The sequence below is a fragment of the Sphingobium lactosutens genome (assembly GCF_013393185.1).
GTDB classification, from domain to species: Bacteria; Pseudomonadota; Alphaproteobacteria; order Sphingomonadales; family Sphingomonadaceae; genus Sphingobium; species Sphingobium lactosutens_A.
The window spans coordinates 1-57,671 of sequence record NZ_QJQX01000039.1 but is presented as its reverse complement, the minus strand read 5'-3'; the positions used below and the strand labels follow the sequence as shown (position 1 = coordinate 57,671).

The window sequence follows — 57,671 nt, the reverse complement described above, 5'->3', positions numbered from 1 at the left end:
TCCGTCGTCAGCCAGAGATGGAAGATGCGCGACGGCACTCTGTCATGATCGGCCAGATGCGCGACAAGCTTCGCATAATGGTCTGCGTTACCCGGATCGATGGTCAGCCCGTCCTTCGCGGAAACCCGGAACCGCCGGCCGGCGCGCACCATGGTTACGGCACAGCCGTCCCGTTCAAGGCGCTCCGCCAGCGCCTCGCCCAACCAGCCGCCGTCCATGAAGATCAGCGCGTCACCGCTTTCCCGCTCAACATCGGGCAGGGGTACCCGCCGCCAGGCCGGCTGATAGAACCATCGCGCTTTATCGGGATGGGCGAGTAATTCCACATGCGGAGTGCCTTCGCCGGTCGCCGCCGTGCCCGGCTCGATCCAGTGCCGTTGCCGGTCGAAGCGATAACTGGGAAGTGGGACGCGTCGACGCTGTTCCGTCCCCCGCAGTTTTTCCCAGGCGACAGGGAAGCCCGAAGCCCATAATCCGCCCAGCGTCTTCAACATATAGGCCTGGTCGTCGAATGCCTCATCGGCATGGCGCAGCGAGTTGAAGACGGCCTGCTCCGTCCCGCGTGCGCGGTGCTGCCGGGCCAGGCTTGCGAGCGTGCGTCCCGGTCCGACTTCCAGCAGCAGATGGCCTGATGGCAGTAATGTCTCCAGCGCCGTATCGAAACGCACCGTCTCGCGCAGGTGTCGGACCCAATAATCGGCCTGCGCCACGTCGCGCGGCTGGACCCAATCCCCCGTCAGGCAGGAGACGAAGGCGCGCTTGGGCGCTTCCAGTTTAATGCTCTCCACCAACGCCCGGAAAGCGCCCAATATCGGATCGAGCATCGCGCTATGCGCTGCGACCGATATGGCGACCGGCTGGCTGTTCACGCCCTCTGCCTCCAGCGTGGCACGCAGTTTTTCTACAGCCTCGACCGGGCCTGACGCGACCGTCAGGGCCGCGCCATTGACAGCCGCGATGGACAGGTCCGCACCGATGAAGGGGCGCAGCCTGTCCTCCGACAGCGGCACGCTCAACATGCGGCCGGCGGGCAGGCTTTCGAACAGTTGTGCCCGTCCATGGGCCAGCTTCAGTGCGGACCGCAGATCGAACACGCCCGCAAGATGGGCGCCGACATATTCGCCCATGCTGTGGCCGATCATCGCATCCGGCTCGACGCCCCAGCTCATCCACAAGTGTGCCGTCGCATATTGGATGGTGAAGAGCAGCGGCAGCCCGATGGTGGGCCGCTGCATGGCCGCCGCCGCTGCATCGCGCTCTCCGGCCCTGGGGAAGAGCGCGAATCGGAAATCCGCCGGGCTTATTGCGCCCAGCAGGGTAAGGCATTGATCGACCGCTTCCCGGAATATGGGTTCGGAATCGTACAGCCCTTGCGCCATCCCGGCATATTGTGCGCCGCCGCCTGCGAACAGGAAGGCGACCTTGCGATCTGGCGCGGAACAATGGCGACTGACGGCATAGACCGATTCCGGATCGCGCAATGCGGCGGCACCGCCATGATGGCTTTCCGCCACCACGATCCGGCGATGGGCCAGCGTCTTCCGGCCACTTTGCAGGGTGAAGGCGATATCGGCCAGCGCCTCGTCCTGCTGTTGCTCCAGATGGTCAGCCAATGCCAGTCCATTGGCAGACAGAGCGGTGGGCGTGGCGGCGGACTGGACCAGCAACTGCCAGCGTCGCGACGGGCCGGACGGGGAAGGCGGTGGTGCCTGCTCCATGATGACATGGCAGTTGGTGCCACCCACGCCCAGTGAACTCACGCCGGCGCGCAGCGGCGATCCGGGCGCGCCGTCCCAGCGGCGCAGCCGATCATTCACCACGAAGGGCGACTGTTCCAGCGCACAGGCGGGATTGGAGCGGCCATGGTTCAGGGAAGCGGGCAATTGGCGATGCTGCATCGCCATCGCCACCTTGATGAAGCTCGCGACGCCGGCGGCCGTGTCGGTATGGCCGATATTGGGCTTTACCGACCCGATACCGCAATAGCCGACGGCATCCGTGTCCCGCCTGAACGCCTGCGTCAGCGCCGCAACCTCGATCGGATCGCCCACCGGCGTGCCGGTGCCATGCGCCTCGACATAGCTGATCGATCGGGCATCGACATTGGCGATGCTGAGCGCTTCGGCTATGGCGCGCGCCTGTCCATCGACGCTGGGGGCGAGGTAGCTGACCTTGCCTATCCCGTCATTGTTGACAGCCGAGCTGCGGACGATGGCATGGATATGGTCGCCATCCTCCATCGCATCGCGCAGGCGGCGCAATACGACCACGCCCGCACCGCTGCCGAACACCGTGCCGGTCGCATCTGCATCGAAGGCGCGGCAATGGCCATCGGGCGACAATATCTCGCCCGGCTCGTAGCGATAGCCTTGTCCATGCGGTAACTCGATGGTGACGCCGCCGGCCAGCGCCATGTCGCTTTCGCCGTTCAGCAGGCTCTGCATCGCCATGTGGATGGCGACGAGCGAGGTGGAACAGGCCGTCTGAACATTGACGCTCGGCCCTTTCAGGTCGAGCAGATAGGATGCGCGGGTGGCAAGAAAATCCTTGTCGTTGCCGGTATGCCGCATCAGGAAGAAGCCGACCTTGCGGACGAGGTCGGGATTGGTCAGCAGATTATAAGGCAAATAGGCGTTATGGCCCGATCCGGCGAACACGCCGATCGCACCGACAAACCCGTCGGGCGTATGACCCGCATTTTCGAGCGCGGCCCAGGCACATTGCAGGAAATGCCGGTGCTGCGGGTCCATGATGGCGGCATCGCGGCTACTCAGGCCGAACAGCGTGGCGTCGAACATCTCCATGTCGGGCAGGGGCGCGCCTGCCCGCACATAATGGGGATCGGCCAGCACCCGTGGATCGACCCCCGCTGCCAGCAGATCCTCGTCGTTGAACCGGCTGATACATTCCCGTCCGTCGCGCAGATTGCGCCAATAGCTTTCCAGATCCGGGGCCTCCGGGAAGCGGCATGCCATGCCGATCACCGCGACATGATTGTCGATGTCCGCATCACGGGGGGCATCGCCGCCCCAGTTCACAGGCTGGTCCATCAGGCCTGACTCCGTTCCATCGACGTCCGCGCCATCGCCCGGCGCGCGAGGGCTGCCTTGCGCCCGTCCGCCCGTGCAAAGCCGTCCCGTGCGGCCTGATCATTTGCCACCCCGCCCGACAGATGCGCGGCCAATGTGCGAATGGTGGGGAAACGGAAAATGTCGGTCAGCGCCATGCTGCACCCGAGTTCTCCCGTCAGGCGTCTGTGCAATTGTACCGCCAGCAGCGAATGACCGCCGGCATCGAAGAAATTGTCGAGCGACCCGATCGTCTCCAGCTTCAATATGTCGCGCCAGATCACCGCGATCCGGCTTTCCATGCCGTCATCCGGGGCGACGAAATTTTCCTGGGACACCGGTGCGACACGTTCGGGCCGGGGCAGGGCGTTGCGGTCGATCTTTCCGTTTGGCGTCTGCGGCAAACGCGCCATGCCGACATAGTGGGTCGGCACCATGAATTCGGGCAGCTTTGCCCGCAGCGCCTCCCTTACGCCCGCAAAATCATGGTCTGTATCCAGTGGCGCGGCATAGGCGACCAGTATCTGTTCGCCATCCTCCGTGAGGATCGCATTGACGACAGCCTCCCGCACGCCATGCATGTCATGGAGCAGCGCCTCGATCTCGCCCAGTTCGATGCGATAGCCTCGAATCTTGACCTGATGGTCGAGCCGCCCGAGAAATTCGAGTGTCCCGTCCCTCCGTCGCCGGCCAAGATCCCCGGTTCGATACAGCCGCGCCGCCGGGTCGCCGGGATCGGTGACGAAGCGCTCGCCGGTCAGTTCCGGCCGGTACAGATAGCCCCGCACCACACCCGCGCCGCCGATCACGATTTCGCCCGGAACGCCCGGCGGCATCGCCTGCTGCCGGCTGTCCATGATATGAATGTCCTGATTGACGAGCGGCCTGCCCAGCGGCACCGCGCCGCCGGTCGCGACCGGATGGATGGCGGACCAGATGGTCGTTTCGGTCGGTCCATACATGTTCGTCACCTTACCCCGTACCAGATGGGCAAGATCGTCAGCCAGATCGGGCGGGAAGGCCTCCCCCCCTATCATCAGATGACGAAGCCCGGCGACATGCGGCGTGATGCCCGGCTCGGCGAGCAGCATCCGCATCATGGATGGCGTGCATTGCAGATGGGTGATGCCGTGGCGCTCCATCAGCATGGCAATCGATTCCGCCGGTTTCTCCTCGACCTCCACCGTCAGTCGGCGCAGTTCGTCCAGATAGGGAAGATGGGCCAGAACCGTCTCGCTATCCACGCCGAAGTCGATCAGGTTGGCGATCTCGTCGACGCCGATGGTCCGCAGCCGGTCCACCATTGCCAGGCATTGTTTCGGCGTCCCGAACAGCCCGCTGCTTTCGAAGTAGCGCTCGAACGCATGTTCCAGCAGCATCTCGGTTTCTTCCGGTGATAGGCTATCGAAATCGACGTTCGACACCGTGTCCGCCATGCCCGGCCGCCGCTTGAAGGCCGGGAAGGACCAGGCATATTGCTTGACCAGGCTGGTCGCGGTCCGCAAATAGGCGATCAGCGGTTCCCGCACGATGGCGCGGATGGCTTCGGCGTCCGGCCCGACGAAGCTGTGCAGCATCAAAGTGACCTGGCCCTCGCCCGTGTGGCCCGCCTCCCGCCGTGCCTCCCGATAAGCGCGGATCTTCTCCGTCAGTTCCTCCACCGATTGCCCAAGTAGATGGGTCAGGATGGACGCTCCCGCCCGGCCGGCTGCCGCAAAGGTTTCGGCATTGCCCGCGGATGTGATCCAGAAGGGGAGTTCCGCCTGCACCGGCCGAGGCAGTGTCTGCACCTCGACCGGACCGACCGGTCCCTCAAACGACCTTGATTCACCGCGCCACAAGGCCCGGATGGTTTCGATATCGTGCACCAGTCCGGTGTTGCGGTCCGCATAGGCCGCAGGCCGGAGCGCGAAATCGTTCGGCTGCCACCCGGACGCGAAGGCGATCCCTACGCGCCCGCCTGACAGATTATCGACGACCGCCCATTCCTCTGCCACTCGTGCAGGATGATGAAGGGGCAACACGACACTGCCGCCCCTGATCTGGACCCGATCGGTAATGGCCGCGATCGCGGCGCCTGCGACAGCTGGGTTGGGATATATGCCGCCAAAGGCATGAAAATGCCGTTCCGGCGTCCAGACGGCGGCAAAGCCGTTGCGGTCGGCGAAGCGTGCGCCCTCCAATAGCAACCGGTATTTGTCCTGGCCCTGGGTGGCCTCATCGCTGGAAAAATAGAAGAGGCTGAAATCCACTGGTCGTTTTGGCGCTGCTACCGGCTTCAGTTCCTGGCCCGTCGCCAGCACGACCTGCATCCCGCGGGTCAGCGTCCAGGCCAGTTCCAGCACGGAAATGTCGAAACTGAGGCTGGTGACGGCGAGCCATTTGCCTTCGGCCGTAACGTGCCGATCCATGCCCGCGAAGAAATTCACAACATTGCGATGTTCCACCATCACGCCCTTGGGCCTGCCAGTGGAACCGGAGGTGAAAATCACATAGGCCAGATTTTCCGGACCGCTGGCGAGGGGGAGGGGCGTTGCCTCCTCCGCTGCAATCGCCGCCCAGTCTCCGTCCATGCTGAGGATAGGAGCATCTTTTGCCAGCGTGGGAACAAGGTGCGACAGGGTAACGATCGCCCGCAGTTTGGCGTCCTCGACCATCTGGTCGATGCGCGCCGCCGGATAGGCCGGGTCGAGCGGCACATAGGCTCCGCCAGCCTTCCATATGGCGAGAAGGGCGACGACCATGTCGACGGATCGATCGCAATATAGTCCGATGATATCGTCCGGTCTCACGCCCATATGCTGCAACCGACGCGCTACCCGATTGGATCGCTCGTCGAGTGCGCCATAGGTCAGGCTTTCGCCGCGACATGTCACGGCCAGCGCCATCGGGGTACGCGCTGCCTGTTCCTGGAACAGCTGATAGATGGTTGCATCCTTGCGCCAGTCGATCCGCTCGCCCGATAGCGAAGCGTCCATGCTGGCCAGAGGCAGTTCGCCGATCGGACGAAGACCATCGGCACGACAAATATCGGCCACCGCCCGCTGCATTTCAAGAACTAGCTGGTTATCGATATAGGTTCGATCGAACAGCCAGCGGCTCGTTCCATCCGCGCCGATCGCTATCAGCAGTCGGCAACCATCGGGCAGCGTACAGCTTGTCGGATGCTCGACCATTGCAATGCTCAAGGGCAAGGAAAGATCGCGCTCGGCCGCCAGTTCCTCTCCCAGTCGGGCGGGCAGGTCGGCGCGATAGCCCTTGCGTTGATGCCTCTCCGCTATCGACGCCGCGAGTGTCGCTTGAAGCGCCTGCAATCCTGCACCGAAATCCACTTCCACGCGTAACGGCAGCGTCTGCGCAAACCACGGCGCCACCATTTTGGTTTTGGCGTGGAGCGCCGTATCGCCAAAGCCGATGTCAAAGCTCGTGCGGTCATGGATACGCGCGACATAGGCGACGATGGATGCAAGCAGGAACTCCGTCGCAATCCCTTCTTCAGATCGGTGATCGAGATGGTCGACGCCGACATCAGGCGCAGAGGGGCGCTCGAAGCAATCCATAGGCAAGGGATCGAGTGCCAGCAGCCGTTTGCGCCACCATGGCTCATGGACCGCAAAACTGGCCGCTACCTTGGACAGCGCAGCTCGCCGATCAGTATTCGGCCAGTCGAACCGTGCGCCGACGGTTAGGCCGAACATCGCCGCCAGGTGATGCGGCGCAAGAGGCACTCCCCGCGGCGTTGCGAAGCCCTCCAGTCGTACTGCGCCGTCTCCGGTCGCCACGATCAAGGCATCGTCATCAACGCGCAGGATGGTACCTGGCGTGGTCTGGCGGGGCTCCTCGACTGCCCGAGCTGTTTTCGCCGTCAGTATCCGACCGTCCACCAGCAACGTCGGCACGGCAACCGGATTGGCGTGAGCACCGAAGTCCAGCGCCCGGACGAAGTTCTCGACCTGCCGCGCGTTGGCGTCCCATGGGATCATGCCGGCGCAGGCTGTCCGGTCGCTCGCATTTTTCGGCGGAGCGTCGGCCTGATCGATCTCGACCAGCGTTCCTTCTGCCAGTCCATCGATCATCTCGACAAAGCCATCGATGGCCGCAGCAAAACATTTGGTGTTGAGTGAAAAGGTGGTTTCCCCCGTGTCCACTGCAAAGGCGCGGCTCGCCAATATCGCGCCGCGATCGACCTCGGCCGTCATCCTGTGCCAGTTGATTCCGTGCTGCGCCTCTCCGTTGATGAGCGCCCGTACCGGTGCATTCAGCCCCGGATAATGCGGAAGCGGCCCATCATGGAAGTTGATCGCCCCACGCAGCGGCAGAGCGAGGATCGGTTCGGGCAATATCTTCAGGTTCGCGATACTGAACAGATAGTCGAATGTGCCGACTTGGCTCCCGTCCAAATTCTGGATATCAGCAAAAGCCGGGATATTCTGGGTTCCGCACCATTGCAGGATTGACTGCCGTTCGCTGACGACTGCAACGATATGATGTCCGCGTTGAAGCAGGATTTTCCCACATTCCGTCAGCAGCGTCTCTTCACCTATCAGCACGCATTCCCACGGGCGGGCGTCGTTGCGATCATCTTGCATGATGCCGGTCTTCCTGTTCAGGACAGAGTGATATGGGTTTGGCCGCGCTTGCGGATCTGGCGGGCAACGACGATGGCGCAGGTCAGCAGGCAGAAATAGGTGGCGAGGCCGGGGCCTTCGCTTCCGTCACTTTCGCCCTCGGCCTGCTGCGTGGTGTCGGTGGCGACCAGGGTTGCTGTGGCGGCAGAGGGCTTTGACGCCTCGACATCGACGGGTTCGTCGAGTTGATAGGTGAACAGCAGGACAACCGCCATCAATATGGCTGCCCTTTGCGCTCCCTGCATCGACCAGAACGACATGATGGTCCCCTTTTGAAAGGCGTGTGTCTTTGCGGTGCGACCCGAGGCGACTCTTTGACAGGTTTCCGATATTATGTTCGATCCATGGCCGGGCTTTCAGCCTGTCCTTTGCCTCATGGAAATTGGGAGGGTGGATCGCGGTCCGTCCGTACCCATTCCCGTTGCCGCCGAACCAGAAAGCGCGTCAAAAGCGGGGCCTTCCAGAAAAGATAGAGCAACAACTGGTACAGTGTGGAGGCGGAAATCAGATCGCGACCCCAGCGCCGCCAGACCAGCACCAGACTCAACAGAAAGAAAGTGAGGTTGACGACCAGGAAGGTGAAAGGTGCGAGATCACCCAGGGCCAAGCCGCCAGCCAGCAACGGAAGCAGGGCCAGCGCGGAGAGCATTGCCAACATCCCCAATGGCGGCACCGCCAGATCCATCGCCAGCATCCAGCCACTGGTTCGGCCTGTCAACGCAGCCTTGAGCAGTCGTCCGACATGACCGGGCGCCGATGCCATGCTGCCATGTTCCCATCGGGTCCGTTGCGACATGGTGCCCTGCATGCCACTGATCGGGCTGCTGAAACGTGCCGCCTCGACAAAGCCGACCCGATTGCCGCGCAGATAGAGGTCGATCCCCAGTTGCAGATCTTCGACCAGACAGGCGGTGGCAAGGGGGGCCGTGCTGAACATGCGCCAGGGAAAGGCCATGCCGCTCCCCTGCAGCAGCGCATGGCCGGACAGGGCCTGCAATCCCTTCTGCCGCACCAGATTCTTCAGTCGAAAGGCCAGGGTGGAGATGGCGATCCTTGGTTCCCCGGTCGGCCCTTCGATCAGATAGCAGCCCTGAAGCGCGGCATTGTCCCGCACCGCCGCAGCGGCAATATGGCCGATGGCCCCTGCCGCCGGGATCGTGTCCGCATCGATTACGAGCACGACTCCCGGCGGTTCGTTCGCCAGATGATCGCGTCCGAAGGCCAGCGCATAGCCCTTGCCGCGCCGGATCGGATCGCGCCTTTCCAGAACCTGCGCACCATGGGCGCGCGCGATCCGGGCGGTCGCATCGCTGCAATTGTCGGCGATGACGATCATCCGGTCTTCCGGTCGCAACTGCGTGGCCACTGCCCTCAGCGTCCCAGCGATGCAAAGCGCTTCGTCATGCGCCGGGATCAGCACCGCTATGGGAGGCGGCAACGGCAGCGGTTCGGCGCGCGCTTCATGCAGCAGCGCGGCGCAACATTCCGCGCTCACTACCAGCAACGGGAGCACGACAAGCCCAGCGATCACCCAGAGGAAAAGGGCCGCCATGGCTATACCAGCGGTCTGAACAAGGCGGCAAGCGCAGCCGCATTGCGGTCGACATCATGATAGCGTCGCACCCGCGCCCGTCCGGCCTCTCCCATGACGGCGAGCGTCTCCCGGTCGGCTTCCAGGACTATATGCAGCGTTTCCGTGATCGCCTCGGTCGATCCCGCCGGCACCAGATAGCCGCAATGATCGTCGACCAGTTCCGGTATGCCCGATATGCAGGACGCGACGACCGGCTTGCCGAGCGCCATCGCCTCCATCAGAACGATGGGAAGTCCTTCGGCCAGGCTGGGCAGCACCAGCGCGCGCGCCTGCATCATTTCCTCGCGCACCGTCTCCGCACTGCACCAGCCCAGCAGCGTGACATGATGCCGCAAGCCCAGCCGCTCGATCTGCTCTTCCAGCATCGGCCGCAACTCGCCGTCGCCGATGATGCGCAGTTCAAACCGTCGGAGGGGCGCGACTTCCGCGGCCGCCTCCAGCAGCAGCGCCAGCCCCTTCTGCGCGCTCAACCGGGCGACGCAAACGAGCCGGTTGGACAAAGGCGAGATATCAGGGGCGATGTCGACATCATCGTCGATCCTTTCCAGCTCTATGCCGCAACGGACCACTTTGATCTTTGCCCAATCCTGTGCATGGGTCCATCGGATCAACTGCCCCCGGCAGAAGCTGGAAATGGCGACGACGAAGGCCGCGCCCGACACTTTCTCTGACAGTTGCAGCGATTTGGGTTCGTCGAACTCATCCGGGCCATGCAAGGTCACGCTATAGGTGACGTTGCTCAGGTCGCACGCGATCCGGGCGACGGCGGCGGGATTGGTACCGAAATGCACATGGACATGCCGAATCCCCGCCCGCTCCAGATATTCGACCAGCAGGCATGCTTCCAGCAGATAGGCGCAGATCCGCACAGGCCCCACCATGCCGGCCGCCAGCATCCTGTGCGCCGTGCCGATGCCCCGCCACAGCCGCCGCGGTTCCCGCCACACGCGCGACAGAAAGGCCGCCAGCAGTTCCAGATAATTTCCGTTGAGCAATATCCGGGTGCGGTCCTGCTCGCTCCTGTCGGCCGGGTCGGGCAGCGCGTCTGCCCCCTCCCTTACGGAAAGGCGCGCAACCTCGAACCCCTGACGTTCCAGCGCAAATATTTCCCTGCGGATGAAGCTGTGGCTCGGCTTGGGGTAGACGTTCGTCAAATAGGCGACGCGGGGCGCCTTCATGGAGGAGGGCAGGGCGGAATGCCTGCGCTTCCGAAACCATGGCTCATCTGCAACCAGCATCGTCATCTCTCCTTGGCGCGGCGTCGGTACTAAAGCGGTGCGCCGAGCGGAATTTGCCCGGCGCACCCTGCGTCTGCATACATCCGGCGAGTAGTCGGCATTTCAGCCCCACATGATTGGGTCAGGATAATTGGGACCGGAAAAATCCCCATCTTGTCAGGGTGTCACAGCGGCAGCGGCTCATATTGCAGCTGGATGCCGACCACGGTGGAGGACAGGGCGCGGCCATCCGGCGGCTCGCGGCGGCGATATTCCGCGACAGCCGACGCCGTCAGCCGCCGGTTCACGCGTCGGTCCAGGCGCAGCCGTGCCTGCGCCGAATCCAGATTGGGCAGCCGGCTGCGTTGCTGCGAGGCGCGTTGATACCGTCCCTCGAACCCCAGATTGAGGCGCGGTGTCAGGCGCCATCGTACCGATCCGGCCATGTCGAAGCGACGCTGCAAACCGCCCAGCCCGCTCACTTCGGATGCAAGCGCCCCGCTGGCGCACGCGGTCAACCGCTGTGCTTCGTGGCAAAGCTCGATCCGACCGGCGGCCTGCGTCCGGCTGGCGGACGGCGTGAGTTGAAAAGTCGACGTGCGAATATGCTCAAGCCCCATTTCCGTGCGTACCAGCCATGTCGTGCTCAACCGCTGGTCCAGCGTGACATAGGTCGACAACACATGGCTGTTCGGCGCTGCATCCACCTTGTTCCAGGACTGACCTATGCGCGCGCCCAGCGTCGTGTAGGGGCTGGTCCGTCTTGTCGCATGAAGCGTCAGCAGCGTCGAATCCGTGTCGCGCAGGTTAGTGACGGTGGGGTATCGTCCATTTTCCACGGTCAGTTCAGGTTGAATCCGGGTTCTCGCGTCAGGGTGCCAGATTACCGAGAGGCTGCCGATCCGGCCTTCCCGCACACCGGCGCTTCCGATCGAGGCATCAATATCAGTCGCCAAGCGATCGACCATCGGTTCGCGATCGATCCTTGTCCGTGCCAACACGGAAATCCATTCGTTCTTGCGCCAATCTGCCGTCAACTGGACATTGCCATGGGTCAGGTCTTCAAATCGGTGGCTATATTGTCGCATTGCCAGTATGCTGCTCAGTTCCACTTCCAAGCCGGTGGCGTCGGTAAAGGTCATGGAAGGTTTGATCGCGGCATCCACAATGGCGGAACCCCGATCCGATCCGCGCACCAGCAGCGGATTGGAGGCCGCCGAAAGCCCGCCCTCTACGGTAAGGCCAGGCTTTACATCAGCGATCACACCGGGTGCGCAGATGTTGATCCCGGCGATCAGCAGCGCGCCGCCGGCCCCCTTGCGCGCTGCCCCCCAATATGTTTCGCTTGGCCTCATGGGATTACGAGAACATCGCCGCTCCTCAGCACGGGGATCGGGTTGGGCAGGGTTCCCGTATTCAGGCTGCGGCTACCCTTGAGAATGCGCGCGATATGCACACGCTCGACCAGTTGGCCTTCCGGCGTCTGACGCAGGATCACGGCACCCTTCACATCGGCAAATTCCGCAAGTCCACCCGCCAGGCTCAATGCCTGAATGATATCCACGCCCTGGCCGGCCGCGTAGCTGCCCGCATTGCGCACCTTGCCCAGGACATAGAAGCGCATTCCCGAAGAGTCGCGTACCGATACTGTCACGTCCGGCGCCCCGTTCCGATATTTATCGGCCAATCCCGCGCGGATTGCCAGAGTGACCGCGCCTGTAGTGCTGCCGGCCGCCATGATCCTGCCGGCGAGAGGAAAGGAAAAGGATCCGTCCGGTTGTACGCGGACCAGCCGCTGCATCCGTTCTTCGCCCCACACCATGATGTCCAGTTCGTCGCCTGCATTGATGCGATATTGGGCATCGTCGCGGGCCATCGCCATGTCGATGCCGTCCGCGCCTGCCGTGGCCGGGACATGGCCGCATGCGATTGCGACAATCAGCCCGCACAGGGCGGCGCGATTAGCACCGCGCAGAAGGCACGACTGAAACGCCTTTAAAGCCATGGACTGTCCCTTCAGCTAAGCTTGTCTGGACAATAGGCCGCCCGCCCATCCGCCGATATTCGGCAACGTCCCCACTGGAAAATCGGGAGGGTGTTGGCCGGAAAGTTTTGCCTGCTCACCCCTGCGCATAATCGTGCTGCCGTCTTCGCTGGAGGAGTCGGGGCAATGAAAACCACGAGCGGGAGGGGCGGCAATGGCGGCTTTGGCACCTATGGCGGACCTTTCGGCCGCATCGGGGAAAACGGCGCGGCGTTGGTCGCCGCCACGGTACATGGTCAGCTTCTTGGACATCGATTTTTGCGACCTGTCGTTGGAGGATGCCCTTGCCGCCATCCTGAAGCGCCCCGCCGGAGCACCCTTTGCCTATGTGGTGACGCCCAATGTCGATCATGTCGTGCGCATCCAGCGACGTCGCTCCGATCTCTGGCCGGCCTATCGATCGGCATGGCTGTGTCTGTGCGACAGCCGGATATTGTCCCGCCTTGCGGCTCGTGCGGGCGTGAACCTGCCCGCTACGCCCGGAAGCGACCTGACGGCTGCGTTGTTGCGTGCCGGCCATGAACCCGGCGACCGGATCGCCATTGTCGGTGGATCGGAAACATTGGTCGACTGTCTGCAATCCATGTTGCCGATGGTCGATTTCGTCCGCTTCAATCCCCCCATGGGTTTCGTCGCCAATCCGCATGCCTTCGCCGCGGCGCGCGACTTCCTGATCGATGCGCAGGCTCGCTTCGCCATCCTTGCCGTCGGTTCTCCGCAACAGGAATTGCTCGCCTGGCACGTCGCTCGGTCGGGCAGGGCAACCGGCACGGCGCTCTGTGTCGGCGCCAGTCTGGATTTCCTGACCGGCGAGCAGAGGCGGGCGCCCGAATGGATGCAGATGCTGAGCATGGAATGGCTGTTCCGGCTGTTGACGAATCCCCGGCGCCTGTGGCGGCGTTACATGATCGAGGGGCCGGTCATATTGCCGATCTACCGCAACTGGCTGGCCCGGCGGCGGCGCAGCCGCGTACGCATTCCTCCCGGTGCAGGTCTTGGACAACATCATTGAGGCCATGAATGCGCGCCGCTTTCTCTTACCGGGCATCATCATGCTGGCGGCGTGTTCGCCCGATGGCGAGCACCGGACTGCGGCTCATAGGATGAGCTGGAAACATCCCGAAAGGGCGATTATTTCCGGCCATAGCCTCACCGATGGCGCCTATCCCGATCAACTGGCGCTGATCATGGCCGGTCCCTCCGATCGTTTGCAGGTCGATGCTCATAATATCGCAGGCTCGACCATCGCCACGCGCATGGAACGCGGCTTGAAAGCGCAACTATCCCGGCCCGGTGGTCGCTATGACATAATGCTTGTGACAGAGCAGCATACTTTGCTCGGCAATATCGTCTGGAGCGATACGATCGGTCAGCTCCGCCAGGCACAGGATGCGTTTATCACCGGCAATCCCGACGGACGCAGTTTCCTATTCACATCCTGGCTGGCGATCGATGACCTGACCGATCCCGGACGCTGGATCGCTGTGGAAGAGGCGATGGCACCGTTGTGGAGATGCGCTGCGTCACGGGTGAATCGTAGCCTGGCCAGCGATGGTCGAAAGGATAGGTTGGAAGTCATCCCCACAGCGGCGGGTCTGGCATGGCTGGTCCGACAGGCGACCGGTCCCGAGGGCGTCCCCGGCCTGACCATGCCGAGCACTGCCGAAACGCTGCGACAGCTATTTACCGACGATGTTCATCCGACGCCGGTTGCTTCGTGGTTCGTGGCGTTGCTGACGCACGCGTTCATCTCGAGCAGGCCAGCGCCAACCCACCGTCCGACGTCTGTTTCCATCAAACTCGATCTTAGATTGCGTGATCTGGCCCGGCAGTTCGTGCAGCTTGAAAAGAACGCATCAAGCGCGACTCCGGAACAATGTCGTGACCATCTGATCCATACCGCCTTGCCAATCTATCTTGCCTATCAGCGGGATACGCAGTGGCAGAAGGATGGGAAGCGGGCGGCTTATGCCAAATGGATACGTCATTCAATAGAATGGAGTATAAAGTTTCGTCTTAGCGATCCATTGAGTTCCGACTTGCCTCTTTAATGCTGAATGTTCAGCAGAACGCATCTGGAGACGCGCTACGGCTTGTGGGTGCGTCGCTCTGCCGCGTTAAACTCTATCGAGAAACTGACACATATTGACACAGAATCAAATTTAACGGACCGATTGCAACAGAGTCGCAGTAAGAAAACAAGCCATTTCGAGATTCTCCGCCCGGTCAGGGTTCGGCGTACGGAAGGGTGTATATGGCGGCTCTCGGCGTCTCGCTGTTCGAACTTATCGGGCTACCGCCTAGTTCGACATCGCTCGTTCCGCCGGATATTCGGCGGGAGCTGGAAAAGCTCGCCGTCGTCGATTTTTCGATTATCACCAGCGACGATGCGTTCATCTACACCGGCACGATCCGGTCGCTGGGCGAGACCCTGTTCGCCTCCTCGATGAACTGGCCGATCGAACTGCCGCTGCTCAATGTCGGCGTGCCGTTCCAGTTGGTGCGCAAACGCCTGCCGGTCGTGGCGGGCGAGGATATCGAGCCGGCACCGGACGGTTTCCAGATCGATCTGCTGCTTCAGCGCATGGCGATCGTCATCCCCGGCCTCGTGCCGGCCAAGCTGGTGCCGAGCGCGGGCACGACGGCCGCCCATCTCGTTCGGCCGGTAAGTGGCGACAAGCTGTTCGGCACCAAGGTGAAGATCGTCGGATCGGGCACGCTGCGCATCGCTTCCTCACCCAGTGGCGGTGCGCCTAGTATCCGCTTCGTCGCGCCACCCGATCCGCTCGATCCCGGCGCGCCCACCGGAGCATTGCTGTCGCTGGGGTTCCAGCCGCCGCATTTCTTCATCGGCTCTTCCGACTATGGCATGACGGTCGACACGCTGGTGTATGACGACAGCGAGGTCTTCACGCCGGCAGATATCGAGGCGCGCGGGCAGGGCCCGGATTGGCGCGGCATCTCGATCAAGGAAGCGACGGTCTATTTTCCGCGCAACTCGCCCGTGGTCGGCGATCTCAGTGCCGGAGTGCGCGATGTCTTGCTCGGCTCGCCGCTTGGCCTGCAGGGCGAAATCCGCATCGAATTCGGCACGACGCCAGTCAATCCCGACACGCTGATCTTCACCCAGCATCGCGTCGGCGATCCGCCGGTCGATATCGCGCTGGGCAGTGCCAATTCGGTCACGAGCCAGACCTATCGGATCAATCTGGCCAGCGGAAGCGGCGATGCCGCCTTTGTCTCCGCCGCCGGTCCCACGGGCAGCAACCATCGCTGGAAACTGCCCGACGGGACCATAAGCAATGGTCTGTCCAGCGGCGAGTTCCGCGCGCTGCCCGGTGACTGGCTGATGGTGTACGGACTTGAGGGCACAGAGCCAGACGTCGCTGAATCACCGCCGATCACGGTGCAGTTCGTCGCGGCCGCGCCGGTCGCCCTGCCTTCGGTCAACGCCACGCTGGTCGGCACGACATGGCAGGGTGTGCTCAGCCTGTCGGGCTTTCAGGAAGCCCTGGAAGACGTCACCTTATCGCTCGATCCGGCCACGGGCGTAGATGATTATGTATGGGAGTTCGGATCGAGCGTCGGCGCGCAGACGGGCAAGGGCGCAACCTTCGCTCCGAAATTCCCGGCGCTTGAGGGGCATTATTACATCACGGTGGGCAAGCCGGGCGCGGCGCCGCAGCGGATCGAGATTGAAGTGCTGCCTATCGGTGAGTTGATCGTCGGTTGCCGCGCCGGTGTATTCGACGGGCATAACAATCCGATCGACGTGCGCGCGATCGAGGGCAGTTACAGCCTTCCTGCCTTTCTGCAGCGTGGCAATTTCCTGCCGGCCGAGAGCGACGCAACGGTAACGGGCACGACCTTGTCCGTGCCGGCGGAAACGCTGGCGAGCATCACGGTGGAGCGTAACAGCGGCGCCGATCCCGTCCCGCCGCCCCCGGCGGTAGAGCGGCAGGTATCGCGGCATGCGCAGATATTGATGGACATCGACGGCACCGAGCCGCTGAAGTTCATCAAGGATGCTGACAATGGGGGCGCAACCGAAGATTTTACACCGGAAGCCCTGCACGAATGGCGTGACCAGTTCAGCGGTTCCGACTTCCTCGTCGTCGGGCGCGCCTGCGACATCGGGACGGCCCAGCGCAATCAGGACCTCGCCTCACAACGTGCGAAGGTCGGAAAGACGCTCCTCGGTGCAAGCTCGGCCTTCCAGCGCGGCGAACGATCGCAATGGAGTGAGAGCGGCGCTGATCCGGGCGGTCAGGCGATCGAGAACGCTGCGACAGAAGCAGATGGCGTTCTAGACACCATGAAGGCCAACAACGTCATGACACCCGGCACATCGACCGCGACGGCACCGGGCTATGACGGCTGGCTGTTCAAGATCAAGAATGACGGCGGCTTCAAGGACGACAAGGATAGCGAAGCGCATGATCGCCCACATTATCGCCGTGTCGATTTCCATGCTGTCGGCGGCACCGTGGCGCCCGACCCCAACGCGCCGCCGACGCAGTCCTCGCAGGCGGCCGTCACGCTGCGCCGCGCGCTCGTGCCCGGCAGCCTGCCGCCCGCGCTGAGCCCGCCAAAGCCCAAGACCGTCGCAAGGCCCTATCGCGTTCGCCTCGTGATCCGGTGGGATAGCCCGACCGTCACCGAACTTTCGGACGCCATTCCGACGCAGGCGGAAATCACCGTCGCATGGCAGTCGCGCGCGCTGCCCGTGCCGGGCGGGACGGGCGACGTCACCCCCGCCAAGACCCAGCCCAGCGCCGGCGGCCCTGAAATTTTCACCTTCGTCGGCGGCTGGACCTATGATCCACGCACGACGGCGACACAGTTCAGCCTCGCGCTCAACTCGACCGGGGATCCCGACGGGCTCGCCATGCTGACCGGCGATTCAGCCGCGATGAACGCGGTGGCGACCGCGCTGGCGATCGGCCCGGCGTTGCTCGCCGGCATTCAGAGCAGTGACGTGGTGGGCGGAGCCGCCCGTGTCGCGGCATTGGTGGCCGGCATCGGCTTCGCGGTTGCCTACGGCAAGGATGGCAAGGTCGTCCTGCACGGCGTGAAGATCGAGTGGCGACAGCGCGCGATTACCAGCGTCGAAGGCGCACGCTTCCGCTTGCTCTGCGATTACACTGCGTCGATCGGCTTCGATTTCGACGAATTCGGCATTCGCATCACTGCGAACAAGCCGATCCAGGTGCGCTACCGCGATGTCGGCATAGAGATCGACAGCGCCAAAAGCGGCTTCGATGCGTTCGGTGTCATCTACGAAAATACCAGCTTCGACATCGCCGATCCCGGCCAGTGGACGATCCAGGGGCCGCTGGGCGACCTGATCCGCGTCACCGCCACGCGTGCGGGATCGGGCAGCACATGGGTGGAACTGGATCTCGCCTTCGCGCTCGATCTGGGCGTGGTGAAGATCACGGGCTGTACGCTACGCGCCAGCTTCTCGGACGGTGGACTCGGCATTGAGTTTCGCGGCTTCTCCGCCTCGATCGATCTGCCCGGCGTGGTGCAGGGGAGCGGCGGCGTCACCATCGGCGATGGCGGCCTGATTCGCGCGGGCCTTGCGGCGGACATCCTTCCGATCAACACTTCCGCCATGGCAAGCCTCGCGCTGCAGGGCGATTTCGTAGCGCTCGAAGTGGGGGTTCTGCTGCCGGTGGGCATACCGCTCGCGCAATCAGGCCTCGCCATTTACGGTTTCGTCGGCCGCGTCGTCTCCAACGGGCAGCGCAACCTTGTGGGCCTCAGCAGCGACCCCGTGCTGCGCGAACTGGAATGGTATCGCCGGCCGGGGCAGGACAAATATAGCCCGGCGCCCGGCCAGTGGGCGATGGGCCTCGGCATCAGCGTCGGTACCATGCCGGACACCGGCTTCACCTTCAACGCCTTGGGCATGCTCTCGGTCGGCTTCCCCGATCCTGATGTCGTGATCAGCATTGACGCCAGCCTGTTTAAGAAGCCCAAGCTGCCCGCCGCCGACAATAATGAGCCGCAGGCTGGCCTCACCATCCTAGGCGTGATCGCGATTTCCAAGCGTGCGGTCGTCGTTGGGGTGAAGGGCACCTATGTCATCCCGAAGGTGCTGAAGCTCGACATGCCCTTCGGCGCTTATTTCCCGCTGCCGGGCAATAATGATCCGGCCTTCGTGCGGGTCGGCGCCGATGGCGTGAATGGCCGCACCGGTGATCCCGTCACGCTCACGCTGCTGCCCGATACGCTCGACATCCGCGTCTGGTCCTACATGATGGTCGAGGAACGCAATCTGCTCGACCTCGGCGGCGAAGATGATCTTGACCTCAACGGCTTCTCGATCGGTTTCGGCGCTGGCTGGGCGATGAAATGGGGCGGGGGGCCAGTCTATCTCCGCGCGTCGGCCAAGATTCTGGCCGGCATGGGCACAAAGCCGCTGACCATCGTCGCCGGGCTGTATATCGAGGGCGAGTTGCGGCTCGTTATCGTCTCGGTTTCTGTGCGCGGCAATGTGAAAGCGCTGATCACCGAGCAGCATCAGTCTTTCTCGGGCGAATTCTGCGGCAAGGTGGATTTCTTCTTCTTTTCGGTGGAAGGCTGCGTCGACTGTTCGTTCGGCAGTGGGTCGGATCCTGGTATCCCGATACCGGATGCGCCGCTGAGCCGCATCGACCTTACCGGGCGCACCGGCGCGATCGTGGGCCGCGCCTATCGCAACGGAGAGCCGCAGGATCCGACGTTGCCACCGATCGCATGGCCCGACACCGTACCCCTGCTGAATTTCGCCACCTATATCCAGAACTGCCTGATAGGCTCATCCTTCGCCCCTAATCCGTCCGAGTTGCCGGGCGTGCCGTGGAGCGGCAGCACCGAGCTGAAATATGCCTATCGCCTGACGAAGCTGGAAATCCGCAAGCGTGGACAGGCGCCGATGGCCGGCCCGCTCGAAAGCGTGTGGTGGTGGCCGACGCATCGCAGCGGCGTACTCAATCCCGCTGATCCCGAACCGTCGGAGCATGAGGGGCGACTGCTCGGGCTGCTGAGCTGGCATCCCGCGCCATGGGGCCGCAACATCGCCGATGGCGGCGCCGGGACGCCCGCCGATCCGGGCAATACCGTTGGACAATTGTGCGAGCCGGTGACGGACAGGTTCCGCGGTTGCGTGCGCGGCGATCTGCTCACGCGACAGAGTTTTGCGGCGGTGAAGCTGTCGGGCATCGCCGGTACGCGCTTCGCCGCCAACATCGCCGAATATATGCCGGGTTCCGACTCGCTCGCCGATGCGCAGGCGGCAGTGGCGCTGGCAGGGTGGCAATTGATCGCGGGAGCCTCAAGGCCCTTCGCGCCACCGCTCGACGTGCCCTCCGGCCCATCGGCGGTCGCCGCCGGATATCAGCTGGCCCGTTTCGTGAAGGGTCCGCAGTTAATCGCCACGCTCGGCGCGCGCATAATGCCGACGCTGGCGCTGGACGATGCGCTGCTGACGCTGGAGGTCTGTATCGAACGCTCGCGTGGCGTGCTGGAGGCGGGCTGCGACGACTATGCCGATCTCGAAATCGGTGCGCGCGTTTCCGATGGCGTACTCCAGCGTCCCGGCGTCTCCTATCGCTGGCGGTCGAATGCGTGGCAATCGGCCTCGCCGATAGTCGATCATTTCGCGCCCGCGACTGATCGAAAAGCGGAGCTTTGGGTCGGTTCGAAGGGCGTCGTCGCCACCTTCGATGCGCCAACCGACCAGGTTGCACTCACCGTCTGTCATCTGGAGGGCGAACCCGTGCAGGCGGTCGCGATGGATGCCGCCGGCAACATCGTAGCGCGCGTGGCGGCGCAGCCATTGCCGGCGCAGGCGCAGCGGATCGTGCTGGAGGGCGCCGGCATCGTCAGCGTGCGGATATTCGGTGGCAGCGCGCGTGGTGCCGACGGGATCAGCCCGAAGTCCGGCGGGTCACTGCTCAAGCTGTGCCGCGGCAAGGGCGAAGACGATCTGGTGACGCCGATACTCTCGGAAATGCTGGCCGGCTCCGAACCCGGCAAACCGCCGGTGGTGGAGGCGCTTTGCGCCGATGGCAGCAGCATTGTGCTGGAACCGAAGCTCTTGGGGGCCACGGCCAGCAACCTCGCACTGCTTGCCCGCGCGGCGACGACACGGCGGTGCGCGCTTGTCCAATATGCTGCGCCGGCCGGGCAGACTATTACCGAACTGCGCGTCGCGCCGTGGACGGGCGGGCGCATTTCTGTCATCTCTCTGTGCGGCACGGACTGGGTCACGCGCTATGTGCAGACCACCAATGGCGATGCGCAGTCCGGCACGGCCGGCAGCTTCGATGATCATTCGGACCCGACGACGAGCAGCGAGCGGCCCAACCTGCTCGATGCCGACAGTGAATATGAAATCGTCGTCGGCATGCAGTGGGTCGGCTGGCGGCGCGATCGCGACGATCCCGTCACCGCAACGCCGCCGCCGCTGGCGGATACGCTCGACTGGAAGGACTTTACCGATCAGGTCTTCGCCTTCCGCACTGCTGCCGAGGCGGCGCTGCCCGCCAACCCGCCGCCGGCCGATTTCAAGGACGAGCGAACTTTCGATCCGCGCGGCCTGATGCGCTATTTGATCGGCTTCGATCCCGACGGGAAGGGCGCGCCGCATTTCCTTGACGATCCGATCAACGTCTATTTTCGCGCCGATCATATCGAGCCGCTGCTCGCCAAATATGGCCGCTCGCTGCGCTTCAAACTGCGCCGTACCGATCCGCCGCCCGGCGCGCTCGCATCCCCTGATGGACTGGGTTCCTCAGTGCGGCCGAGCGACATGGCGATCGTGACGGCCATCGGCCTGCTGCCCACCATGTTCCTGGAGGCATCCGACGCGCTGCTCGTCGAGGCGGCGGAGGCGGCGCCCTGCGTCAAGCCACCGGTAGTCGGCGGGCAGGCGGTGGCGATCACCGCCGATCTGGAGCCTGATGCCGATTACGACCTGCTCCTGGTGGCGCCGCCATCGGCAACGCCGGAGGTGGATACCGTACTGATCACGCGCAGCCATTTCCATACGTCTCGCTACATCGGCCCGGCGGACATGCTGGCGGCTATGGCCCTGCCGACCGACGGCAGCGTCGATTTCCGTCTGCCGTTCGATGCGATGATCGAGGCAAGTGTGCCTGCGGCAATCGCCATTCCCAACGATGCCGATTTCGAGACTGTAATGCGCGCGCTCGGCCTCGATCCCTGGCCGCTGCCGGTCGCGCCACGGGTCGTGGCGCTGTGGAGCAAGACGGCGCCCTTCCAGCTGCATGGCATAATGCTGGAGACGGACGAGCCCATGGAGCGCGGTACACGCATGTCGGTGAGCGGGATCAGCATCAACGGGACGGGTCTGCAGCGGATCGTGGCCAACACGGCGACGACGCGTGCCATCTGGATGGTCGCGTCCCCCGTGCCGCTGACGGAGGAGAATGTGATCGACGTTCAAGTGAGCGCCAACGGCGTGGCGCTGCACGGCCGTCGGTCGGTGCTGAAGGTGCCAAGGCTGGCGCTGCTGGAGGGCTTGGCATGACCTATCTCGCACCCACTGCTCTACTGACCGGTGCCGGGATCGACGACCCTGCCGATCCGCACCTCGCCGTGGCGGGGCATATCCGCCTGTTCCCCTATCCGCGTCTCGGCTTGCCGGTCGCGCCGATCCTCATTTCCCGCACGCTGATCAATGCGGCCATCGTCAAGCGCCAGGCGCGGCACGACATCGAATGGAGGAATGCGGACAATCAGGTGCTGACGCCGCCCTTCGCGATCACGCCGGGTGAGCCTGTCTATGGTTGGCTGCCGAATGATGGCCGCTGCGTGTGGATCGAGTTGAACGCCACGCCTGCGCGCGTGATCGGTCCGATCGGACCAATCCGCGACGTTCTTGACCCGGTCATTCGCGACCCCCGCCTCGTCATTGCCAATCGCCTCCCGTTGGATCGCCTGCCGCTGGGTCGCCTGCGCGCGTTGCGTCCGCGTCTTGCCGGCATCGAGATCACCGAGATCGAACCGACCGAGCGCGGCGACAGCGTCATCCAGCGGCGCAGCAAGGCGCCATGGCAATTGGCCGGCAGCCATATCCGCCGCATCCGCGTGACTGGCAAGGGTATGATAAACGGCGCCAGCTGGCTGGATGCAAAGCGGTTCAAGCCGTCGAATGTCTGGCGCGAATGGACGTTGCCGCATTACGATGCGCCACGCTACGTCTCGCGGCCCAGCGCGATGTCCGACGCGAAGGATCGGGTGGCTCGCGGCGCCATCCAGCGTGAGCAGCTATATGATGCTCCGAATGCCGATGCTGCCTCCGCGCCAGCTTTCGCCGATCCTATGGGACATGAGGTGAACCGGATCGACGCTCGCTATTCGCCTGATCTGGAGACAATGCTCGATCGGCTGCTGACGGATACGTCGCAGCCTGCGGTCTACCTGACCGAGCCGGTGCAGAGCCGCGATGACCTGACAGGGCAAGTGGTCGGCACGATCAATCTCAATCTTCTCGCGACGATGCAGATGGCGGCGGTCGATCCCGGCATGTCGCGCTGGCTCGGTCTGGCCGATACCGATGAGGAGACGCGCTCTCTGCCGACGGGCACAATCCTGCTCTACTGGGTCGATGGCTGGTGGGACGGGGCCGAACTGCCCAAACGGTCGCTGCTTATCCGTTTACTGCGCGCGGCGTTGCGCAATGAACCGGATGCGGCGGAGGCTTTCAGGCGTCGCTTCGATCGCGATCCGCCAAGAAATACCGGGTGGCTGATGAACCTCGGCACGATCATTCCGCTGATCGTCGGCATTCCGCCCGATCGTCCGCAGCGGCCGGGGCTGGGCGCAATCACCAGCGGGCCGTGGAACAGCAGCCTGATCCCGCCGGCCGCCGCGCGGCAGGTGACGCTGCCGCTCAGCGGGCTCTCGCCAGCCGGGCAACTGGCCTTTGCGCGGGTCGACGCCAACGGACCGGTCGCGCTGCATGAAAAGGCGCCGGATGGCGGCGCGCTGCCCGTTACGGCCGCCGTGCTCCCTGATGCGCAGGCGCCGGGGCTGGGTGAGTTATATGACCAGCTCGCGCCGCCCGATGCCACGCGTTACCGCGTCGCGCAGACCGACTGGTTCGGCCGCTGGAGCGATTGGGTGGAAGGCCTTGCGCCCGCCGCCGAGCGCCCCTATCCGCCGCGCCCGGTGCCCGAGCTATTCTATTCGCAGCCACCGATACCCAATCCGATGCACAGCAATCCGTTATACGGTCTCGTGCGCATCCGCGTCGGTGTGCCGCAGCCTTCGCAACTGCCGGCGGGAAGCCTGGCGATCGCCAATCTGGAGGTCGTACTCAATGACGGCGTGCCGGAATTGATTCCGGTTCCGCCCAACGGCATAAACCTGGATTTCGTGCGGGCAGGCCCGGCGCTGGAGCGCGCGGGCATCGGCACGGTCAAGTTGGTCTGTCGGTGGCAGGACAGCGCCGGTCGCTTCTCCGACCCCTCGCCGCCGATCGAGCGCGATGTCCGCGATCCGCGTCCGCCGGTCGCCGTCGTCCTGCCCGAAACGCTGGCCTATGGGTCGCGGCCGGACGTCACCGGCAAGTCGCGTATCCAGATCGATTGGCAGGCCAGCCCCGGTCAGGCCGCCTATCGCGTCTATCACAGCGACGAGACTACGCTGATGACCGCGCTGGAGCGGGAAGGGGCTGCAACTGTCTCGATCCGGGCGGCGATCGCGGCCGCACCGAATGCTGCCGCGCGCGCCGCAATTTTCATCGCCAACAAGAACCGGTTCGACAAGACGCGTTTCGAAGCGATCAGCCCCGACGGCTTCACCGCCACGCGCTTCGAACATCGCGTGTCGGGCAGCCTGCGTGTGCTCGTCTTCTACCGCATCGTGCCGATGAGCCTGGCAAATGTCGAAACACCTTTCGACGAAAGCGCAATGGTGCCCTTTGGCATCCCCAACAGCGGCCCTCCATCGACCCCGCTGCTCGTCGTCAAACCGCTGGTAGAGGCCGGCGTGCCGCAGGCGGCAGTGCATATCCGCGTGCCGCAAGGGCCGGTGGTTGCCACCGAGTTCCGCCTGCGCCGCTCGATCGTGGAGAGCCGCGATCCGCTGCGCATGCCTGTCGCGCTGACGGGCATAGTGCCGCCGCTTCCGCCGGGTGCGGGGGCGGAGGTGATGCAGGAGGTGGTGAGCTTCCGCGATCTCGGTGGCAGCGAGTTGAAATCTCCGGATCCGCTGCGACCATGGACAGCCTATAGCTGGGCGGTCGAGGTGCGCGGCGCGCCTGAGGCTGGCAGCAGTGTATCCGGCGAATGGTCCGCGCCCAGCGCGCCGGTGACGACGGCGATCATGCCGCCCCGCCCGCCGCTGCCTCCTGCCGATGGAGCCTGGGACGGTACGATGGAGGTCAGCTTCACGCATCCCGAGCCGTTGATCGGCGGGAGCATGGGCGCCTATGCGATCGACCTCTATATGGAGCGTCCCGGCGAGACGATGACCTTCTTCAAGGCGCTTTCCGCCGATGCGGAAGCGAGCGCTGGCGGCCGTGATCCGGATCGCACCGGCCGCTTCCGTTTCATGTTGAGCGCGCCGCCGCAGGCCGGCACCCGGTTCCGGGCAATGATCACCGATCCGGGCGGGCGCACCAGCCAGCCCAGCGCCGAACTGCTGATAGCATGAGGGAGGCCTGAACATGGCGCGCGCGCTCGTTCCCGATCCCTCCAGCCTTGGCATGGCGTCCCCTGTCATCGGCGCGTGGTTCAGCGACTCCGGCCTGTCTCTGACGACGCCCGCCAGCGACCTTTCGGTGACGATCACGCCAAGCGGCGCCACCAAATGGCAGCCGCCGGCGCGGGGCATATTGTCGCTCTATTTCGCCACGCCGACCCGGCCGTCCGGCCTCGCACTGCTAAGGGCGGCGAATGGCAAGCCGGCCTTCAGCGACAACAACCTCGTGGCGCTGTTCCGGGTGCTGCCTGAGGTAGAGGCGCGGTTGCACGCGCTGATGAAGGAAATACCATCGCCCGACGGCAGCACTGCTACGGTGCCGACCCGACCTGCGGTGCGCTGGTTCGCGATCGAGGCGACAAGCATCACCACGTCGAGCACGGTCACGGCCATTGCCGACCTGTGGCCGATGTCGTTCCCAGCCAGCTATACCGACAAGCTGAAGCTCGACGAAATCGGACTGGACGGCACGTCTGGTGCGCTCACCAACGGCAAGAGCCCGGCTACTGTCCTGCGCGGCCCCGGCGCGATCATTGGTGATGGCGATGCGCTGCTGTCGCTCGATACCTCCAGCTTCCGGCTATGGGCGTTCGACCGGCGGGGCAGGGCGATCGATCCCGGCGCCGTGGCCGCCTGGTGGGCGCATCTGGCGACCACACTGTTCGACAATCTCTGGGCCGGTTCAGGCAATCAGCGGACTTGCGCCGCCACCGCCGCGCGAAACGTGCATGTCGTCAGCGCCCATGAAGGACCGGTGGCGCCGCTGTTGCTCGGCCGCACGACCATTGGGGGGGCGAGCGGAACAGCGACCGACATCGTCCGCGCGGCGAGCGGGACGGCGGCGGTTACGGTGGCCTTCTCCACCGCGCCGACGCCCGATACCGCGCCCGTTCCGCGAGCGGCGTTGCTGCCGCACGGGCGCTGGACATCCACTCTCAACCTGTGGCCGAGCGGCCCTGTCGCCACCGGGCTTGAGCGCGATTATGCGCGTATCGCCCTGATCGATATCGAGGGGCATCTGACGGGCCAGCCCCGATCGCCGGTATCGACCACACCGACGGGTGGCGAGACTCGCCGCGCCGCCAACCAGAACCGCGCCAGCACCCGCGTGGGCGTGGCGCGCGCCGTGCGCGACGATGCGGCCGCCTCCGTCACCCGGCCGAGCATCGATGAAGCGGCGGATGGTCTCGTCGCGCTGTTGCAGGGCAGCGCCCCCGCGCTGCTCGTCATCCCACAACTCGATCGCGACTATGGGCCGTTGCAGCCGCTGGCGGACGATGCCGATCCTTTTCCCACCCATCTGCCGACGCCGACCACGCGTGCGCTGACCGGGGGAGGCACAGCGACCGGCACCACGATTGCCGGCCAGCGCGCCCTGCTGGAATTCACGCTCGATCCCTCCCTTGCCGGAGCGATGCTGCGTGTCTGGCCCAACGCCGTCGATCTGACGAACGGCCGCCGCAAGGCGACGGATGGCGGCGCCGGCAGGGTACGCGCCGACGGCAAGGTGAGCCTCGTCGCGTTGCTGCCCGACGGCAAGAACGACGACTCCGATCTCGGCGCCACAGCATTGCTCGCGCACGGCGGCGGTACGCGCCTTTATGGCGAGATCCGCTTCAAGCGGCCACTGGATTCGGGCGGCGCGCTATTGGCTTGGGGCAGCGCATCGGGCGCGATCATCGCCTGCGAGCAAGACCGCTTTGCCAACACCGGCGCGGTCACGGGCATCCTGCCGGGCATGACGCTGGTGCATGACGACGGCGCGACCGCCAGCCTGATCGATCCCGCCACTGTACCAGCGGCCGCCTTTGCTGCGGATACGGTGATCCGGTCGCTTGCGGCGAACGATCGCGTCCTGCTGACGCAGCCCGCCTTCCGCACCGAACCGGTCGGAAGTCCGGCGACAACGCTTGCGGTAAGTGGCGCGACGGTAGCTGAGCAGGCCCGCGATGGCGTGACGCGACCCTCTGGACCCGGCACGCCGCTCCCGTCGCAGCAGGCCTTGACGAGTGCCGGCGTGACATTCGACGCGACCACCGCGCGCGCCGTGCTCCTGCCACCGCCCGCATTATCACGCTATCATGAGCTTGGGCTGGCCCAATCGGGGCATCCAGGCGCGCCGGCGACGACCGAGGTGGCAGGGGTAGGCATCGACCTTCAGGGGCCGGCTGCGCTGCTGTTCGCCGAGGCGCTTGGCGCTGTCGCCGATGCCGCCACGCCGGCCATGGTTGCCGCAGCTCTTGCGCGTACCGACATGGCGACTGATCCGAACGGTGCCGCTCTGTGGGCTGCTGCGCTGCGCACGCAATCCGCCGGGGTGGAGGGCGAGCGCGGGCTTGATGGCGAAGTGACCGACAGCAGCCACGCCTATCCCTTCGACGGCGACGAGGCGGCGCAGCGCAACTGGTACGGCACCCATCCTTCGATCACTATTCCGGCTCCGGCGAGCGGGCGCGAGGCGGTGCAGCAGCGCGCCCTCGCACGGCGGGCGCTGGCGGCGGGGCGTGGGTTGCAGGAGGGCGCGATCGCGCTGAAGGCCGCGTTCGAACGGGCGGAGGATTTCGTCTATCTCGAAACCCCGGCGTTGGACCTTGCGACGATCGGCAGCGGAGAGAAGATATTGCGCCCCGTTCAGGCTCTTGCCGATCGGCTTACCGCGCAGCCGGCGCTGCATGCGGTGCTGTGCGTGCCGGTCGACAGCTATGTCAATGCGCCCAAGGATTATGCCCGCGTCCGCGCTGACGCGCTGAAATCGGCGCTAACCGCACTCGATGCCGCCGCGCCAGGGCGCTTCGCCACCTTCTGCCCCAGCGCCGGTGCAGGCAGGTCGCTGCGGCTGATGACGACGGTGGTGATCGTGGACGATATGTTCGCTATGGTCGGCTCGACCCATTTGTCACGGCGCGGGTTGAGCTTCGATTCCAGCCTTTCGGCTGCCCTGTTCGATGAGCAGATGGTCGATGGGCGCTGTCAGGCGATCGTCGATCTGCGCCGCGCGCTCATCGGCGCCCGGCTTGGCCTCGATACCGGGCTTGTGCCGGACGAGGGGAGTGCACTGGTAAGGGCAGTCACTAGCCTGACCGCGCGAGGTAGCGTACGACTGACGGTCGCGACAATCCCGCCGGTCGATCCGCCGGTGACGGACAGCGACCGGATATTGTGGAATCGCGATGGTACCGTCGCTCCCAACCCGACCGACCTCACCGTCTGGCTGACGCAGCTTGCTACGGGCAATGTGCTGAACTGACGCGCGTTCGCGATCGGCTGATGTCTGTGCAGTCCAGAATCGATCGGGTCCAGATCAATGTAGGTGAACAGCAACTGTAAGCATTCGTCATTGAAGGTTCATCGCCGCTCCCTATATTCGTCTCATCACCCTTTTCCCCTTTAGGGTGACCTCCCTGAACCTTGGCCCCGCCGCGCATCTTGCTGCGGCGGGGTTACTTTTATCGGCGCATAGGGCAGCGCAGCATATCCTCGCCCGTCATGTCCAGCCAGGAATATATCCAGCCATCGGTCCACTCTTTCCTCTTTCAGGACAGATATCATATTCAGTCCGAGGGAAATGGGGAGGACCATCCCATGTTCAACACCCATCTCCAGACGATTCGAACAGCAGGACCGGTTTGATCGCGGCGCCATTTTCGGAATCGGAAAAGGCGTCGTTGATCGCTTCGAACGGGTAGAAGCGGATCAACCGGTCGAAGGGGAACTGACCCGCCTGGTATAGTGCCACCAGTTGCGGGATAAATGCCTTTGGATCGGCGTCTCCTTCCACGATACCGCGGATCGTGCGGCCGCCGCTCATGATGTGGGAGACATCGGCTTGGAACATCGTGCCCGGCGCTGCCGCGCCGACGATGCCACAGGTACCCCGTACGCCGAGCATAGCGACGCCCTGCTGGATGACGGCGGGCAGGCCGGTGCAGTCGATCGCGAAGTCCACACCGGCGGGGAGGGTCGCCAGCACATGAGCGACCGGGTCTTCGGTGCCGCCATTGATGGTCAGCGTCGCGCCGAGTTCGGCGGCCAGCGTCAGCCGGTCCGGGTTCAGGTCTACCGCAATGATCGAGGTGGCACCCGCTACCTTGGCCGCCATGATGGCTGACAGGCCAACCGAGCCGGCCCCCAGCACGACAACGCTCTGGCCTGGCTGGACCTTCAGAGCGTTCATCACCGCGCCGGCGCCGGTCAGTATGCCGCAGCCCAGCGGCCCGGCGATGCGCAGGTCCAGGTCGCGCGGCACCACCACCGCATTGCGGACATGGCAGATGGCATGGGTCGCGAAGGAGGATTGGCCGAAGATGTTGGCGAAGACTGGGCTGCCATCCTCTCCCCGCAGCGCGCTGCTGCCGTCGGGCCGGGTGCCGAAGAAATTGCGCGGGAAGAAGTCGTGGCAATAGCTGCTGTGATCCGAACAGCAAGTGGGACAGGCACCGCAGCTATTATAGCTCATCACGACGGGATCGCCCGGCCGGATGTCGGTCACGCCTTCGCCCACCTGCTCGACGACGCCGGCGCCTTCATGGCCCAGCACCACCGGCTGGGGCACGGGTACGCCCTGTTGCCACATGGTCGCATCGGTATGGCAGACGCCGGTGGCGACCAAGCGCACCAGCAGTTCGCCGGGGCGGGGCGCCTCGATGGTCAGGGGGCGGATGACCATGGGGCGATCCGATGCTTCGACGATGGCGGCGCGAATATCCATATGATCCTCTTCCTTCCATGTGCATTTAATGGGACCGATATCAAATCATGGTATCACGGCCAAGTCCGTGATTCGCATCGGCAGATTTTTCTGTCGACTTTTTTGAAAATTAAACGACAAAAAGCCAAAAATGAAGGGTATTGGACAAATTCTCGGGGTTAAAGCCTATGTCATTTCCTGCCTGGAAGGGGATTGCCTTGTCCTGATATGTTCGTTAATGTGACCGATATCACGAGCAATCGGATGACAGATCCGGCAGTGTTGGGAGGATGAATTGATGCATCGCATTTTGGTGAATCGCTTCAAATATGGACTGATGGGTGGCGGCGCGGCTTTGTGCGCACTGGTCGTGCCGAGCATGGCGCAGGAAGTTGTGTCGCAGCCAGCCCCTCAACAAGCCGAAGTGGATGAGGCAGCCGCGGCCGACATCGTCGTCACCGGTTCGCGCATCGCCCGGTCCGGCTTCAATGCGCCCACGCCCGTCACTGTGGTCGGTGAAGAGCGGCTGGCCCAGCGCGCCATCACCAATGTCGGCGATGCCCTCAATGAATTGCCGTCCTTTCGTCCTCTGGTGACGCCGGCGACGCAACAAGCGGTGGGCGGCAACATCGGTGCGCGCGTGCTCGACCTGCGCGGCTTGGGTGCCACCCGAACGCTGGTGCTGCTGGATGGCAAGCGCTTCGTGCCCTCGACCACGCAGGGGACGATCGACGTCAACCTGATTCCCAGTTCGCTGGTATCGCGGACCGAAGTCGTGACCGGCGGCGCATCGGCCGCCTATGGCTCGGATGCGGTGGCGGGTGTGGTCAACTTCATCCTCGATCGCGACCTGACAGGACTCAAAGGCTCGATTCAGGCCGGTATTTCCAGCCGGGGCGATTATGGGCAGCAAAATGCCCAGCTCGCCTGGGGGACGAAATTCGCCGACGACCGCGGCCATTTCATGATCGCTGGCGAGTATGACAAGTCGGACGGGATGGGCGATTGCTACACCCGTAGCTGGTGTCCGCGCGAACAGCTCATCGGCAATACGCCGGCTGGTGCGGGTGGGCTGCCCGCCAGCATCCGTGGCGGCCCGGCCGGCACCGGCACGATTTCCTCGGGCGGTCTGATCGTCGCCAATTCGGGACCGTTGCGCGGGCTGGCGTTCAATCCGAACGGCACGACGCACGCTTATAATTTCGGCACAATTTATGGCGCCAATCCGTCGCCGCTCTTCACACAAGGTGGTGAAGAGTCCGTGCGCAACGGCTTTCTGGATGGCATCCTGCTGATTCCGCCGGTCAAGCGGTTCGTTACTTACAGCCAGGCGTCTTACGAATTTTCCGACACGCTGAAGGCCAGTGTCGACCTGTCCTATGCCCGGTCGAAGGGCATGGTCATCGGGTCGGTGGCGCGCACGACGCAGACGATTCAGCGTAACAACGCCTATCTGCCCGATGGTGTCGCAGCTATCATGGACGCGAACGGAATCACCTCCTTCACCCTTGGCCGCGCGCTGATGGACCTGGGCGGGTCGGTCAATCATAGCGACAACCAGACTTATCGTGCGGTGCTGTCGCTGGAGGGCAAGATCAGCGATAACTGGCGCTGGGACGCCTATTATCAATATGGCCGCAACGAATTCCGGCAGGACTATACCGGCAACGTCGTCGCTTCTCGCGTCACGAACGCCGCCAATGCCGTCAACGTCAACGGGCAGATTGTGTGCGGCATTAACGCCGATGCCAGCGCCGCGAATGACGATCCCAATTGCGCGCCGATCAACCTGTTCGGCTCTGGCAATATCTCGCCAGAGGCCGCTGCCTATATCGCGCCTTCGGGATACCAGACGACCGATACGACCGAGCATGTCATCGCCGCCAATATCAACGGTGCGGTCTTCGCGCTGCCGGGTGGCGACTTCTCGATCGCGGCGGGCGGCGAATATCGCAGCGACAAGGCCGTCGGTACCGCCGATGCACTGTCCACCGCCAACGCTTTCTGGTCCTTCAATGGCAAGGCGGTGAATGGCAGCATTCGCGTGGCCGAAGCCTATCTGGAAGCGCAGGCGCCGATCCTGAAGGACGTGGCTTTCGCCCAGACGTTGGAATTGAATGGCGCGGTTCGCCGGACCCATTATCGGCGCTCCAGCCCCGGTCTCGACACGACGACGGTAGATGCCACCACCTGGAAGCTGGGCGGCGTTTATGCCCCGATCGAGGAAGTGCGCTTCCGCGTCACCCGGTCGCGCGATATCCGGGCGCCCAACCTGACCGAATTGTTCGGTCCGGTGACGCTGGGGCGCACTACGATCGTCGATCCGCTCAACAATGGCGCGCAGATTCAGGTCAACAGCTATTCGGGAGCGAACCAGCAATTGTCGCCGGAAAAGGCCGATACCTGGACGGCGGGCGTGGTGCTGGCGCCCAAGGGCTTCCTGCGTAACTTCCGCTTCTCGGTCGACTATTATGATATCGACCTGCAAGGCGCGATCTCGACCCTGGGCGCGCAGGTGGTGGTGGACCGCTGTGCTGCGGGGCAGGCGTTGCTGTGCAACTATGTCCAGCGCGATGCGTCCGGTTCCCTGACCAGTGTCAGCGACGTACTCCAGAATGTCAGCCAGGTGCGCAATCGCGGCATTGATTTCGAGGCCAGCTATCGCACTGATGTCGGCAAGCTCGGCAGCCTCGATTTCCGCCTGCTCGCCACCCATTATCTCAAGCTGGAGATTGGCGGCATCGATCGCACCGGCCAGACCGGCTATCGCCCCGGCACCACGACGGGCGTACCCGACTGGATCGTGGACGGCACGGTGCTGTGGGATCTGGGCAGCGTGGCGCTGAACCTGCACGGCAAATACATCCCCAAGGGTGTGTTTGATACGACGCTGATCGGGCCGGAGGATGACGGCTATTCCGCCGGCCTGCCCAATAGCGTGAACAATAATCGCGTCGCCGGCCGCTTCTATCTCGACCTTGGCGCGACGGTGAAGGTGAACGACCAGTTCGAGCTGTTCGGCGTAGTCAATAACCTGCTGGACAAGGACCCGCCGCTCGCCGCCAGCGCGCAGGGCGGTACGAACCAGGTCTATTTCGACCCGATCGGCCGCTACTTCAAGGTCGGCGCCCGCATCCGCATGTAAGTGTTTCAACAAGGGAAATTGGCAAGCACATGGCAAAAAAGTCTCTGCAACAACTGCTCGAAACCAGCGACAAATGCATCGTCGCCCCCTGCGTCTACGACTGTGCGTCGGCGCGGGCGGTGGAGATGGTCGGCTTCGAAGCGATGATGCTGTCGGGCGGCGAAGTGTCGATCGCGATGAACGGCGTGATCGACTATGGTTTCAGCAACCTGACCGATGTGGAATGGATCACCAGCCGCATCAGCCAGACATCGCCCATTCCGCTGGCCGCCGATATCGAGGATGGTTTTGGCGGGCCGCTGGCCGTCTATCGCAGCGCCCGGCGCATGGCGATGGCGGGCGCGACCGCGCTCCAGTTGGAGGATGCCGACGATATGGAGGAATCCACCGGCCTGCTGCCGCGCGAACGCTATCTGGAAAAGGTGCGGGCGGCGCTCGCGGCGCTGGAAGGCACCAACTGCTTCCTGATCGCGCGGACCAATGCCGACCCGGAAACGCAGATGGACGAAGGCTGCGAGCGGATGCGGCTGGCGCATGAACTGGGTGCGAAGATGACCACCGTGGTCAAGATCGGCACGCTGGCCCACGCGCAATATGTCTCGTCCAAGGTGCCGGGGTGGAAGATGTTCCCCGACGTGCGCAACATCAACGGCAAGCCGGCGGTGACGGTGGACCAGATCCATCCGCTCGGCTTCAACATGATGACGATGCACTATACGCTGAAGGCCGCGATGGACGGGATGCTGGAACATGGCATCCGCAATTTCGCCCAGCAGGGTTGCGACTATACCTGCGAGAAGGTCGACGCGACCGGCATCATGGGCATGAGCGCCACGCCGCTGTTCGATCCGCAAAGCTATATGGAACTGGAAGGCCGTTTTTCGGGTCGCGCCAAGGAATATACGATCGTCGGCAATCAGGTCGAAGACTTCCCTGAAGGCTTCGTCCGCTCCTCGATCGACGATCGCCTTTAAGGCTTAATCCCTCTCCCCTGGAAGCCCGGTCGACTGCACGCGATCGGGCTTTTTTGTGCCTGTTGTAGGAAAGCCGGCGCTTAACTTCGCACATTTCCCGCTAAATGCGACATTTCAGAACAAATGTTGGACATTTTATGTCGTGGCGGGGTGCGGGTGCGGACGATGGGAAAGAGCGGGGGCTGGGATAGCAGATTGGGTGGGAGTAGGACAGGATTGGCCGTCAGTCGGCTCTTCTTCTCCCCTCCCTGAAAGGTTCGACAGAGGCACGTGACTCTGTCGAAGGCTGGGGGTGGGCGCCGCCGAGGCACTCGGCGGTCTTATTCAGTATCACAGACAGCACACCGTCCAGATTTTCAAACACGTCGCTGTTCCAGAATCGCAGAACCGTCCAGCCGGCTTCTTCGAGAAAGGCCGTGCGGTGTGCATCATAGGCTTGGGCATCACCATGCTGGGAGCCATCAAACTCCAGCGCCAGCTTTGCAGTGCGGCAAGCCATGTCCACTATATAGGGACCGACGACAAGTTGCCGGGTAAAGCGCGGCCGGTAGCGAGATAGTTGTTTCCATATCAGCCGTTCCGCGTCGGTCTGGCCGTTTCGCAGGGCGCGGGCATTGGCGGTCTATGTTCTGGAACGCGGCGCATAAGGGCGATGGTATCAAGGCACGCTTCGCGTGCCTACCCACCCCCGGTCCCTCCCTTTCAGGGAGGGGGGAAGATATCTGACCTATCCCTCCAGCCCCGCCAGCCTTAGCGCCCTGTACGGCTTCAGTGCCAGCAGCAGCAGGCCACACATGATCGGGGCGGCGCAGCCGACGACGATGGCGAGGGAATAGCGGATGTCGGTGGGGGCGGTGAAGAGATGGTCGGTCATGAAGCCGATCACCACCGGGCCGATGCCGATGCCGACCAGCGAGATCACCATGATGTAGAGCGCCGTCACCTGGCCCCGCGCGCGGTTGGGGAGGATGAGTTGCAGCGCGGTGCCGGCGCAGGGGACGGGCATGCAGCTGAGGAACATGGCCGGCGCGATCAGCGCCAGCGCGGCCCAGGCGTTGGGCATCAATGGGGCGAGCGTGCCGAAGACGCCACAGGCGAGGAAGCCGAAGGCGGCGACGCGCAGATGCGCGTCGACATGGCCGGCACGGGTCAGCCGGTCGCTGAGCCAGCCGGCGAAATAGGTACCGCCCGTGCCGCAGATCATCATGATAAGGCCAAAGCCGATGCCGACCTGCGCCGGGGTCCAGCCATAGACGCGGGCGAACAGCGCGGGCGTCCAGACATTGTATGCGAAGTTCACCACCGTCACCATCGAGAAGCCGGCGAACATCAGCACCAGCGCGCGGCGGCGGGCGCGGATGACGCCCAGCACTTCGGCGATGGTGAGCGGGGTCGTGCCGCCGGGGCCGCGCCGTTCCGGCTCCTTCATGAACAGCAGTAGCGGCGCGAGCAGCAGGCCGGGCGCGCCGACAATCAGGAAGGCCGCCTGCCAGGGTTCCAGGCCAAAGGGCAGGCCGGTGCCATGCCAGCGTTCGGTGAGCGACTGGAGCAGCTTGCCCCCGGCCATGAAGGCAAGGCCGATGCCGAATGGAGCGCTCAGGAAAAAGACGCTGACGGCGCGGCCGAGCTTTTCGGGCGGGAAGAGGTCGCTGAGCAGCGAAAGGCCGCTGGGCGTGACGCTGGCTTCGCCGCAGCCGACCGCGACGCGCGAAAGGAAAAGTTGGGAGAAGTTGCGGGACAGGCCCGACGCCATGGAGGCGAGGCTGAAGAAAAAGAGGCTGATGCCCAATACGATCCGCCGCTCATAGCGGTCGGCGAGGCGGCCGAGCGGCACCGCGCCCAGCGTGTAGAAGATGCCGAACGCCACCCCCTGCAACAGCGCGAAGCTGGTGTCGTCGAGGCCAAATTCCGCCTTCACCGGTTCGACGGTCAGGTTGAGGACGACCCGGTCGAACTGCGACGCGATCGAGGCGAGCGACAGCAAAAGCGCCACGGTCCAGGCCCGGCGCGGGTTCGGCCATGGGCGCTGGTCGGTGGCGTCGGGGGCGGCGATGTCCGGCTGGGGCATCAGGGCCATGGTCATCCTCTCGTCTTGCGGGCTGGCGACGTCAGCCTCCTTATGAATATTGCAGCGCGGCTTCGATCTGGCGGACCTGTTCGGCGACGGGCAGATTGCCGTCGATGATCAACGCCCGCTCGTCCGGGTCGGGCGGTTCCAGCGTGGCAAGCTGGCTGTCGAGCAGGGAGGTCGGCATGAAATGGCCGGGCCGTTGCGCCATGCGCCGTTCCAGATCGGCGCGCGACAGACGGGGCAGGGTGAACAGCACGTCGCCCACCTGCCGGCGGATCAGGTCGCGATAGTCGCGCTTGAGCGCGGAGCAGGAGGCAACGGCGCCATTATGCGATGCGGCTAGCGCCGTGGCGACATTGCGCAGGAAGGGCAGGCGCGCTGCGTCGTCCAGGGGCAAGCCGGCGGTCATGCGGGCGACATTTTCGGCCGGATGGCAAAGGTCGCCCTCCACGAAGGACCAACCGAGATGCTGGGCGAGAGCGCGACCCAGGGTCGACTTGCCGCAGCCCGCTACGCCCATCACCACGATGGCGCGGGTCATGCCGGCTGCTCCCCATCCATGTCGAACAGGCGCATATAGGCGGCACTGTCCGCCGGGCCGAGGCCGCCGGCTACGGCGATGCGGTGCAGGTCGGCGATCAGCGAGGTGACGGGCAACGGCGTGCGGGTGGCCAGCGCGGAGGCCTGCACCGTCTCCAGATCTTTCAGCATATTGTCGATCCGGCCGGTCGGCGTGTAATCGCGCCGGGCCATTTTCGCCATATATTCCTGAAGGATGCGGCTGTCGGCGCGGCCGCCGGCCAGTGCGGCGGGGATCAGCGTGGCGTCGACGCCATGGGCTTCGGCAAAGCGGACCGCTTCGGCGACGGCCATGAAGTAATTGGCGCAGAGGATCTGATTGATCAGTTTCACCGTCTGGCCCGCGCCCGGCGGCCCGAACAGGGTGATGTTGGTGGAAAGATGATCCAGCACATTGCGGGCGCGGGCGAAATCCTCCGTCGTGCCGCCGACCATCAGCGTGAGTTTCCCCTGTGCGGCGGCGGGCGCGCCACCCGACAAAGGCGCATCGACCCAGCCCATGTCGGTTTCTTCCCGCAGCCGCTGCGCCATGGTGGCGGTGCGACCGGCGTCGATGCTGGACATGTCGATGAGGAGCTTGCTGGCGTCCGCCGCCTGCGCGACGCCGTCTGGCCCGAAGACGGCCTGTTCGACGATGGCGGCGCTGTTCAGGCTGATGATGACATGGTCTGCGCTGGCGGTCGCTTCGCGCGCGCTGGCGGCGGCGATCGCGCCGCGTGCGACCAGCGGCGCCATCTGCGCAGGATCGCGGTCGTAGAGGTGAAGAGTGGCCCCGCTGTCCAGCAGGCGGCCGGCGATCGCCGATCCCATGACACCCACGCCGATGACCGCAAGCTGCATCTTATTTATCCTTGATGGAGGCCCGCTCCACGATGCGCAGGCCCACGTCGACGACGGACGGGGCCGGGGTGGCATCGCTGGCGAGCATGTCGACCAGCATCTTGCCGGTGCGAAGCCCCAGCGCGCGAAAGTCGACATGGATGGTGGTGAGGGCGGGATTGATCTCCCGCCCGATTTCGAAATCGCCGAAGCCCATGATGGAGATGTCTTCTGGGATACGGAGGTTCATGCGCTGCGCCTCCATTACCGCGCCGACGGCGGAGAGGTCGGACACGGCGAAGATCGCCTCGATATCCGGCTGTGCCTCCACTAAAGCGCGGAAGGCGGTGGCGCCATGGTGGAAGCTGACCGGGGCGCTGCCATGGCGCAGCACGGCGTCGGTGGGCAGGCGGGCGAGGCGCAGTTCATCCTCGAACCCGCGCATGCGCTCTTCGCCGCGATGGTCGGTGACTTCGCCGTCGGGCGAAGCGGCCAGCGCGCCGATGCGGGTGAAGCCGCGATCGAGCAGGTAGCGGGCGGCGGTGCGGCCGACCTGATAGTTGGAAAAGCCGATCGCATGTTCGATCGGCTGGCTGGGCAGGTCGGCAATCTCCACCACCGGCACGTCGGCGGCCATCAGCATGCGCGACGCATTGCGCCGGTGCATCGCCCCGGTCAGCACGATGGCTTCGGGCCGGCGAGCGAGCAGGTTCAAAAGCTGCCGTTCCTCCTCCGCCATGTCATAGTCGGTATAGGCGATCAGCAGGTGATAATTGGCCTCTCGCAATGCCTCCGTCAGGCCATGGGCGACCGCGGCGAAGTTGGCGTTGGTCAGCGTCGGGAGCATCAGCGCGATGAAGCCGGTGCGGCGGCTGGACAGGCTGCCGGCGGTCTTGTCGGGTACGTAGCCGAGGTCGGCGACGGCCTTCAGCACTTTGTCCCGCGTGGTCGGCAGGACCAGTTCGGGATCGCTCAGCACCCGCGACACCGTCATGCGCGACACGCCGGCCAGCCGCGACACGTCGCGGATGGTCGGGCGCTGGGACGCGCGCCGGCCGGGTTTCGGCTCGGTGGCGGCGGTGGTTTCGCGGGGGAGACGGCTCATGGGCGGGGCTTTCCTGATGGCTGCGATCCTAGTCGCATATCAGCGTCAGGCGGTTGCGGCCACTGCGTTGCCGCCGCTGATGGTGTGGTAGAAACGCCCCTCGAACATCTCCAGCAATTCCAGCGTGAGGGCGCGGGCCTGGGTGCGGATAGGCGAGGCCAGCGCTTCTTCCAGCGCGGCGAGCGAGGGATAGTCGACCTGCTGCATCATCGCGATCGGCGGCGCGCCGTCATCGACCTGATCGACGAAGAAGAGGCGGACATTGCTGGCTTGGGGGAACTGGCTCCAGAGAGGGGCGAGGCGGGTGCGGACTTCGTCACGGAAGCGATCCTCATAGCCCGGTTTGATCGTGCCTTCGAAAATGGCGGTGCGCGTAATCACAGGATATCCTTGTTGATGGCGATGTGCAGTTTGACGAAGCGCGAGCGGTCGCCGGCCTGTTCAAAGGCGTCGACCGATTGTTCCAGCGGGAAGGTGCCCGACAGGATCGGCGAAACGTCGATCGCGCCGCTGACGATCAGGTCGACGGCGAGGCGAAACTCGCCATTGGCGCGAAAGGCGCCGACAAACTCGATCTCGCGCGATTGCAACGGGTTGACCGGGATCGGGGCGGTGCCGGGGGGAAGCATGCCGACCTGGACGATGCGGCCGCCGCGCCGGACGATGGGGAAGAGCGAGAGCAGGGCGGACGGTGCGCCGGAGGCTTCGAACGCGACGTCGAAATGGCCGGCGGGACTGGCATAGGTGGCCAGCGCGTCGGGATCGGTCGCCACATTGATGGTGCGGGTGGCGTTCATGCGTTCGCGGGCGACGGCGAGCGCAGCATCCTCGACATCGGTGCAGACCACTTCGATCGCGCCGGCATGGATCGCACAGCGCGCGGTCAGCAGGCCGATCGGGCCGGAGCCGGTGATGATGACGCGCTTGCCCATCAGCGGGCCGGCGCGGTTCACGGCGTGAAGGCCGATCGACAGCGGTTCGGCGACCGACAAAGCGAGCAGGTCGGCATCGGCCGGGACCGGGATGATCTGGTCGCCGCGCAGAATCAGGGTTTGCGCAAAGCCGCCCTGCACATGGGGAAAACGGCCGGCGCTGCCCAGGAACATCATGTCGGTGCAGAGATTCATGCGGCCGGCGCGGCAATAGTCGCAGGTGAGGCAGGGGCGGCTGGGGTCGAGCGCGGCCTTCATGCCCGGTTCGACATGGGTGACGGCCGATCCGACCTCCAGCACGACGCCGGAAATTTCATGGCCCAATGCCATCGGCTCGCGCACCGCAAAGTCGCCTACGGCACCGCGATGATAATAGTGCATGTCCGACCCGCAAATGCCGCCATAGGCGACGCCGACCCGGACCTCATCGGCGGCCAGCGCCGGCTCCGCACGGGATTCCACCCGCAAATCCTTCTTCCCATGACATATCGCAGCCAACATGAGTCTCTCCTTTAATGGGACCGATATCATCTGTCACATCGTGCCGCAATAACGTTATGAAACATAAAAAATTGAAAATTGTCGATTGCAATGTGACCGGTCCCTTTCTACGCTGAAAGGTAAGTATGGAGGTTTCCCACATGACCCTTTTCTCTCTTGAAGGGCGCACGGCGCTTGTCACCGGCGCGGCGCGCGGTATCGGTTTTTCGATCGCGACGGCGCTGGGGCAGGCCGGTGCCCGCGTGGTGCTGAACGGTCGCAGTCAAGAAGCGCTGGACGCGGCGGCGGCGCAATTGGCGGCGCAGGGCATCGCGGTCGCGACCAGCCTGTTCGACGTCACCGATCAGCCGTCGGTCAACGCCGGCATAGCGGAAATCGAGGCGGACGTCGGGGCGATCGACATCTTGGTCAATAATGCCGGCATCCAGCGCCGCGCGCCGCTCGACAGCTTCAATGACGATGACTGGCGCGAGCTGATGGCGACCAATTTGGACAGCGTCTATTATGTCAGCAAAGCGGTGGCGCCGCACATGATTGCGCGCGGCCATGGCAAGATCATCAATATCGGCAGCGTCCAGTGCGAACTGGCCCGCCCCGGCATCGCCCCCTACACCGCCAGCAAGGGCGCGGTGAAAAATCTGACGCGCGGCATGTGCGCCGACTGGGCGCGGCATGGGTTGCAGGTCAACGCGATCGGGCCGGGCTATTTCGATACGCCGCTGAACAAGGCTTTGGTGGAAGACCCTGTGTTCGACGCCTGGCTGTGCCAGCGCACGCCCGCCGGTCGCTGGGGCAAGCTGGAGGAACTGCACGGTGCGGCCGTGTTCCTTGCTTCGTCCGCATCCAATTTCATCAACGGCCAGACCATCTATGTCGATGGCGGCATCCTGTCCGTCATCTAAAAGGGAAGCGGGATCATGGAACAAGGGGTCGTGTTGCAGCTTTGCCCGCTGTCCGATTATCTGGAGGCGCAGTTGGCCGAACGTGGCCCGGTGGTGCGCTGGTTCGAACTGGACGCGGTGGCGCAGCGCGCGTGGCTGGCGACGGAGGCCGAGAGCGCCAAGATCGTCGTGACGGGCGGGCATCTGGGCTGCACCAATGACCTGATCGACGCTCTGCCCTCATTGGGGCTGATCGCCATTAATGGCGTAGGTTTTGATAAGGTCGATGTGCCCTACGCGCAGGGCCGGGGTGTTGCCGTCAGCACGACGCCCGGCGTGCTGACCGAGGACGTTGCTGATCTGGCGGTGGGGCTGACTATCGGCCTGCTGCGCGGATTGCCGGCGGCGGATCGCTTCGTGCGCGGCGGGCGCTGGCTGGAGGAAGGCTTTCCCCTGAAGCGCAAGGTGACGGGGCGGCGGTTCGGCATCGTCGGGCTGGGCCATATCGGCCGGGCAACGGCGGATCGGCTGGCGGCGTTCGGGCCGATCGCCTATCATGGCCGCATGCCCAAGGATGCGCCCTATCGGTTCGAGCCTGACCTGCGTGCACTGGCACGGAACAGCGATGTGCTGGTGCTGGCCTGCGCCGCGACCGAGGAGACGCGCGGCCTGATCGACGGAGCGGTGCTGGAGGCGCTGGGACCGGAAGGCTATCTGGTCAATGTCGCGCGCGGCAGCGTGGTGGACGAGGATGCGCTGGTCGTGGCGCTGGAGCGCGGCACGATCGCCGGCGCGGCGCTGGACGTGTTCGCGGACGAACCGGTCGTGCCCGCCGGCCTGATTGCCAGCGATCGCACTGCGCTGGCGCCCCATATCGCCAGCGGTACCGTTGAAACGCGTAAGGCGATGGCCGATCTGGTGCTGGCCAATGTGGACGCGCTGCTGGCCGGTGCGCCGCTGCCGAGCGCCCTGCCCACGGTTTTGCCATGAATGGCCGGGTCGCCGTCATTACCGGCGCTGGCAGCGGTATCGGCCGGGCGGTGGCGATTGCGCTCGACCGGCGCGGCTATCGGCTGGCGCTGGCTGGACGGCGCGCGGAGGGGCTGGCGGAGACGCTGGCGTTGCTGGAGGGGGTGGGGCATCTGCCGGTTCCCACCGACGTCACCGACGGGGCGAGCGTCACCGCCCTGTTCGACGCGACGGTCGCGGCGTTCGGCCGGGTCGACCTGCTGTTCAACAATGCGGGCGTGAATGTGGTGGACGTGTCGATCGACCGGTTGGCGGAAAGCGACTGGCGCCGGGTGATCGACACCAATCTGACCGGGGCTTTCCTCTGCCTTCAGGCGGCGTTTCGCGTGATGAAGGCGCAGGTGCCGCAGGGCGGACGCATCATCAACAATGGCTCGATTTCCGCGCATAGCCCCCGCCCGGACTCGATCGCCTATACCGCCAGCAAACATGGGGTGACAGGCCTCACCAAATCGACCGCGCTGGATGGCCGGCCGTTCGGCATCGCGTGCAGCCAGATCGACATCGGCAATGCAAGCAGCGCCATGGGCGATCGGATGTCGGCCGGCGTGCCCCAGGCCAATGGCGAGCGCATGCCCGAACCGGTGATGGATGTAGCGCAGGTGGGGGAGGCGGTCGCTTATATGGACGGGCTGCCGCCGGAGGCCAATGTCCAGTTCATGACATTGATGGCAACCAACATGCCTTTTGTCGGGCGCGGATAAGTTTCCTTCAAATCCGTTTGCCACAGACGCTGTCCGCATGGTCGTGCGCATATCGCCGATGCGTTGGATGCATTCGAACTTGATGTCGCGGGGTGGCATGTCAGGCATCGTTCACCAGGCGAGTGTGGAGAATATTTGTTGGCGGTAGTCGAGCCAAGCCCCCTCGAATGGGGTAGGTGTTTAGTTCCGGCATTTGAAGGTGCATTGTTCAGCCGAGAAGGTGGAGCGCTATGGGCCTGATTTTACATGGGAGCGCTTGCCCGACGGAGGAGGCGCCGTCGGCGTTTCCCCCACCAAATGCCTCGCTCGCGACAAAGGGAAACTTGGCATGTGACTGGCTGCGAACTGTTGGCGATTGAGTGGCACAGCCGCTTTGTTCCCGTGGGGGCAGCGCCCGCTCTCACCGTCGTAAATTTGCGGCCACCAGCCTCGCCACCCGAGACGCCGCCGGAAGAAAAGGACGCACCGGAACCGATCGAGATAAAGCAAACGTCCCTGGATCGGCCAAAGATGGAGCCGATCAAACTACCGTCCCTCCCCGATTGATCCGACCCCGATGACGGTCGAGGCCACAGCGCCCAAGACCGAACCTGCGCCTGTGGCTCCACAGGTAACCGGCAATACGCCCGATACCTGGGAGGGTCGGGTTCTTAGTCAACTCGCGTCCCATCGACGTTATCCCCGCCTTGCCCTGAGCAGGCGGCAACAGGGCGTGCCCTATATCCGCTTCGTCATGGATCGGGCGGGTAAGGTCTTATCGTCACGGCTCGAACGATCATCGGGCTTTCCCGATCTTGACCGCGAAGCCGTGGCTCTTCCCAAGCGGGCACAGCCACTCCCCAAGCCGCCGAATGACAAGCCGGGAGATACGATCGAACTGGTCGTTCCCGTCGAGTTTTCCTGCGGTGACTTGGTGAAATGATCGAAGGGTGTCGGAAACCGGGCCGTTCTCGACACCTAGCACCGGAAAATCCAGGTCGAAGATATTTACCGTTCAACATGATTCTCTCGATCGGAGGGCGACCAGTGTCAGTCGTCGAAAACGCATCCTGAGTGTCTCGCCTTCACTCCATCATCGCATGAAGAACTCGACCGGTACGATCAGTTCTATCGTATCGCCCTTCACCTCTGCGGGCGGCTTGGGCAGTGGTTGCGCCCGTTTGGGCAGGGCGACCGCCTCATCGTCAAGTGCGCGAAACCCCGATGATCGCTCGATGCGGGACGACAGCAGCTTGCCCTCCCGGTCCATCACGAAACGGATATAGGGCACGCCCTGCTGGCGGCGAAGGGCGGCATTGCGCGGATAGCGCTTCACCTTGTTGAGTGCGCCAAGCACCATGCCTTCCCACGTTGGCTTTGCGTTATTCTGTTCCGGCGCGGGCGGTTGAGGCCTTGTTTCAGCAGCAGTCCTGTTTTTCACCGGCAGGCTGGGGTCGGCTACCGGCTTCACCACGGGAACGGGGAGGACATTGTCAGCAGGAAGCTGAATTTCCGCTGGCGGCTGCTTTGGCTGCTCAGGCAACGGCTCCACCCGTTCTTTCCGAACCTGTTCCGGCTGAGGCGGCGTTTCGTTGACGGGTTCGGGTGGGGCTGCCGGCGGCGCAACATCGAACAGGCTCAGATGCGACGGCTCCTTTACCGGGCGGAAGACCGTCCAGGTGAAGAAGGCGCCACTTAATATCAGGACAGCGACCATCGCCACGCCGCACATTCCGAACAGCCGGGTGCCCAGCGGCATTGGCTGTTCGCAATAGCGTGTGGACGGCCCGATCCCGAAAATCGGCGGATTGAGTTCCTGGGATGTTTTGCAGGTCACGGGTCTATGTCGAGCCGCTCGACATGGCAATCAATCCGCCTGGCATGGGCATTCACCAATCATAAGCGAGGGTCACATAAATGTTCCGGCCCTGGCCATATTGGCAGCCGTTCCGATTGAAGCATCCTGCGATATAGCCCTTGTCGAAGAGATTCGATGCATTCAGTTCAAGGGATAGCCCACCCAGAGCAGGCGGTGCATAGCGAAGAAAGGCATCGACGACGGTATAGGAGGGCACCTTGAAGCTGTTCTCTCGATCGCCATAGCTGCTGCCTATATAACGGAAGCCGCCACCGCCGCTCAGGCCCGAGAAAGCGCCTGTGGTAATGCTATAGTCGCTCCACAGGGACGCCTGATGTTCCGGCACGCGAAACGGACGGTTCCCAAGGATGGCCGACTCGTTCGATCGCATTACCTTCACGTCGTTCCAGGAAAAGGTGGCGAGGAGGTTGAAGCCCGCCGCCACGCTCAGCTTAGCCTCAGCCTCCACGCCACGGGATCGCGTCCGACCATCCTGAATGCTGTAGCCGGGATGAAGCGGATCGGTGGTGGACACATTGTCCTTGGTGAGGTCGAAGACGGCGATCGTGTAGAGGCTGTTGCCGTCTGTCGGCTGATATTTGACGCCCGCCTCATATTGCCGACCGGTTTCCGGCCGGAATATCTGATTGTCGAAGGTGCGGCCCGTCGCAGGCAGGAAAGACTGGGAGAAGCTGAGATAGGGAGCAAGGCCGTTGTCGGCCAGATAGACCAGACCGGCGCGCCCTGTGAACTTGCCGTCCTTCTGCACTGGTTCGGCGGCCCAACTGGCGCTGTTGGCGTTGCGCACCCAGTCATAGCGACCGCCCAGCAGCATGACCCACTTGCCGCCAAGTTTGACCTGATCCTGAAGATAGAGGCCGGTCTGATCGATGGTTTGCTCATATTCGCTGGCCGGGAAGAAGAAGGGCGTGACATTGCCATAGACGGGCGTGAACAGATCCAGCGGCGTGGCATAGCCGAGCCGCTGCCACTGGTCGTAGCTGGTCCGGTTATAGTCCAGCCCCGCCAGCAGCGTATGGCTGAGCGGTCCCGTCTGGAAACGGCCCTCGACCTGTGTATCGACCGAGAAGATATCGCCTGAACCGCGCCGCTCGTCCGAGAAGCGGTCGATCGACCGCTGGGCGGTGCCGACCCAGCTGAGGAAGAAGAGTTCGGCGCTATCGTGGCGGACATGGGTATAACGCAAGTTCTGGCGAAGGGAGATCGCCTCGCTCAACTGGTGGTCGAAGGCGTAGCCCAGCGCCCATTTCTCGCTGCTGCTACGGTCGAAGTCGGGATCACCGATGTTGCGGTTGCGCGGGATATGGCCATTGGGATTGGAAAATAGCGAGCCATCGGCGGGGACCGGGTTGGCGAAATTGCCGGTCTGCTTCTGATATTCCGTCAGGATGGTCAGTTCCGTCCGGCTGTCTGGCCGCCATGTCACCGTGGGCGCGACGAAGATACGCCTGTTATGGATGAAATCGACCTGCGCATCGCTTTCCCGATACAGGCCTGTCAGCCGATAGGATAATGTCCCATCCTTGTCGAGCGGCCCGCCAATGTCCCCGGCCGCATGCCAATAATCGAAACTACCGCGTTGCAGTTGCAACTGATAGAGCGGTTCTTGCGGCGCGCGCTTGGAAATGAGGTTGATCTGCCCGCCCGGATCGGATGCGCCGTACAGGACCGAACTTGCCCCGCGCAGGATTTCCACCCGCTCAAGGCCATAGGGTTCGGGCGCATCCCAGCCGAGATAATCGCTCGGGAACATGCGCAGGCCATCCTTCAGCACCCGGCCCGCGCCTTGCTGGAAACCCCGGACGATGAACTGGTCCGCAATCACCTGCGATCCCGCGATATCCGCCGTGACCCCGGCGGTATATCGCAACGCCTGTGATATCGTCTTGACCTGCTGCACGTCCATCTGTTCGCGCGTGACGACAGAGATGGAAGCGGGGGTTTCGATCAACGGCGTATCGGTCTTGGTTGCCGATGCGCTGCGGCGCGCCACATAGCTGCCCACCGGCCCTGTCGCCGTTGCAAACTGCGACGCGGTCGGGCTGGAAGCGGCGCTGTCTCCCTCGACCCGGACGGGACCAAGACGGACCACCCCATCCGTCGACTGGGGCGCAGGCTCCAGCGTGACGGCATTCGCGCCGGTGAAACGATAGGTTAGGCCCGTTCCGGTCAGAATCCGCGACAGCGCTTCCGCTGCAGAGAAAGAGCCGGACGCTTCGCCAGCAGCTACACCGCTACCGACAGAGGCGGTGTAGACGACCTGGATGCCGGTCGCCTGCGAAAACTCCCGCATCGCGTCCACCAGTTGCTGTGACCTAATGTTGAAGTCGCGCGCCGAGGCCGTTGCGCCTCCTGATTGAGCGTAAGCCACCGTGCCGCCGAGCGGACCGAGTGCAGTGCCGACAAGAAGCGCCGCAGTCAGATGCGCGGCACGCAGAAAAATCGGACGGGATGAACGGTTGGACAAGACGAAACCCCCAGCAAGAAATCATAGCAGACAGCATCCGATCAAATGATGCGTCGCATTGTCATCTGATCGATCATGCCCATGGCGTTTTCAGAATCGTCTTGCCTAACCCTTGCGGCGAAATTTTTATCGCGCCGGTCGAACGATCGCGATTCCGCCGGGCAAACGGGTGATTTGCAGGGATGCGCTGGCAGCCAGCGCATCCAGCCCTTCATCCGCGCGGGCGGCGCGAAGGATCGCCGTCACAGGTGCGAGGCCGTCCACTTGCCCGAAAATGAAGGTCGGGCCGCTCCGATAGCGTGCGATCTCCTGAATGGCATCGCGGACAGGTGCTTGCGTGAGCACCACGTCGCCCCCTCGCCAGGCGGCGATCCGGCCGATCGGCAGGGCGGCCCGGCGCATCGGCGCCGCGCCATCGGTCCAGGACGCGCGCTGCCCCACGGTCAATCGCATCCAGCGGCCATCGCCTCTGTCGGATCGGACCTGAACGATGCCGCTGGTCACGGCGGCTTCCGAATTCTCGCCTCCAGCCGACACGGTGAAGGCCGTGCCCACATCCTCGACGATCCCGCCGTTGGCTGCGACCCTGAACGGTCTGGCATTGTCGTGAACGACGTTGAACCAGGCGCGTCCCTTGAGCAGTTCGATCCGGCGCCCGCCCGGGTCATAGTCGACCGCTATGGCGCTTCCGGCATCCAGCATGGCGCGTGACCCATCGGGAAGCGAAACCATCTCCACGGTAGCGCCGGTGCGATGATCGGACTTCAACCGCAGAAGGGCCTCCGGCACGGCGGCCATCAGGGCGAGGCTGGCTGCGATCCCCGCTATGGCATATCTGCGCTGGAAGCGTTGGCCGACCTTCGCCGCCACAGGATCTGATGCCGGCACCTGTGGCGCAAGATGATCGCCCACGGCGTCAAGACTTCGCCAGAGCGCCAGTTCATGCTGAAACACCGCCTCGCAATCGGGCGCCTCGCGCCAATGCGCCAGATCCGCCAGTTCCTGTTCCGTAATGTCCCCGGAAGCAAGCCGCATGATCCAGTCACGGGCGGCCTGCGTCATGGCCCCGCGGTCGCCCTGTTCACGAGATGTCATGGGCTGTCTTCACAGCATGGCGGTGCATAGGCTCCATGTCGGCGAGGCGTTTTCCGTAGCACCGTGCCTAACCCCCGATGAAAATAAAAGATCTCATCCCCCGTCGCGGGCCTGACCCAATAGCGAGAGGGCGCGCCGGATATGCTTTTCGACGGTGGTGCGCGAAACGCCGAGGCGCACGGCAATGTCGCGTTGGGGAATAGCCTCGATCCGGTTAAGCCAGAAGATGGTGCGGGTCGGTTCCGACAGGTGATCGGCCGCCTCCAGCACGCGTTTCAGTTCGTCGCGCGCGATCATCATGGTTTCGGCTGAAGGACTGCGCTCCGCCCCCCACAGGATCGCGTCGGCTTCCGCCTGAATCTTGCGACGCCGGGCCAGTTCGCGGCCCTGATCCCAGGCGACGTTGGCGGCCAGAGCGAACAGATAGGAGCGCTTGTCGTTGATCGGCGGATCGTCCCCCACTTTCTGGATTCGCAACCACAAGGTCTGGAGCGCATCGGCGACCATGCTGCGATCCAGCACGCGCAACAGCATCCGCAAAAGCGAAGACCGTTCGCTCTGAAGCAGGCATGAAAGATCGAGGGCGTTTGTCGACACCATGGCGGTCTAGACGAAGTTGATAACCGTTCGCAAGAGCCTGCAGCGTAGGCAGCCAGGGCATTGTTGTAACGAGTGGCTCTTTGCAGAGGGCGGACGGCATTCCATGTCTAAATCGACCAAACTCGGTCGTTCACATCTGCTCCGGTAAACGTCCGGTCCTGATGAGAGCTGTCGCCGAGGTCTGTCTAGATTGTATCGCAAAGGAAGGCGACCCTGGGGTAGATGCCGGCTCCGCGCATGGCTGCATCGTCGGCCTAATCAGCCGGTAGGCACTTAGCCCAATGTATCGCACCTCAACGGTGCTTGGTAGCCACCCGACGCTCGCCAAGGGTTGCGCCTAGCCTATCGGGATTGAGCGACGTTTCGAGCTTTCATAAGCGATCAAGATCTGAGCATCATTGATGGAACGATCGCAGTTCCACACGTCAACTATAACGCGATGCTCAGGCCCCCTCTACGAACGGCCCATCATTGCCAGCCTGGAGGTATGCCACACACATTCTGGCAAGCGCGTCCTGACGCCTTAGCCTTTGCGGTGAGCCAGGAGCTGAACTGGGAAATTGAATTTCGCGAATAACGAACGAAAAGATAATATGGAAAACCTCATCGGCTTTCTCGACTTGTCGTGCAGCAGATTTATTTTCGACGAAGGACAGAAATGTCGCTTTAGCCAAATCCTCCGCTTCCTGTGCAACTTCCACCCCTAATCGAGAAAGGTCTCTGTTAGCCTTAATAACGCCGATAGATCCATTGAATATAGGATTAAAATCCTGCATTATTCTAAAGTATTCTTTAATATATGACCGCATCATTTCATCGATATTTCTACTTTCTTTAATAAGTTTGTTATGCATGATCCTCTCTTTATCTCTTATATCGTGAAGAAGGTGGGTAATCAGTGTGATGGACAGCGCCTCCTTGCTGTTGAACCGATAATGAAGGGCGCCATTCGATACGCCAGCCCTCTGCGCCACCTCTTGTAGTGTCAGGCCGGAAATTCCCTTCGCGATCAATATGTCCTTGGCCGCATCGATAATTTTACGATGCGTTTCCCGGCTACGCTGCTGGAGGGGGGGGCGAACCAATGCGGGCGACGCAGCGACAGCAGAGATCTCCAGGATGCGATCATCATTCATAGGCCGACACTAGTGCCCCGAACTGGCTAAGCCAACCTGTTCCCCAGATAGCCAATCCTTGCCACCCGATCTTTGCCAATCCCGTTTAGAATCCATTGACTCAAAAGCCGGTTTAAAATATTGGTTCTATAAATAGAGGCAGACTAGGCCCGATATCGTTGAACTGAGAGAAAAATTGGGGAGGATTCACATGAGAGCATATCTTTTGGGCACGTCGTTGACGGCGCTTTTGATCGGGCTTGCCCCCGCGGCTCAGGCTCAAAACCGCGATACAGGTGACATCAGAGATAGCGAAATCATCGTGACCGCTCAGAAAAGAGCGGAAAATGTTCAGGATGTTCCGATCTCGATAACGGTCGTGTCTGCCGATCAGCTTGCCCGGCGAGGGGTGCAGTCGGTGCAGGATCTCTCACAGGCCAGCGCTTCAATTGAGTTCACGGCCCCGGCCGCTGCGCCAGGCGGCGGCGGCTTTGTCCGCGGCATTGGCACCAATCAGATCGGCAACGCCACCTCGGCCAGCTCGGTCAGCATCGTGCTGGACGGCATCGTGCTGGGCAATGCGAATATCAGCGACATTTTCGACACGGAACGGGTTGAGGTGCTGAAGGGGCCGCAAGGCACGCTGTTTGGAAGCTCCGTCTCCGCAGGCGTTCTCAACATCACCACGCGTGCTCCGCAGATTGGTGAGTTGTCGGCATTCCTCAACGGTGAAATCGGGATCAAGCCGATAGGCTCCGAATATTTCCGCGGCGCAGTGCGTGGCGGGGTGAACATTCCCGTGTCCGATACGTCAGCCCTGCGCCTTGCCGGTTACATGTTCAACAACAACGGAATATCCCGCGATCTGAGCAACGGGCGCCAGCAGGATACGACCAATTTCGGTTTCCGGGGCCGTTATCTCTTTGATGTCGGTGATGATGTGACGGTCAATCTGATCGTAGACTACAACAAGAGCACCAACAAATATGGCGGCGGCCTGCTTTACCGGGCGGCAACACCGGGAAGCCTGCTGGCTCAGGCGCTGGCAGCATGCGGCATCACGCCTTCGCCGGACAATGTCGACAACTGCGCCGGTTTCCCCAATAGCGCCCGCCAGCAGATCGGGGGCATATCGGGCCAGGTTGACTGGAAACTCGGCGCAACGACCCTGACATCTCTCACATCCTATCGCAAGACAAGCCAGAAGTCTGTTTCCAGCGTGATCGGCATCGCACCGAACTTTGCCCGCACTTATTTGCAAAATTGTGATTTCGTGAACTGTTCGCCGGTCGTCTCGCTGACGAGCGGTAGTGTCGACGATCCGGAACGCACGCGCCGCAGCCTGTTCACCCAGGAATTGCGTCTCGCGTCGGAAACCAATTTGCCACTCGAATGGGTGGGAGGGCTGTATTTTCAGAGCGCCACCTTCTCCAATCACAAGCCGAGCCAGCTTGTCGCACACCCCGCTTTTCTTGGATTTGACGTGGTATTGGGCAATGCCATTGGCGAAACAACCTCGACTGCCAAGGATTATGCCGTCTTCGGCAACGCCACTTATCGCCTGTCCCCTGCCGCTCGCCTGATCCTGGGCGCTCGCTATACGCACTCCGACGTGTCGGAAACCATTTCCGACCCGATCAATTCCGGCGTCAGCGACTATTTCTCGGCTAAGGCATCGGCTGACGCTCTGACCTGGCGAGCCGGTGTGCAATATGACCTGTCAGACGCAACGATGGCGTATTTTACGGTATCGACGGGTTACAAGGCGCCGCAAATCAACGACGCGCTTACCAGAACTGATCGCGTTCTCGACGCTATCGATGCGGAGCGCCCGACGAGCTTTGAGATAGGTATCAAACAGAGCCTTTTCGACCGGAAGCTCTATTTCAATGCAGATCTGTTCTACACCCGGGTCAAGGATTTTCAGACCCAATCCTGCGTTTCGGCCCCGACCGGCATCCTGTGTTCCAATGTGAATGTGCCCAAGGTTATCAGCAAGGGCGCGGAGTGGGAATTGTTCGGCCATCCCTTCCAGGGGAATACGATCAATATTTCCGGCATCTACAATCTGGCGAAATATCCCAGGAACTTCGTCGGCGCTGACGGCTCCGCCCTTGAGGGTAAGCAACTCAACTACGCCCCGAAGTTCAAGATGACCATTTCCGTCGAACAGGAAGCACCATTGACCGGCGATGTCTCTGCCTTTGTGGGCGGCGACGCCACCATTCGCTCGCGTCAGTCCATGTATCTGTCCGCCGATCCGATCTTCACCGTCCCGTCGCAAACGCTGTTCAATGCGCGCGTCGGACTGAGAGGCGGTGAAGGTTGGACGCTCGCCCTGTTCGGACGCAACCTGACCAACAAAATCTATCCAACCCAGATCTATCCAACAACGGCCTTCGCCAAGGGCGGACTGTGGCAGATTCTCGATCCGAACTCGCAACGGACCGTCGGTCTGCAATTCGACGCTCGTTTCTGATAACTGCAAGAGGGAGAACAGCTTTGCATCCTGTCCGCATATTTGCCATCCGTCTCCTGGCAGGCGTCACGCTGGCTGTAACATTGACCGCCGCAGCCCCGCCACCCGACGCACCAATGGTCAGGCTGGACAACGGACAGGTAAAGGGCGTGCGCAGCGGCGCTGTTGTCGCCTTTCTGGGCGTGCCTTATGCTCAGCCACCGGTCGACGGGCTCCGCTGGCGTGATCCGCAACCAGTGCGACACTGGAACGGAATACGCAACGCCACGCAAAAGTCCGCAGCCTGTTATCAGTCGCCTTCGCGTCTTTTCGGACCCTATACGGATGAGTTCCTCAACCAGGCGCCCGTCAGCGAGGATTGCCTCTATCTCAATGTCTGGACGCCGGGCGCCGACACCAAAGGTCGCCCGGTGCTGGTCTATATCCACGGCGGTGGTTTTGGCAGCGGATCGGCCTCCATGCCGATTTATGACGGAGCGAAACTGGCAGGGCGCGGCGTGGTCGTCATTTCGATCAATTACAGATTGGGGGTGTTCGGCTTTATGGCGCATCCCGAACTGACGCGGGAATCGGGTCACGGGACATCAGGCAATTACGGCCTGCTAGACATGATCGCCGCGCTGAAATGGGTCAGGTCGAACGTCGCGCGGCTGGGTGGGAATCCAGATGATGTCACCATTTCCGGAGAATCTGCCGGCGCGGCGGCAGTCAATGACCTGATCGTGGCGCCTGCCGCCAAGGGACTCTTCCAGCGGGCTGTCGCGGTGAGCGGATCCGGCATGGGCGTGAACATGCGGACGCTCGAAAAGGCCGAAGGCTATGGCGTGGAGTTGGCGCAAAGAGTTGGCGCCGGTTCCATCGCGGACCTGCGCAAGCTAAGCCCTGCGCAGCTTCAGGAGGCAAGCTATGTGCCACCGCCCAAAAGCGGCAAGAACGCCAGCATGCCAGAAATCCGTTTCGCGCCCAATGATGACGGCGTGGTGGTGAAGGGCGATCCCGGCGCCGGCAGCACGCCGATCGTGTCCAACGTGCCGCTGATGACCGGGTTCAACGCGGATGAAGGCACCGTGTTCGGTGTGCCGAAAAGCCCGGCAGACTTCGAGGAGTTCGTGAAAAATCGCTATGGCGATTTTGCAGATCGCTTCCTTGCGCTCTACCCTCACTCCACGACTTCCGAGATCGACCATTCCATCAAAGAGATCAGCCGCGACCGCTACATGGCGAATCTTCTGGTATGGGCAAGGGAGCGAGTGCGTAGTTCGGGTCAGGCAGTCTATCCCTACCTCTACGACCATCCTTATCCCGCTGCGACGGGGGGAGCCGCTTTCGGCGCATTTCATACGGCCAGCGTCCCATATCTTTTCGGCAATCTCGGCATGGGACCGCGGAAATTCACGGACAAGGATGTAACCGTCTCACGGCAACTACAAGATTATCTGATCGCCTTCATGCAACATGGATCGCCTGCGACACCGTCATCGCCCTGGGCGCGATTCAGTCCTGACGACTCCCTTGTGATGGGACTGGGCGATACTCTTGGCCCACGACCCGCTCTTTCTTCGCCCCAACGCGAAACGACATTCCAGGCATATCTGGAAGCCGGTGGCAAATTGTCACTTTTCTAAGTGTCCGCACCGAAATTCAGTTGAGTGATATCAGCGCCCTAGCTTTACAGCTTGGGTGAACATTGCTTCCGGGGTTTCGCCAAAAACGACTTGGATTTCAACGATGTGGACTGACATCACTCGGGGGCGCCATGCCAGCAAAGGCCTGCGTTTGCCAACCGATTTGACGGCCGGCGAGTGGGAAATCCTGCAGCCGTTCTTGCCTCCGGCATCCAGCTTTACTAAGCTGGAAAAGGCAACGATCCAGTTGCAGAATGTGTGCAGCGGTTTGCGGCACGGTCGAGAATCCGCTATCAACGATTATCGGTCATGGCCGCCTCAGCCGTTCTCGAATGCAATGGGTTGGGGAAGCCGGAACGGCAGCTTACCTTCTCGCCGCTCCAAAGCCGACCGAGCAGAAAGTCCCAAGGTCAGTCGTTCCGGTATCGACTGAATCCCCGCTGAAGGGGCCGCTGACAAAGTCGGTGTCGCGCCTTCTCCTTCAACTTTGCAATATGCGCAGAGCATATCGAATGCGATGTCTTACCGAGAGCCTCAACGCGTTCGGCCAGCCAGTTCAACTCATCCAAGTTGATCTGATAGTGCTTGGAATAGCGGGCCTTCAAGTAGGCGTCCTTGAGTTTCTGAAACATCGCGCGCTCTCTGCGGGGCCCTCGCGGCCAGACGTCGAAGAGGGTAGGGTCACGCCCTTCAGATTGCAGCCGAAGAAACGCGATATTGTGATCGTATGGGGTGTAGAAGGTGAGGGTATGGTATAGTCGCTCGGCGGTTTGGTGGAGATCGAATGCCGCCTTCCTGAAGAAGGACTTTTCGATACCGAACTTTGCAACTTCGAAAGCCTGCATCGCCTCAGAAAAGTAATCGTCGAAATAGTCCTGCGCTGCCGCGGCTGCCTCTGGCGGGGTCTTGGGCTTGGGCTTGGCAAGCTCGCGATCGTCCGCCTCGTAAAGGGCGATGCCCTGCTCGGCGATTTCCATGAAGAAGACCCGGCCGTGGCTGAGGCCCTGGTTCACCTGCTGGAGCGAATGGACGATGAAATGCGCCGGCGTGTTGAGGCGCTTCTCGATCAGATAGGCATCGATCAGGCGCTGCTCGGCCACCGACCAGTAGGCCGCCACGTCGGCCAGTTCCTTCTGGTTGACGATCACCAGGATATCCATGTCGGACTTATACTGGTTGGCGTCGAACGGCGCGTCGACCCAGTCGCCCTGGGCGTAAGAGCCGAACAGGATGATCTTGAGGATGCGGGCCGATTTCTTGCGGCCGGTCGCATTCTCGGTCGCTTCACGAAACTCAGCGAACAGGATGCGGACGACTTCTTCAAGCTCGCGCTACTTGGCCGCGGGAAGATGGTCGAGGTCGGTGCGCATCAATGATTTCCGATGAGGTGGATCGCGTCCTTGCCACCCGTAACCCCTCTGGAAGTAAGGCGCCGGTCGAAAGTGGCGAGCTTGCCCTTGTTGGCGACGGTAAGCGCGAGGAGATAGGTATCGGTCACTTGGGCGGAGGTAAGGATCTGGCTGGCATCGACATGTGCCGCTGTCAGGAGGCTGATATCTTCGGCCCAGAAGCTGTGCCCGGGAAGCTTGCACATCTGGCCCATGATCATCGCCACTTCAGCCGGCGAGCCTGGCGTTGAGGGGTAGCGGACGTTGCCGACGATCCGGATCACGCCATTTTCCGTGATAGGGCAGGTCGCCCAGGCCTTGCTGCCTTCTGCTTCAAACCAGCGATGGGCCGCTTCATGGCCCACATGATTGGGATCGATCAACGCGACCAGGACATTGACGTCCAGAAGATAAGTCATGGCGCCTCATCGCGAAGGGCATTGACGATCTCCTGCGTCACCACAACACCCGGCTTTGTCGGAAGCAGGCTGATGCCGTTCCGCGTCCGCGACGCCTCCGGGGCGTGCAGCGCCTTACGCGCGAGATCCGACAGAACGCGACCGATCGAGCTGTGTTGATGGTCGGCAATGGCGCGCGCGGCCGCCATCACGTCATCATCGATCACAAGAGTCGTTCGCATCGTCCCATCCTCCAGCATTGCGCATCACACATCATATGCTATCGGTATCAATGGTGCAACGATCGACGAAATCGATCGCAGCGGTGGATGCTTCGTCCATGATTCTGTCGAGCGCCTCCTTCACGGGCGGCACGAGCCGGACCGTGACCCGCCGCTTGTCGCGCAGGTCGAGGCGGCGCATCAATATTTTGCGTGTTGCGATGGTGGCGGTCCAGCGATGGGCGCTGGAATATGGAATATTGGCGACCGTGCAAAGCGCCGACTGGTAGACCGCAAAGCCTTCCGGTTCCGCTTCATAGAGGTGGAGCAGCATGTCGCAGTTCGGATTGGCACAAAGCTGGACGCCAAGGCTCTTCTCCACAAGTCGCCGTTCCTCGATGAGCGCGCGGCAGGTGCCGAGGCGTTTGTGTCGCCGCCTTTCGGCGGCGCCCTCCTGATGATCATGGTCCCGCATTTCATCCCCTGTCGATCCATGCGAACATCTGTCCCTGTGGTCAGTCAGCCGGTCACGGGCTCGGGCAGTTCGTCCGCCCGAAGGGCTTCGATCAGCGCGTGCTGATCGGGCGCGTGGGCGTCGATCGCACCTGCCTTCCGCTCCGGTTCGCGAAGTAGTCGAGAAGGGCAGCGCCCCTCATGGTTGCCAAGGTTCGGTCGATGAATCCGGCATCCCAGCAAATCCGTCAGTTCAGGCTCGAAGGCTCGCGCGACCTCCGGCGGATAGGCGAGCCACTGCTCTATCCGATCGTCCAGATCGTCGAAGCGAGGGACCTCGGACCTGACGATGGCCAGGTCAATGTCACCAACAGTCGCTTCCTCGCGCATCAGGGGCTCGCCATTCGGCTTTGCCACGCCTACTAGGCCGTAAACTCATAAATAGATTGCGGTTTGGCGAGTGAGATGATTCACGGCTCTCCAGCATTGGAGGGTTGGATGGCACGTCGTCGGTATGAACTGACAGATCGGGAATGGGGGATTATCGAGCCGTTGCTGCCCAACAAGCCTCGCGGTGTGGCGCGGGTGGATGATCGCCGCGTTCTCAACGGGATCATGTGGCGCTTTCGCTCGGGAGCTACATGGGCCGAAGTGCCTGAGCGCTATGGGCCTCCGACGACCTGCTACAACCGGTTTGTCCGCTGGCGCAAAGCCGGGGTCTGGGACCGGCTGCTGGCAGCGGTTTCCGCCGGATATAATGGCGAACTGGTGATGATCGATTCCACTTGCATGCGCGTCCACCAGAACGGTGCGACGGGCAAAAAGGGGGAAGTTGCGATCGTGGCATGGGACGTTCCCGGGGCGGTCTCACCAGCAAACTCCACGCTCTTGTCGATGCTGAAGGACGCCCTGTCAGCCTAAGACTGACAGGCGGGCAGGTCCACGATGCCTGTGAGGCTGAAGCGCTGATCGACGCCATTCCCGAAGGCGCCACCCTGCTGGGCGACAAGGGGTATGACAGCAACGCAATCCGTGAGGCCGCTGCGGCTAGGAACGTCTGGGCCAACATCCCTAATCGATCCAATCGAAAGCAGCGCTTCGCCTTCTCGCCATGGCTCTACAAACAGCGAAACCTCGTCGAGCGCTTCTTCAATCGCATCAAGCAGTACCGTGGCATTGCCACCCGCTACGACAAGGATCCAGCCAATTTCCTCGCCGCAATCAAACTTATCTGCGTTCGAATCTGGTGCGCCGCATAATGAGTCTACGCGCTA

At 63.0% G+C, this 57,671-nt stretch carries 40 protein-coding genes (1 of these 40 running past the window's edge); 15 read left to right on the top strand and 25 right to left on the bottom strand.

The window, feature by feature from the left end; all coding sequences use genetic code 11:
* The 7 genes from DM806_RS09230 to DM806_RS09200 all read right to left on the bottom strand — a co-directional run.
* On the bottom strand, window positions 1-3,050 hold the beginning of the coding sequence (locus tag DM806_RS09230; protein ID WP_179042935.1) for a type I polyketide synthase. 3,346 nt of this gene lie to the left of the window's left edge; 3,050 of the gene's 6,396 nt are visible here — the first part of the coding sequence; it begins with the start codon at window positions 3,048-3,050; the stop codon falls past the left edge of the window.
* Window positions 3,050-7,657: a MupA/Atu3671 family FMN-dependent luciferase-like monooxygenase gene (locus DM806_RS09225; RefSeq protein ID WP_179042934.1), complete on the bottom strand. Its 4,608-nt coding sequence runs from the start codon at window positions 7,655-7,657 to the stop codon at window positions 3,050-3,052. Before DM806_RS09225 ends, DM806_RS09230 begins: the two co-directional genes overlap by 1 nt.
* A 17-nt stretch (window positions 7,658-7,674) precedes the next feature.
* The gene (locus tag DM806_RS09220) at window positions 7,675-7,956 is read right to left on the bottom strand and encodes a hypothetical protein (protein ID WP_179042933.1); all 282 of its coding nucleotides are present in this window, start codon (window positions 7,954-7,956) and stop codon (window positions 7,675-7,677) included.
* A gap of 113 nt (window positions 7,957-8,069) precedes the next feature.
* Entirely contained in the window at window positions 8,070-9,248 is a 1,179-nt protein-coding gene (locus DM806_RS09215; RefSeq protein WP_179042932.1) for a glycosyltransferase family 2 protein, read from the bottom strand.
* A gap of 2 nt (window positions 9,249-9,250) precedes the next feature.
* A complete protein-coding gene (locus DM806_RS09210; protein ID WP_218647426.1) occupies window positions 9,251-10,528 on the bottom strand; it encodes a glycosyltransferase family 4 protein in 1,278 nt (425 codons plus the stop codon).
* 164 nt (window positions 10,529-10,692) lie between these two features.
* A complete protein-coding gene (locus DM806_RS09205) occupies window positions 10,693-11,862 on the bottom strand; it encodes a hypothetical protein (RefSeq protein ID WP_179042931.1) in 1,170 nt (389 codons plus the stop codon).
* Window positions 11,859-12,512, bottom strand: coding sequence for a polysaccharide biosynthesis/export family protein (locus DM806_RS09200; protein ID WP_179042930.1), 654 nt, complete (start codon window positions 12,510-12,512; stop codon window positions 11,859-11,861). The genes DM806_RS09205 and DM806_RS09200 overlap by 4 nt, the downstream gene beginning before the upstream one ends.
* 283 nt (window positions 12,513-12,795) lie before the next feature.
* Here DM806_RS09200 and DM806_RS09195 point away from each other — a divergent pair, with 283 nt between their 5' ends.
* The 5 genes from DM806_RS09195 to DM806_RS09175 all read left to right on the top strand — a co-directional run bounded on the left by DM806_RS09195 (window position 12,796) and on the right by DM806_RS09175 (window position 28,518).
* Complete coding sequence (locus DM806_RS09195) at window positions 12,796-13,563, top strand: WecB/TagA/CpsF family glycosyltransferase (protein WP_256869183.1); 768 nt, start codon at window positions 12,796-12,798, stop codon at window positions 13,561-13,563.
* Entirely contained in the window at window positions 13,547-14,602 is a 1,056-nt protein-coding gene (locus DM806_RS09190; protein WP_179042929.1) for a hypothetical protein, read from the top strand. Before DM806_RS09195 ends, DM806_RS09190 begins: the two co-directional genes overlap by 17 nt.
* A 203-nt stretch (window positions 14,603-14,805) precedes the next feature.
* Complete coding sequence (locus tag DM806_RS09185) at window positions 14,806-22,092, top strand: hypothetical protein (protein ID WP_179042928.1); 7,287 nt, start codon at window positions 14,806-14,808, stop codon at window positions 22,090-22,092.
* Window positions 22,089-25,223 carry a hypothetical protein gene (locus DM806_RS09180; protein ID WP_179042927.1) on the top strand — a complete coding sequence of 1,045 codons (3,135 nt, stop codon included), beginning with the start codon at window positions 22,089-22,091 and terminating at the stop codon, window positions 25,221-25,223. Before DM806_RS09185 ends, DM806_RS09180 begins: the two co-directional genes overlap by 4 nt.
* 13 nt (window positions 25,224-25,236) lie before the next feature.
* Complete coding sequence (locus DM806_RS09175) at window positions 25,237-28,518, top strand: hypothetical protein (RefSeq protein ID WP_179042926.1); 3,282 nt, start codon at window positions 25,237-25,239, stop codon at window positions 28,516-28,518.
* A gap of 339 nt (window positions 28,519-28,857) precedes the next feature.
* Here the strand turns inward: DM806_RS09175 and DM806_RS09170 are convergent, their stop codons facing one another.
* Window positions 28,858-29,979 (bottom strand): NAD(P)-dependent alcohol dehydrogenase, encoded by a 1,122-nt coding sequence (locus DM806_RS09170; RefSeq protein WP_179042925.1) that lies wholly within the window; start codon window positions 29,977-29,979, stop codon window positions 28,858-28,860.
* A gap of 277 nt (window positions 29,980-30,256) precedes the next feature.
* Here DM806_RS09170 and DM806_RS09165 point away from each other — a divergent pair, with 277 nt between their 5' ends.
* Window positions 30,257-33,103, top strand: a complete 2,847-nt coding sequence (locus DM806_RS09165) for a TonB-dependent receptor (protein ID WP_179042924.1) — start codon at window positions 30,257-30,259, stop codon at window positions 33,101-33,103.
* A gap of 29 nt (window positions 33,104-33,132) precedes the next feature.
* Window positions 33,133-34,077: an isocitrate lyase/PEP mutase family protein gene (locus DM806_RS09160; RefSeq protein ID WP_179042923.1), complete on the top strand. Its 945-nt coding sequence runs from the start codon at window positions 33,133-33,135 to the stop codon at window positions 34,075-34,077.
* A 223-nt stretch (window positions 34,078-34,300) separates the two neighbouring features.
* Here DM806_RS09160 and DM806_RS09155 read toward each other — a convergent pair whose 3' ends face one another.
* From DM806_RS09155 to DM806_RS09125, 7 genes are all read right to left on the bottom strand, one after another.
* Window positions 34,301-34,648 (bottom strand): endonuclease domain-containing protein, encoded by a 348-nt coding sequence (locus tag DM806_RS09155; protein WP_372859454.1) that lies wholly within the window; start codon window positions 34,646-34,648, stop codon window positions 34,301-34,303.
* 156 nt (window positions 34,649-34,804) lie between these two features.
* Window positions 34,805-36,160, bottom strand: a complete 1,356-nt coding sequence (locus DM806_RS09150) for a spinster family MFS transporter (RefSeq protein ID WP_179042922.1) — start codon at window positions 36,158-36,160, stop codon at window positions 34,805-34,807.
* A gap of 34 nt (window positions 36,161-36,194) precedes the next feature.
* The gene (locus tag DM806_RS09145; protein ID WP_218647425.1) at window positions 36,195-36,689 is read right to left on the bottom strand and encodes a gluconokinase; all 495 of its coding nucleotides are present in this window, start codon (window positions 36,687-36,689) and stop codon (window positions 36,195-36,197) included.
* Window positions 36,686-37,567, bottom strand: coding sequence for an NAD(P)-dependent oxidoreductase (locus DM806_RS09140; protein WP_179042921.1), 882 nt, complete (start codon window positions 37,565-37,567; stop codon window positions 36,686-36,688). The genes DM806_RS09145 and DM806_RS09140 overlap by 4 nt, the downstream gene beginning before the upstream one ends.
* 1 nt (window position 37,568) lies before the next feature.
* Window positions 37,569-38,651 carry a LacI family DNA-binding transcriptional regulator gene (locus DM806_RS09135; RefSeq protein WP_218647424.1) on the bottom strand — a complete coding sequence of 361 codons (1,083 nt, stop codon included), beginning with the start codon at window positions 38,649-38,651 and terminating at the stop codon, window positions 37,569-37,571.
* Window positions 38,652-38,696: 45 nt separating this feature from the next.
* Complete coding sequence (locus DM806_RS09130; protein ID WP_179042920.1) at window positions 38,697-39,032, bottom strand: hypothetical protein; 336 nt, start codon at window positions 39,030-39,032, stop codon at window positions 38,697-38,699.
* A complete protein-coding gene (locus DM806_RS09125) occupies window positions 39,029-40,045 on the bottom strand; it encodes an L-idonate 5-dehydrogenase (RefSeq protein ID WP_372859414.1) in 1,017 nt (338 codons plus the stop codon). The genes DM806_RS09130 and DM806_RS09125 overlap by 4 nt, the downstream gene beginning before the upstream one ends.
* A gap of 179 nt (window positions 40,046-40,224) precedes the next feature.
* Here DM806_RS09125 and DM806_RS09120 point away from each other — a divergent pair, with 179 nt between their 5' ends.
* From DM806_RS09120 to DM806_RS27215, 4 genes are all read left to right on the top strand, one after another.
* A complete protein-coding gene (locus tag DM806_RS09120; RefSeq protein WP_179042918.1) occupies window positions 40,225-40,986 on the top strand; it encodes an SDR family oxidoreductase in 762 nt (253 codons plus the stop codon).
* Window positions 40,987-41,001: 15 nt separating this feature from the next.
* Complete coding sequence (locus tag DM806_RS09115) at window positions 41,002-41,955, top strand: 2-hydroxyacid dehydrogenase (RefSeq protein WP_179042917.1); 954 nt, start codon at window positions 41,002-41,004, stop codon at window positions 41,953-41,955.
* A complete protein-coding gene (locus DM806_RS09110; RefSeq protein WP_179042916.1) occupies window positions 41,952-42,698 on the top strand; it encodes an SDR family oxidoreductase in 747 nt (248 codons plus the stop codon). Before DM806_RS09115 ends, DM806_RS09110 begins: the two co-directional genes overlap by 4 nt.
* A gap of 556 nt (window positions 42,699-43,254) precedes the next feature.
* Window positions 43,255-43,620, top strand: a complete 366-nt coding sequence (locus tag DM806_RS27215) for an energy transducer TonB family protein (RefSeq protein WP_256869181.1) — start codon at window positions 43,255-43,257, stop codon at window positions 43,618-43,620.
* Window positions 43,621-43,770: 150 nt separating this feature from the next.
* Here DM806_RS27215 and DM806_RS09100 read toward each other — a convergent pair whose 3' ends face one another.
* The 5 genes from DM806_RS09100 to DM806_RS09080 all read right to left on the bottom strand — a co-directional run bounded on the left by DM806_RS09100 (window position 43,771) and on the right by DM806_RS09080 (window position 49,854).
* Window positions 43,771-44,436, bottom strand: a complete 666-nt coding sequence (locus tag DM806_RS09100) for an energy transducer TonB family protein (protein WP_179042915.1) — start codon at window positions 44,434-44,436, stop codon at window positions 43,771-43,773.
* A 130-nt stretch (window positions 44,437-44,566) separates the two neighbouring features.
* Window positions 44,567-47,023, bottom strand: coding sequence for a TonB-dependent siderophore receptor (locus tag DM806_RS09095; RefSeq protein WP_218647423.1), 2,457 nt, complete (start codon window positions 47,021-47,023; stop codon window positions 44,567-44,569).
* 126 nt (window positions 47,024-47,149) lie between these two features.
* Complete coding sequence (locus DM806_RS09090; RefSeq protein WP_179042914.1) at window positions 47,150-48,118, bottom strand: FecR family protein; 969 nt, start codon at window positions 48,116-48,118, stop codon at window positions 47,150-47,152.
* 93 nt (window positions 48,119-48,211) lie between these two features.
* On the bottom strand, window positions 48,212-48,640 hold the full coding sequence (locus DM806_RS09085) for an RNA polymerase sigma factor (RefSeq protein WP_218647422.1): 429 nt from the start codon (window positions 48,638-48,640) through the stop codon (window positions 48,212-48,214).
* Between the two features lie 521 nt (window positions 48,641-49,161).
* Window positions 49,162-49,854, bottom strand: a complete 693-nt coding sequence (locus DM806_RS09080) for a TetR/AcrR family transcriptional regulator (protein ID WP_179042912.1) — start codon at window positions 49,852-49,854, stop codon at window positions 49,162-49,164.
* 190 nt (window positions 49,855-50,044) lie between these two features.
* Here DM806_RS09080 and DM806_RS09075 point away from each other — a divergent pair, with 190 nt between their 5' ends.
* The 3 genes from DM806_RS09075 (at window position 50,045) to DM806_RS27765 (ending at window position 54,370) form a co-directional block, all read left to right on the top strand.
* The gene (locus DM806_RS09075) at window positions 50,045-52,312 is read left to right on the top strand and encodes a TonB-dependent receptor (RefSeq protein WP_179042911.1); all 2,268 of its coding nucleotides are present in this window, start codon (window positions 50,045-50,047) and stop codon (window positions 52,310-52,312) included.
* Window positions 52,249-53,937 (top strand): carboxylesterase/lipase family protein, encoded by a 1,689-nt coding sequence (locus DM806_RS09070; RefSeq protein ID WP_218647421.1) that lies wholly within the window; start codon window positions 52,249-52,251, stop codon window positions 53,935-53,937. The genes DM806_RS09075 and DM806_RS09070 overlap by 64 nt, the downstream gene beginning before the upstream one ends.
* Before the next feature lie 103 nt (window positions 53,938-54,040).
* On the top strand, window positions 54,041-54,370 hold the full coding sequence (locus tag DM806_RS27765) for a hypothetical protein (RefSeq protein ID WP_179042910.1): 330 nt from the start codon (window positions 54,041-54,043) through the stop codon (window positions 54,368-54,370).
* Here DM806_RS27765 and DM806_RS09060 read toward each other — a convergent pair.
* The 5 genes from DM806_RS09060 to DM806_RS09040 form a co-directional block, all read right to left on the bottom strand.
* Window positions 54,348-55,085: a nucleotidyltransferase gene (locus tag DM806_RS09060; protein WP_306294749.1), complete on the bottom strand. Its 738-nt coding sequence runs from the start codon at window positions 55,083-55,085 to the stop codon at window positions 54,348-54,350. The genes DM806_RS27765 and DM806_RS09060 overlap by 23 nt on opposite strands.
* Before the next feature lie 221 nt (window positions 55,086-55,306).
* Entirely contained in the window at window positions 55,307-55,744 is a 438-nt protein-coding gene (locus DM806_RS09055; RefSeq protein ID WP_179042909.1) for a TA system VapC family ribonuclease toxin, read from the bottom strand.
* Window positions 55,741-55,965: a CopG family transcriptional regulator gene (locus tag DM806_RS09050; RefSeq protein ID WP_179042908.1), complete on the bottom strand. Its 225-nt coding sequence runs from the start codon at window positions 55,963-55,965 to the stop codon at window positions 55,741-55,743. The genes DM806_RS09055 and DM806_RS09050 overlap by 4 nt, the downstream gene beginning before the upstream one ends.
* A gap of 31 nt (window positions 55,966-55,996) precedes the next feature.
* Window positions 55,997-56,419 (bottom strand): MarR family transcriptional regulator, encoded by a 423-nt coding sequence (locus DM806_RS09045; protein WP_179042907.1) that lies wholly within the window; start codon window positions 56,417-56,419, stop codon window positions 55,997-55,999.
* Between the two features lie 44 nt (window positions 56,420-56,463).
* Complete coding sequence (locus DM806_RS09040; protein WP_179042906.1) at window positions 56,464-56,787, bottom strand: hypothetical protein; 324 nt, start codon at window positions 56,785-56,787, stop codon at window positions 56,464-56,466.
* Between the two features lie 108 nt (window positions 56,788-56,895).
* On the opposite strand from DM806_RS09040, the gene DM806_RS09035 reads away from it, so the two are divergent.
* A protein-coding gene (locus DM806_RS09035; protein WP_218647277.1) for an IS5 family transposase occupies window positions 56,896-57,656 on the top strand; the annotation gives its coding sequence in 2 pieces (ribosomal slippage) (window positions 56,896-57,232 and window positions 57,232-57,656; 762 coding nt in all).
* The last annotated feature ends 15 nt before the right edge of the window (window positions 57,657-57,671 follow it).

Excerpts from the sequence above, each read along its gene's own strand:
- DM806_RS09160 (WP_179042923.1), top strand. The coding sequence starts at position 33,133 with ATGGCAAAAAAGTCTCTGCAACAACTGCTCGAAACCAGCGACAAATGC.
- DM806_RS09220 (WP_179042933.1), bottom strand. The coding sequence starts at position 7,956 with ATGTCGTTCTGGTCGATGCAGGGAGCGCAAAGGGCAGCCATATTGATG.
- DM806_RS27765 (WP_179042910.1), top strand. The coding sequence starts at position 54,041 with ATGTGGACTGACATCACTCGGGGGCGCCATGCCAGCAAAGGCCTGCGT.
- DM806_RS09080 (WP_179042912.1), bottom strand. The coding sequence starts at position 49,854 with ATGAATGATGATCGCATCCTGGAGATCTCTGCTGTCGCTGCGTCGCCC.
- DM806_RS09045 (WP_179042907.1), bottom strand. The coding sequence starts at position 56,419 with ATGCGGGACCATGATCATCAGGAGGGCGCCGCCGAAAGGCGGCGACAC.
- DM806_RS09215 (WP_179042932.1), bottom strand. The coding sequence starts at position 9,248 with ATGGCGGCCCTTTTCCTCTGGGTGATCGCTGGGCTTGTCGTGCTCCCG.
- DM806_RS09050 (WP_179042908.1), bottom strand. The coding sequence starts at position 55,965 with ATGCGAACGACTCTTGTGATCGATGATGACGTGATGGCGGCCGCGCGC.
- DM806_RS09110 (WP_179042916.1), top strand. The coding sequence starts at position 41,952 with ATGAATGGCCGGGTCGCCGTCATTACCGGCGCTGGCAGCGGTATCGGC.
- DM806_RS09145 (WP_218647425.1), bottom strand. The coding sequence starts at position 36,689 with ATGACCCGCGCCATCGTGGTGATGGGCGTAGCGGGCTGCGGCAAGTCG.
- DM806_RS09175 (WP_179042926.1), top strand. The coding sequence starts at position 25,237 with ATGGCGCGCGCGCTCGTTCCCGATCCCTCCAGCCTTGGCATGGCGTCC.
- DM806_RS09170 (WP_179042925.1), bottom strand. The coding sequence starts at position 29,979 with ATGGATATTCGCGCCGCCATCGTCGAAGCATCGGATCGCCCCATGGTC.
- DM806_RS09075 (WP_179042911.1), top strand. The coding sequence starts at position 50,045 with ATGAGAGCATATCTTTTGGGCACGTCGTTGACGGCGCTTTTGATCGGG.
- DM806_RS09210 (WP_218647426.1), bottom strand. The coding sequence starts at position 10,528 with ATGCTGGTTGCAGATGAGCCATGGTTTCGGAAGCGCAGGCATTCCGCC.
- DM806_RS09205 (WP_179042931.1), bottom strand. The coding sequence starts at position 11,862 with ATGAGGCCAAGCGAAACATATTGGGGGGCAGCGCGCAAGGGGGCCGGC.
- DM806_RS09185 (WP_179042928.1), top strand. The coding sequence starts at position 14,806 with ATGGCGGCTCTCGGCGTCTCGCTGTTCGAACTTATCGGGCTACCGCCT.
- DM806_RS09115 (WP_179042917.1), top strand. The coding sequence starts at position 41,002 with ATGGAACAAGGGGTCGTGTTGCAGCTTTGCCCGCTGTCCGATTATCTG.
- DM806_RS09225 (WP_179042934.1), bottom strand. The coding sequence starts at position 7,657 with ATGCAAGATGATCGCAACGACGCCCGCCCGTGGGAATGCGTGCTGATA.
- DM806_RS09100 (WP_179042915.1), bottom strand. The coding sequence starts at position 44,436 with ATGCCGCTGGGCACCCGGCTGTTCGGAATGTGCGGCGTGGCGATGGTC.
- DM806_RS09140 (WP_179042921.1), bottom strand. The coding sequence starts at position 37,567 with ATGCAGCTTGCGGTCATCGGCGTGGGTGTCATGGGATCGGCGATCGCC.
- DM806_RS09055 (WP_179042909.1), bottom strand. The coding sequence starts at position 55,744 with ATGACTTATCTTCTGGACGTCAATGTCCTGGTCGCGTTGATCGATCCC.
- DM806_RS09090 (WP_179042914.1), bottom strand. The coding sequence starts at position 48,118 with ATGACATCTCGTGAACAGGGCGACCGCGGGGCCATGACGCAGGCCGCC.
- DM806_RS09120 (WP_179042918.1), top strand. The coding sequence starts at position 40,225 with ATGACCCTTTTCTCTCTTGAAGGGCGCACGGCGCTTGTCACCGGCGCG.
- DM806_RS27215 (WP_256869181.1), top strand. The coding sequence starts at position 43,255 with ATGACGGTCGAGGCCACAGCGCCCAAGACCGAACCTGCGCCTGTGGCT.
- DM806_RS09200 (WP_179042930.1), bottom strand. The coding sequence starts at position 12,512 with ATGGCTTTAAAGGCGTTTCAGTCGTGCCTTCTGCGCGGTGCTAATCGC.
- DM806_RS09040 (WP_179042906.1), bottom strand. The coding sequence starts at position 56,787 with ATGCGCGAGGAAGCGACTGTTGGTGACATTGACCTGGCCATCGTCAGG.
- DM806_RS09165 (WP_179042924.1), top strand. The coding sequence starts at position 30,257 with ATGCATCGCATTTTGGTGAATCGCTTCAAATATGGACTGATGGGTGGC.
- DM806_RS09180 (WP_179042927.1), top strand. The coding sequence starts at position 22,089 with ATGACCTATCTCGCACCCACTGCTCTACTGACCGGTGCCGGGATCGAC.
- DM806_RS09150 (WP_179042922.1), bottom strand. The coding sequence starts at position 36,160 with ATGACCATGGCCCTGATGCCCCAGCCGGACATCGCCGCCCCCGACGCC.
- DM806_RS09135 (WP_218647424.1), bottom strand. The coding sequence starts at position 38,651 with ATGAGCCGTCTCCCCCGCGAAACCACCGCCGCCACCGAGCCGAAACCC.